Raw genomic sequence first — 57,671 nt, forward strand, 5'->3', positions numbered from 1 at the left:
TTGTTGGATCATCAGCATCTTGGGCTGAGTGAGATCCAGCGGTTGGTGGGGCCCGGGGCGGGCTTTGACACTCTGCTGGCGTTCGAGAATTTCCCGGGTGATCCGGATGTGGGGTCGTCGCTGGACTCGGTGGTGGTCACGGGTGCGGGGATGCGGGAGTCGACCAACTTCGTGCTGGCGCTCGGGGTGGATCCGGCAGGACTGAAACTGCGGCTGGACTACCGGCCTGATCTGTTCGACAAGCGGCAGGCCGAGCAGGTCGTGCGACGACTGGTGCGCGTGCTGGAACAGATCGCAGCCGACCCGCAGATGCGGCTCAGTCAGATCGACGTACTCGACGCCGACGAGCGGACGCGGGTGATCGAGGAGTGGAACGGTCCTGCCCGGCCAATGTCAGTGGCTTCGTGGCTGGAACTGTTCGACGACTGGGCTGGTTCGACGCCGAGTGCCGTAGCGCTGCGGTGCGGTTCCGAGACGGTGTCGTACACGGCGTTGCGTGAGCGGTCGAATCAACTGGCGCGGTATTTGCGTCGCGCGGGTGTGGGTGTGGAGTCGCGGGTTGGACTGAGGTTGCCCCGCGGCGTCGACACGGTCGTGGCGATGCTGGGTGTGTGGCGGGCCGGGGCGGCGTATGTGCCGCTGGATCCGGAGTATCCGGCGGATCGGCTGGCGTTCATGACCGCCGACAGTGGTGCGGAGTTGGTGATCGACGAGGCTTGGTTGTCCGATGCCCGCGAGGGCATCGCTGCCGAGTCGGCGGAGTCGTTGGGTGTGGTGTTGGATCCGGATCGTCTGGCGTATGTGATTTATACGTCGGGGTCGACGGGTCGGCCGAAGGGCGTGGCGGTCGCGCATCGCGGTCTGGCGAACCTGGTGGCTGCGATGGGTCCGATCCTTGGCGCCGGGCCGGGCGAAACGACCCTGCAGTTCGCGTCGTTCAGCTTCGACGCATCCGTGCTTGACGTGACCGCCACGTTGGCCAACGGCGGCACGCTGGCGATCGCGACCAGCGCGGAGCGTACGGACCCGCTGGCGCTCGCGGAGATGATCCGCAGCACTGGGGTGAGTGTGGCGAGTGTGGTGCCGTCGCTGTTGGGTGTGTTGGATCCGGAGTCGGTGCCTGGTGTGCGGAATTGGGTGCTGGGCGCGGAACGCCTCAGCGCCGACCTGGCGGCCCGCTGGCGGGCTCGGGCGGGGGTGTGGAACACCTACGGTCCGACCGAGGCGACGGTGATGACCACAGCGGTCGAGATCGCGCCGGGCATCACACCGGAGGACGCACCCCCGGCGATCGGCCGGCCGCTGCCCAACAGCCGGGTGTTCGTGCTGGATGAGTTCCTACGTCCGGCGCCGGTCGGCGCGGTAGGAGAGGTCTACCTAGCGGGTCCCGGTCTGGCCCGCGGCTACCTCGGTCGCGCGGACCTGACCGCGGAGCGGTTCGTGGCCTGCCCCTTCGACGCGGGCACCCGCATGTACCGGACCGGTGACCTGGCCCGGTGGACGGACGGCGGATTGTTGCACTTCGCGGGCCGTGCCGACGAACAGGTGAAGGTACGCGGTTTCCGGATCGAGCTCGGTGAGGTCGAATCCGTCCTCGCCGCCCACCCGGACGTGGCCCAGGCCACCGTCCTGGTCCGTGAGGACCGGCTCATCGCATACGTGGTGTCTCGCAGTGAACCGTCGGTGATCCGGGAGTTCGCCGCCCAGCGGCTGCCCGAGTACATGGTCCCCTCCACGGTCGTGCTTCTCGACGAGCTGCCCCTCACCCCCAACGGCAAGGTCGACCAGTCTGCCCTGCCCGCTCCCGACACGGAACGAGGTGCGGGCCGGGCACCGTCGACCCCGGTCGAGGAAGTCCTGTGCGGCCTCTTCGCCGACGTACTGAGCGCTGAGGAAGTCGGTGTCGACGACGACTTCTTCACCTCGGGTGGCGACTCGATCATGTCGATGCAGCTGGCGTCGAGGGCGCGGCGTGCGGGGTGGGTGCTCTCTCCTCGGCAGGTGTTCGAGGAGCGGACCCCGGCGCGGTTGGCGCATGTGGTCGAGCCGGTCGGCGTCGGCGCCGGCGTGCAGGATGTGGGGACCGGCGAGGTCGGGTTCACGCCGGTGATGAAGTCGGTGGGTGACACGGCGGCGAGCCCGGAATTCGCCCAGTGGATGGCCGTAGTAGCCCCACCGCAGCTCAGTTCGGAGGTGCTGTCGGCCGGGCTGTCCGCGGTGCTGGACGCACATGACATGTTGCGGGCCCGGCTGGTGCCCGATCGTGAGCGGCTGATCGTGGCCGAGCCCGGGTCGGTCGATGTGACGGCGTTGGTGTCGCACGTGGACGCGGCCGGACAAGACAGCGCTGAGCTGGATCACACCGTCATCGTGGCGGCACAGGCAGCGGTTGGCCGGCTGGATCCGGCGGCCGGTGTGATGCTGCAGGCGGTCTGGGTCGACGCGGGACCTGATGCACCGGGCCGGTTGTTGTTGGTGGTGCATCACTTGGTCGTGGACGGTGTGTCCTGGCGGATCCTTGTCCCGGACCTGGGCGCGGCCTGCGAAGCGGTGATCGCCGGACGGACCCCCGTGCTGGACGCGACGGGTACGTCCTTCCGGCGATGGTCCGGCCTCCTCGCCGAGGAAGCCGTAAGTGAACGGCGTACGGCGGAGCTGGGGGAGTGGAAGCGTCTCGTGACCGGCCGCGAGCCGTTGCTGGGCCGGCGGCAGCTGGACCCGGCCCGGGACACGGTGGCGGTGTTGCGGCGGCGTGAGTGGCGGTTGCCCGCGGAGGTGGCCGAGACGCTCGTGGGGCCTACCGCGGCGGCGTTCCACTGTGGCGTGCACGAAGTACTGCTCGCGACGCTGGCGGGAGCGGTGGCCGCCTGCCGTCCGGAGTACGCCACCGGAATCCTCGTGGACGTGGAGGGCCACGGACGCGAGGCGGTGGCCGAGGGAGTGGATCTGTCGCGGACGGTGGGCTGGTTCACCAGCGTGCACCCGGTGCGGCTGGCCGCGGGCGGGACGCACCTGGACCTGAACCTGGACCAGGCGAGGGCCGGGGGCCCTGCGGCCGGTGCGCTGCTCAAGGCCGTGAAGGAGCAGTTGCAGAACGTGCCTGCGGATGGCCTGGGCTACGGACTGCTGCGTCACCTCAACGCCGAGACCGGCCCCGTGCTGGCGGCGTTGCCCGCCCCACAGATCGGCTTCAACTACCTGGGCCGGTTCTCCGCCGACCCCGCTGGCGACTCCAGCGGCGCCTGGGAGCCGGCAACCGAGTCGGGGCCAGTAGGCGCGGCCGCCCCGCACGCACCCGCCGCACATGTCCTGGATGCCGGAGCGGTGGTACAAGACACCCAGGCCGGGCCCGAGTTGACGCTCTCGTTGGCCTGGCCCAGCACCCTCATTGAGGACGCCGATGCGGAGCAACTCGGGCTGATCTGGCTCGAGATGCTGGCCGGGCTCGCCACCCACACCGCCGCCGACCCCGGTGCCGGTGGCCACACCCCCTCCGACTTCCCCCTCCTCGCGCTCACCCAGGACATCGTCCAGGAACTCGAGGCGGCGGTCCCGGACCTGGTTGACGTATGGCCGCTGTCGCCGCTCCAGCAGGGGCTGCTCTTCCACACCACCCTCGCCGAGCAGGGACCCGACGTGTACGAGGGCCAGCGGGCGCTGCTGCTGACCGGGCCCCTGGACGCGGCGCGGTTGCGCGGAGCGTGGCAGGCCGTCGTGGCTCGACACCCCGTTCTGCGGGCGGGATTCCACCAGGGCGTCGCGGACGAGGCCGTGCAGGTGATCGCCGGGCACGTCACGGTGCCGTGGCGGGAGGCCGACGTGAGCGGGCTGCCGGTGGCGCGGGCGGACGCCGAGGTGGAGCGGCTGTGCGCGGCGGAGATGGCGGAGCGGTTCGACCTGACCGAGCCGCCGCTGCTGCGCGTCCTGCTGATCCGACTCGGCGCGGACCGGTACCGCATGGTGGTGACGACCCACCACGTTGTCGTGGACGGCTGGTCGCTGCCGGTCCTGTTCGACGAGTTGTCGGCCGCCTACGCGGCGGACAGCGATGCGCGTGCCCTGCCGCCCGCGACGTCCTACAGGGAGTATCTGTCCTGGCTGGGCCGTCAGGACAAGGAAGCGGCGCGCGCCATGTGGCGAGCCGAACTGGCCGATGCCGAGGGGCCCTCGCGGGTGGCGGCGGAGTCCACACAGGCACCGGCGCGGCCGGTGCCGCTGGAGTTCGAGTGCTCCGGCGAGCTGACGAACGGACTCGCCGACCTGGCGCGTACCCATGGCCTGACCATGAACACGGTGGTCCAGGGGGCGTGGGCACTGTTGCTCGCGCGGATGAGCGGGCGTACCGACGTGGTGTTCGGCAGTACGGTGGCCGGGCGGCCCGCGGACGTGCCGGGCCTCGACACCGCGGTTGGTCTGTTCATCAACACCCTCCCGGTGCGGGTCCGTCTGGACCCGGCGCAGTCGGCCGTGGACATGCTCACCGACCTGCAACGGCGTCAGGTCGCGACGATGGGCCATCAGCATCTGGGCCTGGCGGAGATCCAGCGGACGGTCGGTTCCGGCGCGGAGTTCGACACGCTGGTGGTCTACGAGAACTACCCCCGTACTACCGAGGACTCCGTCGGGGACCCCGCCGGCGCCCTGTCCATCCGGCCGGACGGCAAGTCACAGGACGCGAGTCACTATGCGCTCGCCCTCATCATGGCTCCGGGAGACCGGCTGGCCGGCGAGATCGTCTATCGCCCCGACCTGTTCACCCATGACTGGGCGGCGCGGCAGCAGGCGCGACTGCTGTGCGTCCTGGAGCAACTGGCGGCGGACGCCTCGGTCCCGGTGGGCCGGGTCAGTCTCCTGTCCGCGGACGAACGCGCACGACTGGAGGAGTGGAATGACACCGCTTGGCCGGTGGTCGCCGCCCCCCTCCCGGAACTGCTGCGACAGCAGGTGCGCCGGACCCCCGACGCTCCGGCGCTGACGTCCGCCCCGGACGGACGGACGCTGTCGTACACCGAGGTGGAAGCCGAGGCGGGCCGGCTGGCACGGCACCTGATCGCCACGGGCGGTGTGGGACCCGAGTGCCGGGTCGCGGTGGTCGCGGAGCGCTCGCTGACGACGGTGATGACGCTGCTCGCGGTGTCCATGGCCGGCGGTGCCTTCGTCCCCGTGGACCCGGGCTACCCGCCGGAACGGGTGGAGTACATGCTGCGGGATTCCGACCCCGCCCTGGTGGTGTGCTCCGCGCGGTCACGTCACGTCGTGCCGGAGGAGTTCGCGGACCGCACGCTCGTCGTGGACGACCAAGCCGTCGTCGACGCCGTCGCAGGACGCCGGGCCGGTGCGATCGAGGACGCGGAACGCCTCGGGGCACTGGAGCCGGACCACGCGGCGTACGTCATCTACACCTCGGGCTCGACGGGCCGCCCCAAGGGCGTGGAGGTCCTGCACGCGGGACTCGCGAACCTCGCGCAGGCGCAGATCGAACGGTTCGCCGTCCACCCCGGCGCCCGGGTCCTGCAGTTCGCCTCGCTGAGCTTCGACGCGGCCGTGTCCGAGCTGTGCATGGCCCTGCTGTCCGGCGGCACCCTGGTCGTGGCCGGCGCGGAACAGTTGCCGCCGAACGTGACTCTGACCGAGGCCCTGAGCAGGACGCGGGCCACCCACGTCACCGTGCCGCCCAGCCTGCTGGCCGTCGCGGACACGCTGCCGGACACGCTGGAGACGGTCGCGGTGGCCGGCGAGGTGTGCCCGCCCGGAGTGGCGGAACGGTGGTCGTCGGGGCGGAGGCTCGTGAACGCCTACGGGCCGACGGAGGCGACCGTGTGCGCCGCGATGAGCCCACCGCTGTCCGTGGGTGGCGAGGACACGGTGCCCATCGGGCGGCCGATGACGAACGTGCGGGTCTTCGTCCTCGACGCCTTCCTGCAACCCGTGCCCGCCGGGGCCAGCGGCGAGCTGTACATCGCCGGCCCGGGCCTGGCCCGCGGCTACGCCGGACGACCGGGCCTGTCGGCGGAACGGTTCGTGGCCTGCCCCTACGTCGAGGGCGCCCGCATGTACCGCTCGGGCGACCGCGCCCAGTGGACCCCGGAGGGACAACTCCTCTTCCAGGGCCGGGTGGACGAACAGGTGAAGATCCGCGGCTTCCGTATCGAGCCGGGGGAAGTGGAGTCGGTGATCGGCGCGCACTCCGGGGTCGCCCACGTCACCGTCGTCGTGCGCGAGGAACAGCCGGGCGAGAAACGGCTCGTCGGCTACCTGGTCCCGGCGTCCGGCGAGACGCTCGACAGCGACGCGGTACGGGAGTTCGCCGCCGCCCGGCTTCCGGAGTACATGGTCCCGTCCGCGCTCGTCGTGCTGGACACACTGCCCCTGACGGTGAACGGCAAGGTCGACCGCGCCGCCCTGCCGGCGCCGGAGCGCGCCCCGGCGGGCGCGGGCCGTGCCCCGGTGAGCCCGGCGGAGGAGGCGTTGTGCGGCCTCTTCGCCGAGGTGCTCGGGGTGGACGAGGTGGGCGTCGACGACGACTTCTTCGTTCTGGGCGGCGACTCGATCATGTCCATGCAACTGGCCTCCCGGGCGCGGCGCGAGGGATGGGTGATCACACCGCGCCAGGTGTTCGAGGAGCGGACCCCGCAGAGGCTGACGCTGGTCGTTCAGAAACGGGCCGAACGGGCGCCAGCCGGGGGAGTGTCCGGCGTGGGCGAGGTGGCGTTCACGCCGGTGATGAAGTCGGTGGGTGACGCGGCGGCGCGTTCGGGTTTCGCGCAGTGGATGGTGGTCGGTGCTCCGGCGCGGTTCGGGCTGGATGTGCTGTCGGCCGGGGTGCGGGTGCTGCTGGACACGCACGACATGCTGCGGGCCCGGTTGGTGCCCGATCGTGAGCGGCTGATCGTGGCCGAGCCCGGGTCGGTCGATGTGACGGCGTTGGTGTCGCGCGTGGACGCGGCCGGATATGACAGCGCTGAGCTGGATCACGCCGTAGCTGTGGCTGCACAGGCGGCGGTTGGCCGGCTGGATCCGGCGGCCGGTGTGATGCTGCAGGCGGTCTGGGTCGATGCGGGAGCCGATGTACCGGGCCGGCTGTTGCTCGTGGCGCATCACTTGATCGTGGACGGTGTGTCCTGGCGGATCCTGCTTCCCGATCTGCGTGCGGCCTGCGAGGCGGTGGCAGCGGGGCGTCGGCCTGCGCTGGACGCGGCGGGTACGTCCTTCCGGCGGTGGTCGCAGATGCTGGCCGAGGAAGCCGTCAGTGAACGGCGCACGGGGGAGCTGGGGGAGTGGAAGCGTCTCTTGGCCGGGCGTGAGCCGTTGCTGGGTCGGCGGCAGCTGGACCCGGCCCGGGACACGGTGGCGGTGTTGCGGCGGCATGAGTGGCGGCTGCCCACGGAGGTGGCCGAGACGCTCGTAGGACGAACTGCGGCGCTGTTCCACTGCGGTGTGCACGAAGTGCTGCTCGCGACGCTGGCGGGAGCGGTGGCCGCCTGGCGGCCCGGCCCCGGCGACGACGTGCTCGTGGAACTGGAGGGCCACGGGCGGGAATCGGTGGCCGACGGGGTTGATCTGTCGCGGACGGTGGGCTGGTTCACCAGCGTGCACCCGGTGCGGCTGGCCGCGGGTGGGACGGACCTGGATCAGGCGGGGGCCGGGGGTCCCGCGGCAGGTGCGCTGCTCAAGGCCGTGAAGGAGCAGTTGCAGATGGTGCCTGCGGATGGCTTGGGCTACGGACTGCTGCGTCACCTCAACGCCGAGACCGGCCCCGTACTGGCGGCGTTGCCCGTCCCGCAGATCGGCTTCAACTACCTGGGCCGGTTCACCGCAGGCTCCGCCGATGACGCCAGCGGAGCCTGGGAGCCGGCATCCGAGGCGGGGCCGGGCGGTGCCGCAGATCCGGAGGCTCCCGTCCTGCACCTGCTGGACGCCGGAGCGGTGGTGCAGGACACCCCGACGGGGCCGGAGCTGACGGTCTCGCTGGCGTGGCCCGGCACCCTCGTCGAGGACGCCGACGGGGAGCAACTCGGCCTGATCTGGCTGGAGATGTTGGCCGGGCTCGCCGCCCACACCGCCGCCGATCCCGGCGCCGGTGGCCACACCCCCTCCGACTTCCCCCTCCTCGCACTGACCCAGGACGAAGTCGAAGAGTTCGAAGCGATAGCTGCGGAACGAAAAGGTGGGCAGTCCCAGTGAAGAAGCCGAGTCCGGTCAAAGCGGCACCTCTCGCGGAGGTCTGGCCGCTGTCGCCGCTTCAGGAGGGGCTGCTCTTCCACACCTCCTTCGACGCCGGGGGCCCCGACGTCTACGCCCTGCAGACCGTCATCTCCGTCGACGGACCGCTGGACCCCGAGCGCTTCCGGGCCTCCTGGCAGGCACTGCTGAACCGGCACGCGGCCCTGCGCGCCAGCTTCCACCAGCGGAAGTCCGGTGCGCCGGTCCAGCTCATCGCCCACGAGGTGGAACTGCCCTGGCAGGAGACCGACCTGTCGGGCCTGGCAGACGCCGAGAGGATGGCCGAAGCGGCGGAGCTGGCCGCACGCGAGCGGACCCACCGGCTGGACTTGTCCGTCGCCCCCATGCTCCGGCTACTGCTGATCCGGCTCACCGAGGAACGCCACCAGCTCGTCATGACGACACATCACATTCTCCTGGACGGCTGGTCGATGCCCGTGCTGCTCGATGAGCTGGCCGAGATCTACGCGGCCGGCGGCGACGCCCGCACGCTCCCGCCCGCCGCCGCGTACCGCGACTACCTGGCCTGGCTGAGCCGCCAGGACAAGGACGCGGCACGCGCCGCCTGGCAACGCGAAATGGCTGGTACGGACGAGCCGACACTGGTGGCCGCCGAGGCCCGAGGGCGCGCCGCAGTGCTGCCGCGGGAGTACACGCTGGAGCTGTCAGAGGCGGCCACCGGCACCCTCACCGACCTGGCCCGGGAACACGGCCTGACCGTCAACACGGTGGTGCAGGGCGCCTGGGCGCTGGTCCTCGCTCGCCTCACCCGGCGCGACGACGTGGTGTTCGGAGCGACGGTGGCAGGCCGTCCACCGGAACTGCCGGGTGTGGAGACCATGGTCGGCCTCCTGATCAACACGCTCCCGGTACGGGTCCGCCTCCAGCCCGAGCAGCCGGTGCTGGACATGCTCCGCGCACTCCAGGAACGCCAGACCGCGCTGCTGGCCCACCAACACCTCGGGCTGGCGGAGGTGCAGCGGGTGGCCGGGCCTGGCGCGGGCTTCGACACACTGATGGTGTACGAAAGCTTTCCCCGGGCTCCCGAGAAGCCGGAACGCCCCGAGACGTACTCCATATCCGGCGGCGCGACCCAGCAGGCGACCAACTACCCGCTGACCGTGGGCGTCACCCCGCACGACCGCCTGCGCATCGAGGTGGCCTACCGGCCCGACCTCTTCGACGAGCGGCAAGCCGCCGGCATCGGCCGTCGGCTGGTGCGGGTGCTGGAGCAGATCGCGGCCGACCCACAGGTACGGCTCAGCGGGATCGACGTACTGGACGCCGATGAGCGGGCGTTGGTGGTCGAGGGGTGGAATGACACGGGACGTCCGGTCGGCTCGGCGACGGTGCCGGAGCTGTTCGCGGCATGCGCGGAGCGGACACCGGGGGCACCGGCGGTGCGGTGCGGTGCTGTGGAGTTGTCGTACGCGGAACTGGACGAGCGGTCGAATCGGCTCGCGCGGTTCTTGCGGAAGCACGGTGTGGTTGCCGAGACCCGGGTTGGACTGAGGCTGCCCCGCGGCGTCGACATGGTCGTGGCGATGCTGGGGGTGTGGCGGGCCGGGGCGGCGTATGTGCCGCTGGATCCGGAGTACCCGGCTGACCGGCTGGCGTTCATGACCGCCGACAGTGGTGCGGTGTTGGTGATCGACGAGATCTGGTTGTCCGACGCGGATGAGTTGATCGCCGCGGAGCCGGTGGAGCCACTGGGTGTGGTGTCGGACGCTGATCGTCTTGCGTATGTGATTTATACGTCGGGGTCGACGGGTCGGCCGAAGGGTGTGACGGTTGCGCATCGCGGTCTGGCGAACCTGGTGGCGGCGATGGGTCCGGTGCTGGGTGCGGGTCCGGGTGAAGTGACGTTGCAGTTCGCGTCGTTCAGCTTCGACGCGTCGGTGCTGGATGTGGCGGTGACGCTGTCTACCGGCGGGACGCTGGCGATCGCGACGAGTGAGGAGCGTACGGATCCGCTGGCGTTGGCGGAGATGATCCGCAGTTCCGGGGTGAGTGTGGCGAGTGTGGTGCCGTCGCTGTTGGGTGTGTTGGATCCGGAGTCGGTGCCTGGTGTGCGGAATTGGGTGCTGGGTGCGGAGCGGCTCAGCGCAGATCTTGCGGCGCGGTGGCGGGCTCGGGCGGGGGTGTGGAACACCTACGGTCCGACCGAGGCGACGGTGATGGCCACGGCGGTGGAGATCGCGCAGGGCATCACACCGGAGAGTGCACCGCCGGCGATCGGCCGGCCCTTGACGAACACACGAGTCTTCGTGCTGGACAGCTTCCTGCGCCCGGTGGCCCCGGACATGGTGGGTGAGGTGTATCTGGCCGGTCCCGGTCTGGCCCGGGGCTACCTGGGTCGTGCGGATCTGACGGCGGAGCGGTTCGTGGCCTGCCCCTTCGACGCGGGCACCCGCATGTACCGGACCGGTGACCTGGCCCGGTGGACGGACGACGGGCTGCTGCACTTCGTCGGCCGTGCCGACGAGCAGGTGAAGGTCCGCGGGTTCCGGATCGAGCTCGGTGAGGTGGAGTCCGTCCTCGCCGCCCACCCCGATATCACTCAAGCCACCGTCGTGGTCCGTGAGGACCGGCTCATCGCCTATGTGATGTCTCGCAGTGAACCGTCGGTGATCCGGGAGTTCGCCGCCGAGCGGCTGCCCGAGTACATGGTCCCGGCCACCGTCGTGCTTCTCGACGAGCTGCCCCTCACCCCCAACGGCAAGGTCGACCAGTCTGCCCTGCCCGCCCCCGACACGGAACGGGGTGCGGGCCGGGCCCCGGCGACCCCGGTGGAGGAGGCGTTGTGCGGCCTCTTCGCCGAGGTGCTCGCGGTGGACGAAGTGGGCGTCGACGACGACTTCTTCGTCATGGGCGGGGATTCGATCATGTCGATGCAGTTGGCGTCGAGGGCGCGGCGCGCTGGGTGGGTGCTCTCTCCCCGGCAGGTGTTCGAGGAGCGGACTCCGGCGCGGTTGGCGCATGTGGTCGAGCCGGTCGAGGCGGTCGGCGTCGGCGTCGGCGTGCAGGATGTGGGAACTGGCGAGGTCGGGTTCACGCCGGTGATGAGGTCGGTGGGTGACGCGGCGGTGAGCCCGGAATTCGCCCAATGGATGGTGGTCGGTGCTCCGGCGCGGTTCGGACTGGATGTGTTGTCGGCCGGAGTACGGGCGCTGCTGGACACGCACGACATGCTGCGGGCCCGTCTGGTGGTCGGCGAAGACCGGTTTGATGTGGGGTTGCCCGAGTCGGTCGATGTGACGGCGTTGGTGTCGCACGTGGACGCGGCCGGACAAGACAGCGCTGAGCTGGATCACACCGTCATCGTGGCGGCACAGGCAGCGGTTGGCCGGCTGGATCCGGCGGCCGGTGTGATGCTGCAGGCGGTCTGGGTCGACGCGGGACCTGATGCACCGGGCCGGTTGTTGTTGGTGGTGCATCACCTGGTCGTGGACGGTGTGTCCTGGCGGATCCTTGTCCCGGACCTGCGTGCGGCCTGCGAAGCGGTGATCGCCGGACGGACCCCCGTGCTGGACGCGACGGGTACGTCCTTCCGGCGGTGGTCCGGCCTCCTCATCGAGGAAGCCGTAAGTGAACGGCGTACGGCGGAGTTTGAGGAGTGGACGCGTCTCCTGACCGGCCGCGAGCCGTTGCTGGGCCAGCGGCCCCTCGACCCCGCCCGGGACACCGAGGCGTCCACCGTGCGCCGGAACTGGCGGGTTCCGACATCCCAGGCCGAGACACTGGTGACACGTACCCCCGCGGCCTTTCACTGCGGTGTGCACGAGGTGCTCCTTGCGGCGCTGGCCGGGGCGATCGGCGTCTGGCGGCCGGAGTGCGCCACCGGGCTGCTCGTGGACGTGGAGGGCCACGGGCGTGAGGCGGCGGTGGCCGAGGGAGTGGACCTGTCGCGGACAGTGGGCTGGTTCGCCAGCACGCATCCGCTGCGGCTGCGGCTCGGAGCCGTGGGACTGGGACGGGTACGCACCGGCGGCCCGGCGGCTGGTGCGCTGCTCAAGGCCGTGAAGGAGCAGGCGCAGGCCATTCCGGGCGAGGGCCTCGGGTACGAGCTGCTGCGTCACCTCAATGCCGAGACCGGCCCTGTGTTGGCGGCATTGCCCGCCCCGCAGATCGGCTTCAACTACCTGGGCCGGTTCCCCGCAGGTCGGGCGGACGGCTCGTCCGGCGCCTGGGAGCCCGTCGGCGGGTCGGGACTGGGCGGCGCGGCCGACCCGGACACGCCGGCACGACACGGGCTGGAGGCCGTGGCCTTGGTCGAGGACACCGCGGCCGGGCCGGAGCTGACGGTCTCGCTGGCCTGGCCCGGCACCCTCGTCGAGGACACCGATGCGGAGCAACTCGGGCTGATCTGGCTGGAGATGCTGGCCGGGCTCGCCACTCATACCGCCGCCGACCCCGGTGCCGGCGGCCACACCCCCTCCGATTTCCCCCTCTTCGCACTGGCCCAGGACGAAGTCGACGACCTCGAATCCGAGTTCGCCGACGACCACGCCTGACCGGACGGCACACGCACGACGAACGCAGAACGACGAACGCGGAACGACGATCACGTGTTGGCGGCACCACCCAGGTAACGGTGAGGAGACACTCCGATGGTCCGAGCTCGTGTCGAGGACGTATGGCCTTTGTCGCCCCTTCAGGAGGGACTGCTCTTTCACGCGTCCTTCGACGGCCGCGGCCCCGACGTGTACCAGGGCCAGCGCTGCCTGGATGTGCTCGGCCCTCTCGACGCGGATGTGCTGCGCGCGTCGTGGGAGGCGCTGCTGGCCCGTCATGCCGCGCTGCGCGCCAGTTTCCGCAGGCGCAGTTCCGGTGAGTCGGTGCAGGTCATTGCCCGCGAGGTGGACCTGCCCTGGCAGGAGGCCGATGTCAGTGGACTGCCGGAGGCCGATGCGGACGCCGAAATCGACCGGCTGTGCGCGGCGGAGATGGGCCGACGTTTCGACCCGGCCGTACCACCGCTGCTGCGGTTGCTGCTCATCCGTGTCACGCCGGACCGTCACCGGCTCGTGCTCACCAGCCACCACCTGCTCATGGACGGCTGGTCCCTGCCCGTCCTGTTCGGCGAACTCACCGTTGTCTACGCGGCAGGCGGTGACGCACGCGTCCTGCCCCGCACCACCTCCTACCGGGAGTACCTGGCCTGGCTGACGCGCCAGGACAAGCCGGCCGCGCGGGCCGCATGGCAGGCCGAGCTGGCCGGGGCCGAGGAACCGACGCTGGTGGCCCCCGCCGACCCGGGGCGGCGGCCCGGTGAGACGGCCCATGTGATCACCGAGCTCCCCGCCGCGCTGAGTCAGGACCTGTCGGGTGTCGCCCGAGGCCAGGGCGTGACGCTCAACACCGTGATCCAGGGCGCCTGGGCGCTGGTCCTGGCGCAGCTGGCCGGCCGGACCGACGTGGTCTTCGGTGCGACCGCCGCCGGACGGCCCTCGGATCTGCCCGGCGTGGAGTCCATGGTCGGCCTGTTCATGAACACGCTCCCCGTGCGGTTGCGGCTGGACGGCGCGCAGCCGGTGGCCCGCCTCCTCACCGACCTCCAGGAGCGGCAGTCCGCACTGATGCCGCACCAGCACCTGGGACTGCCCGAGGTGCAGCGGCTGGCCGGGACCGGCGCAGTCTTCGACACGATCGTGGTGTACGAGAACTACCCCAGCCCTTCGGAGGAGGAGCCCGTCCGGGGTGCCGAGGCCATCGAGATCCGCCGTACCAGGGAGGTGAAGGACGCCTCCCACTACCCCCTCGCCCTGGTCGTCGTGCCCGACGAGCGGATGCACATCAAACTCGACTACCAGCAGGACCTGTTCGACCAGGAAGCCGCCGAGTCGGTGGTGGCGCGGCTGGTACGGGTACTGGAACAGATCGCGGCGGACCCACTGACACGCGTACGGGACATCGACCTGCTCGACGCGGACGAGCGGGCGCGAGTGGTCGAGGAGTGGAACGACACCGGCAGCCCGGCCGGCTCGGCGACGGTGCCCGAACTGTTCGCTGCACGCGTGGCGCGGACACCGGACGCACCGGCGGTGCGGTGCGGGGCCGTGCAACTGTCGTACGCGGAACTGGACAAGCGGGCGAACCGCCTGGCCAGGTACCTGCGGCAGCGGGGTGTCGGCGCGGAGACGCGGGTCGGACTGCGCCTCGCCCGCGGGACCGACATGATCGTGGCGATCCTGGGCGTGTGGAAGACCGGCGCCGCGTACGTGCCGCTGGATCCGGAGCACCCGGCGGACCGGCTGGAGTTCATGACGCGGGACAGCGGCGCGGCACTGACCCTCGACGACGACGCGCTGACCGCGGCTGCCGAGGCCGTCGCCGCCGAGTCGGACGCGCCGCTCCACCCCACCACCGACGCCGACCAACTGGCCTACGTCATCTACACCTCCGGCTCCACGGGACGGCCCAAGGGCGTCGCGGTCGCCCACCGTGGTGTGGCCGCCCTGGCGGCGGCGATGCGCCCCGTCCTGGGAGTCACCGAGGGTGAGGTGAGTCTGCAGTTCGCGTCGTTCAGCTTCGACGCGGCCGTGCTGGACGTGGCCGTGACGCTGGTCGCGGGCGGGACGTTGGCGATCGCCTCCGACGAGGAACGCACCGACCCACGGGCGCTGACACAACTGATCCGCGATGCCGGGGTCACCGTGGCCAGCGTGGTGCCGTCGCTGCTCTCCGTCCTCGACCCCGAGTCCGTCCCGGGCGTACGGAACTGGGTGCTGGGTGCCGAACACCTCACCGCAGACCTGGCAGCGCGGTGGGCAGCCCGGGCGCGGGTGTGGAACACCTACGGCCCGACCGAGGCGACCGTGATCACGACGGCCGTCGAACTCGCCCCCGGCATCCGCCCGCAGGACGCGCCGCCGGCGATCGGGCGCCCCCTCGCGCACGCCGGTACGTACGTCCTGGACGCTTTCCTGCGCCCCGTCGCACCCGGCGCGACGGGTGAGGTGTACATCACGGGACCCGGCCTGGCGCGAGGATACGCGGGACGCGCGGACCTGACGGCGGAGCGGTTCGTGGCCTGCCCGTTCCTGCCCGGGCAGCGGATGTACCGGACCGGTGACCTGGCCCGGTGGGCGGGCGACGGGCTGCTGCACTTCGCCGGCCGCGCCGACGAACAGGTCAAGATCCGCGGCTTCCGGGTGGAACCCGGCGAGGTGGAGTCCGTCGTCGCCGCGCACCCGGACATCGCCCAGGCGACAGTCGTGGTCCGCGACCACCGGCTGCTGGCCTACGTGGTCGCCGGGAACGGGCTGGATCCGGCCGCCGTACGCGAGTACGCCGCCACCCGGCTCCCGGCATACATGGTCCCGGCGGCGGTGACGGTCCTCGACCGACTGCCCCTGACGGTCAACGGCAAGGTGGACAAGGCCACCCTGCCCGCCCCCGAGACCGTCGGCGGCCCGGAGCGGGCGCCCTCGACGCCGGTCGAGGAGATCCTGTGCGGCCTCTTCGCCGACGTACTGAGCCTGGAACGGGTAGGTCCCGACGACAGCTTCTTCGAGGCGGGCGGCGACTCGCTGCTCGGCATGCGACTCACCGCCCGGATCCGCGCGGTGCTCGACGCGGACCTGAGCGTCCGCGACCTGTTCGCCACACCGTCGGCCGCCGGCCTCGCGCGAGTGCTGTCCGTCACGGCGGACGGCGCACGGGCACCCCTACGCCCGGCCGTACGCCCCGACCGCGTGCCGCCGTCGTACGCACAGCGGCGCATGTGGTTCCTGAACCGGATGGCCGGTGCCGGCGCGGACGCGACCGGGGCGTACAACCTGCCGTTGGCGCTGCGCCTGACCGGTGATCTGGATCAGCGGGCGTTGGAGGAGGCGCTCGGGGATCTCGCGGACCGGCACGAGAGCCTGCGCACGGTGTTCCCCGACGCGGACGGCGAGCCGTGGCAGCAGGTGCTGACAGGCGAAGCCGCCCGGCCCCCGCTTACGGCGATCGACACCGATGAGGCCCGGCTGGAAGAAGTACTCGCCCAGCAGTCGCATCACGCCTTCGACCTGAGTACGGAACTGCCTTGGCGGGTGGCTCTGTTGACGGTGGGGCCCGGGGAGTTCGTGTTGTTGCTGGTGGTGCATCACATCGCTTCCGATGGTTGGTCGATGGGGGTGCTGGCGGCTGATTTGCGGGTGGCGTATGCGGCGCGGTGTGCGGGTCGGGTGCCGGAGTGGGAGCCGTTGCCGGTGCAGTATGCGGATTACGCGCTGTGGCAGCGGGAGACGCTTGGTGATCCGGAGGATCCGGAGAGTCTGCTGAGCGCCCAACTGGGCTATTGGCGGGGTGCGTTGGCGGACTCTCCGCCGGAACTGAGTCTGCCGGTGGACCGTCCCCGCACAGCAGAACCCTCCTTCCGGGGCGGAAGCGTCCCAGTGGGAGTGGACGCCGACACCCATGCCCGCCTGATGACCCTGGCGGCCCGCGGTCGGGCGACGATGTTCATGGTGGTGCACGCGGCGGTGTCGGTGTTGTTGTCGCGGATGGGTGGCGGGTCTGACATTCCGGTGGGGACGGGTATCGCCGGCCGTGGTGACGCGCAGTTGGAGAAGTTGTCGGGGTTCTTCGTGAACACGCTCGTACTGCGGGCGGACTTGGCCGGTGATCCGTCGTTCGCGGAGGTGTTGCGGCGGGTGCGGGAGACGGATCTGGCGGCGTACGCGCATCAGGACGTGCCGTTCGAGCGGTTGGTCGAGGAGTTGAACCCGGCGCGGTCGTTGTCGCGGAACCCGCTGTTCCAGGTGATGGTGGCCCTGCAGAACGTGCCCGAGGCGGACTGGGAGCTCCCGGGTCTACGAGTCTCACCGCTGCTCCCCGTGACGGAGTTGCCGGCCCGCTTCGACCTGTCCTTCTCTCTGGCCGAGCGGCGCGAGGCCGATGGCTCCCCGGGTGGTCTGGGGGGCGGGATCCTCTACGCGGCGGATCTGTTCGACGCATCGACCGTACGGTCCCTCGGAAACCGGCTGGTGCGGGTGCTGGAGCAGATCGCGGCCGACCCACAGGTACGGCTCAGCGAGATCGACGTGCTCGACGCCGACGAGCGGACGCGAGTGATCGAGGAGTGGAACGGCGCTACGCGGCCCGCTTCGGTCGGCTCGTGGCTGGAACTGTTCGACGACTGGGTCGGTCTGACGCCGAATGGCATGGCGGTGCGATGCGGGGTTGTGGAGCTGTCGTACGCGGAGCTGGACGAGCGGTCGAATCGGCTGGCGCGGTTCTTGCGGAAGCGCGGTGTGGGTGTGGAGTCGCGGGTGGGGTTGAAGCTCGCGCGGGGTGTCGACATGGTCGTGGCGATGCTGGGGGTGTGGAAGGCCGGGGCGGCCTATGTGCCGCTGGATCCGGAGTATCCGGCGGATCGGCTGGCGTTCATGACCGCCGACAGTGGTGCGGCGTTGGTGATCGACGAGGTCTGGTTGTCCGACGCCCGGGCAACCATTGCGGCGCAGTCGGACGCCCCGCTCGGGATCAAGGTCGGCCCCGATCAGTTGGCGTATGTGATCTATACGTCGGGTTCGACGGGCCGGCCGAAGGGTGTGGCGGTCGAGCATCGCGGTGTGGTGGACCTGGTCGAGGCGATCGAGCCGGTGTTGGGGGTGGCGGAGGGTGTGACGGTGCTGCAGTTCGCGTCGTTCAGCTTCGACGCGTCCGTGCTGGACGTGACCGCCACGCTGGACGGTGGTGGCACGTTGGCGATCGCGACGAGTGAGGAGCGTACGGATCCGCAGGCGTTGGCGGAGATGATCCGCAGCACTGGGGTGAGTGTGGCGAGTGTGGTGCCGTCGCTGTTGGGTGTTCTGGATCCGGAGTCGGTGCCTGGTGTGCGGAATTGGGTGCTGGGCGCGGAACGCCTCAGCGCCGACCTGGCGGCCCGCTGGCAAGCCCGGGCGCGGGTGTGGAACACCTACGGTCCGACCGAGGCGACGGTGATGGCCACGGCGGTGGAGATCGCGGACGGCATCACACCGGAGGACGCACCCCCGGCGATCGGCCGGCCGCTGCCCAACAGCCGGGTGTTCGTGCTGGATGAATTCCTGCGTCCGGCGCCGGTCGGTGCGGTGGGTGAGGTGTATCTGGCCGGCCCCGGTCTGGCCCGCGGCTATCTGGGCCGTGTAGATCTGACGGCGGAGCGGTTCGTGGCCTGCCCCTTCGACGCGGGCACCCGCATGTACCGGACGGGTGACCTGGCCCGGTGGACGGGCGACGGGCTGCTGCACTTCGCGGGCCGCGTCGACGAGCAGGTGAAGGTACGCGGTTTCCGGATCGAGCTCGGCGAGGTGGAGTCCGTCCTCGCCGCCCACCCGGACGTCACTCAGGCCACCGTCCTGGTCCGTGAGGATCGGCTCATCGCATACGTGGTGTCTCGCAGTGAACCGTCGGTGATCCGGGAGTTCGCCGCCCAGCGGCTGCCCGAGTACATGGTCCCGGCCACCGTCGTGCTTCTCGACGAGCTGCCCCTCACCCCCAACGGCAAGGTCGACCAGTCTGCCCTGCCCGCTCCCGACACGGAACGGGGTGCGGGCCGGGCCCCGGCGACCCCGGTCGAGGAGATCCTCTGCGGCCTCTTCGCCGACGTACTGGGAGCGGAACGCGTCGGTGTCGACGACGACTTCTTCGAGTCGGGCGGCGACTCCCTGCTGGGGATGCGGCTCGTCGCTCAGATCCGGGCGGTGCTCGACGCGGACCTGAGCATCCGGGAACTCTTCGGTGCGCCGACCGTCAAGGGCGTCGCACGGCTCCTCGACGATGCCGCTGCCGGGAGTCGGCCGGAGGTGCTCCGACCGCGGACGAGGCCGGAGGAGGTGCCGCTCTCTTTCGGGCAGCAGCGGATGTGGTTCCTGAACCGGATGGACGGGACGAACTCGGACGCAGCGGGGGCGTACAACCTGCCGTTGGCGCTGCGCCTGACCGGCGATTTGGACCGGCGGGCGTTGGAGGAGGCGCTCGGGGGTCTCGCGGACCGGCACGAGAGCCTGCGCACGGTGTTCCCCGCCCGCGAGGGCAAGCCATGGCAGGACGTGCTGACCGGGCCGGCCGCACACCCGGGCCTCGTCCTGAGGGACACCGACCCGGAGCACCTCCACGCCACCATGGACGAACTCTGCGGCCGTGGCTTCGACCTGAGTACGGAACTGCCTTGGCGGGTGGCTCTGTTGACGGTGGGGCCCGGGGAGTTCGTGTTGTTGCTGGTGGTGCATCACATCGCTTCCGATGGTTGGTCGATGGGGGTGCTGGCGGCTGATTTGCGGGTGGCGTATGCGGCGCGGTGTGCGGGTCGGGTGCCGGAGTGGGAGCCGTTGCCGGTGCAGTATGCGGATTACGCGCTGTGGCAGCGGGAGACGCTTGGTGATCCGGAGGATCCGGAGAGTCTGCTGAGCGCCCAACTGGGCTATTGGCGGGGTGCGTTGGCGGACTCTCCGCCGGAACTGAGTCTGCCGGTGGACCGTCCCCGCACTGCAGAACCCTCCTTCCGTAGTGGCACGGTCGACGTCGAGGTCGACGCGCAGACGCACGAACGGCTCGTCGAGGTCGCCGGACGCGGTCGGGCGACGATGTTCATGGTGGTGCACGCGGCGGTGTCGGTGTTGTTGTCGCGGATGGGTGGTGGGTCTGACATTCCGGTGGGGACGGGTATCGCCGGCCGTGGTGACGCGCAGTTGGAGAAGTTGTCGGGGTTCTTCGTGAACACGCTCGTACTGCGGGCGGACTTGGCCGGTGATCCGTCGTTCGCGGAGGTGTTGCGGCGGGTGCGGGAGACGGATCTGGCGGCGTACGCGCATCAGGACGTGCCGTTCGAGCGGTTGGTGGAGGAGTTGAACCCGGCGCGGTCGTTGTCGCGGAACCCGCTGTTCCAGGTGATGGTGGCCCTGCAGAACGTGCCCGAGACGGAGTGGGAACTGCCCGGTCTGCGAGTCGCGCCGCTGCCGCCGATCGCCGAACCCCCCGCCCGCTTCGACCTGTCCTTCTCTCTGGCCGAGCGGCGCGAGGCCGATGGCTCCGCGGGTGGTCTGGGGGGCGGGATCCTCTACGCGGCGGATCTGTTCGACGCATCGACCGTACGGTCCCTCGGAAACCGGCTGGTGCGGGTGCTGGAGCAGATCGCGGCCGACCCACAGGTACGGCTCAGCGAGATCGACGTACTGGACGCCGATGAGCGGGCGTTGGTGGTGGGGGAGTGGAATGACACCGGGCGTCCGATCGGCTCGGAAACCGTGCCGGAGCTGGTTGCGGAGTGGGTGGTGCGGGCGCCGGAGAGTGCGGCGGTCCGGTGCGGGACTGTGGAGCTGTCGTACGCGGGACTGGACGAGCGGTCGAATCGGCTGGCGCGGTTCTTGCGGAAGCGCGGTGTGGGTGTGGAGTCGCGGGTGGGGTTGAAGCTCGCGCGGGGTGTCGACATGGTCGTGGCGATGCTGGGGGTGTGGAAGGCCGGGGCGGCCTATGTGCCGTTGGACCCGGAGTACCCCGCCGACCGGCTCGCCTTCATGGTCACTTCCAGTGAAGCCGCACCGGTCATCGACGAGGACTGGCTGTCCGATGCGGATGAGTTGATCGCCGCGGAATCGGTGGAGCCGCTGGCTGTGGTGTTGGATCCGGATCGTCTGGCGTATGTGATCTATACGTCGGGGTCGACGGGTCGGCCGAAGGGCGTGGCGGTCGCGCATCGCGGTCTGGCGAACCTGGTGGCTGCGATGGGTCCGATTCTTGGTGCCGGGCCGGGCGAAGTGACGTTGCAGTTCGCGTCGTTCAGCTTCGACGCGTCGGTGCTGGATGTGGCGGTGACCCTGGCCGGTGGTGGCACGTTGGCGATCGCGACCAGTGAGGAGCGTACGGATCCGCTGGCGTTGGCGGAGATGATCCGTAGCAGCGGGGTGAGTGTGGCGAGTGTGGTGCCGTCGCTGTTGGGTGTGTTGGATCCGGAGTCGGTGCCTGGTGTGCGGAATTGGGTGCTGGGTGCGGAGCGGCTGAGCGCCGACCTGGCGGCCCGCTGGCGGGCTCGGGCGGGGGTGTGGAACACCTACGGTCCGACCGAGGCGACGGTGATGGCCACGGCGGTGGAAATCGCGCAGAGCATCACACCAGAGAGTGCACCGCCGGCGATCGGCCGGCCGTTGCCCAACTGCCGGGTGTTCGTGCTGGATGAGTTCCTGCGTCCGGCGCCGGTCGGCGCGGTGGGCGAGGTGTATCTGGCCGGCCCCGGACTGGCCCGCGGCTACCTGGGACGTGCGGATCTCACCGGCGAACGGTTTGTGGCCTGCCCGTTCCTGCCGGCGCAGCGCATGTATCGGACGGGTGACCTGGCCCGGTGGACGGACGACGGGCTGCTGCACTTCGCCGGTCGCGCCGACGAACAGGTCAAGATCCGCGGGTTCCGGATCGAGCTGGGTGAGGTCGAGTCCGTCATCGCCGCCCACCCGGACGTGGCCCAGGCCGCGGTCCTCGTCCGCGAGGACCGGCCCGGCGATCCCCGGATCGTCGCCTACACCGTCCCCACCGCCGCGGCCGACGGTCTGGACACCGGTGCGGTGCGTGAGTTCGCCGCCGAACGGCTGCCCGAGTACATGGTCCCGGCCACCATGATGGTCCTGGACGAGCTCCCGCTCACCCCCAATGGGAAGCTGCACAAGTCCGCCCTGCCCGCGCCGAACTACGCCGACCTCGTCTCGGCGAAGGCGGCTCAGGGCGAGCTGCAGGAGACCCTGTGCGCGCTGTTTGCCGAGGTGCTCGGTCTGGAACGGGTCGGTCCCGACGACAACTTCTTCGACCTGGGCGGCAACTCGGCCCTGGCGATGCGGCTGGCGGGACGTATTCGTACCGAGCTGGGCGCTGAGTTGAGCATTCGGCACTTCTTCGGCTCTTCTACGCCGGTCGGTGTGGAACGGCTTCTTGGCGACAAACTGCGTCCGCCGCTGCGGGCGATGGAGCAGCGGCCCGACGAGATCCCGGCCTCGGTGCGCCAGCAGCGGATCTGGCGCTCAGAACGGGAGACCGGCCGGGGCGCGGCGGGCCATCTCCCCGCTGCTCTGCGGCTCGACGGCGAGCTGGACGTGCCCGCGCTGCGGGCGGCGCTGGCGGACCTCGTGGACCGGCACGAGCTGCTGCGCACGCTGTTCGGCGAGACCGAGGACGGGCGACTGGTGCAGCGGGTGTGCGACGCCGGCGACGCGACCGTCGCCCCCGGGCTGACGGTGGTGCCGACCAGCGAGTTGGACCTCCCCGGCGAGCTGGATGTCCGCGTCCGGCGGGGCTTCGATCTGACTCGGGAGACGCCCTGGGCGCCGTATCTGCTGACGCTCTCCGAGACCGAGCATGTGCTGCTCCTGGTGATCCATCCGATCGCCGCGGACGAGTCCTCGCTCAACCTGATCGTCCGTGACCTGGCGGCCGCCTACGGCGCGCGGCGTGAGGGGCGGGTTTCCGAACGGGCGCCCCTGCCCCTGCAGTTCGCCGACTACGCCGTGTGGGAGAAGGAACTGCTCAAGGGTGAGGAGAAGGCGGACAGCCTGGTCGCGGACCAGCTGGAGTACTGGAGGGCCACCTGGGCCGACGCGCCCTCGCACACCCCGCTGCCCGTGGACCGGCAGCGGCCGCCGCAGCCGGCCTGGACCACCGCCTCCCTGCCGCTGCGGATCCCGGCGGAGACACACGCCAAGCTGATGGACGCGACCGAGGCCGCCGACGTGACCTCCTTCACGGCTGTGCATGTCGCACTGGCGCTTCTGCTGTCCCGTCTCTCCGCCGGCACGGATCTCGTGATCGGCACCGTGCTGCCCAGGCCGGATGGGGAGGAGAGCCTGGAGGGAGTCGTGGGACCGCTGTCCGGCCTGCTGTCGCTGCGCCTGGACACCTTCGGCAACCCCACCTTCCTCGGGCTGGTGAAGCGGGCCCGCGAGGTGTACCAGGAGGCCCTGCAGAACCAGGACGTGCCGTTCGAGCGGCTGGTGGAGCTGGTGTCCCCGGACATCTCTCCGGCACACCACCCGGTGTTCCAGGTGCTCCTCGACGTCCGCGACGACATCGCCGAGAAGTGGGAGGACGCGGAACTGCCGGGGCTGGCGACCACCCGGCTGACGCTGCCGCCGACAGCCTCCGCACTCGACCTGCGGCTCACCCTCACCGAGAGCTTCGAGGACTACGGCGACCCGGACGGCATCGTGGGCACGCTCGATTACGCCACCGAGCTGTTCGACGAACCCACCGCCGCCGCGTTCGGCCGCCGGCTGGTGCGCGTACTGGAACAGGTCGCGGACGACCCCGAACTCCGGGTCGGCCAGATCGAGGTGCTGCTGGACGAGGCCGAGCTCCGACAGGCGGTCGGTGCGGGGGAGGCGGCGCAGGACACGCCTCCCGAGCGCACCCTGGTCGAGCTGCTCGCCGAGCAGGCCGCGTTGATGCCGGAGGCCGTCGCCGTGTCCAACGGGCAGAGGTCTGTCACCTTCGGCGGCCTGGACGCGGCGGCCGCCGCGCTGGCACGACGGCTCGCGGCGCGAGGCGTGGGCTACGAGGACACCGTCGCGATCGCGCTGCCGCCCGGTGCGGACCTGGTCACGGCGCTGCTCGGAGTACTCAAGTCGGGCGCGGCCTGCTGCGTCACCGAGGTCGGGCGGACACCGGTCGACGCGCTCGTGGCGCCCGGCGGCGGGCGGTACGCGGCTATCGTCGCTCGTGCGGAGGACATCGAGGGCGTCGAGAGTGCCGACTTGTGGTTGTCGGTCGACGCACCTGCAGCCGAGGCGGAGCCCGTTGGCACCCCGGCGGCCCCGCCGCTGCCCGCCCACGCGGCCCTGATCCTCCCCGTCACGGCAGCGGACGCGGGCGAGGGCGCGGACGCGGGCACGCACGCGATCGAGGGCGTCGTCATCGAACACCATGCGCTGGCCGGCAGGGCATTGGACCGCCGGCGGGACCGTTCGCCGGGCGCGGAGAGCACCGAGACCCTGCTGGACATCCGTATGCCCGTCGCCGACCTGCTCCTCCCGTTGCTCACCGCGCTCGGCGCCGGGGACAGTGTCCGCCTGGGCGTGCCCGGCGGCACCGGCGCGGAGACGGAGCCGGAAACAGCTCAACGCCTGATCACCACGCCGGAGTTGCTGCCGACCGTGCCGCAACTGTCGGCCGCCGAGGTGGTCATGGTCGGCAACGGGGGACCGGAGCCGGCGAACGGCGCGGGGGAGTGGCGGGCCAGGCACCCGCGACCGGCGCTGGTCAGCGCCCGGGGCACGGCGGAGACCGCCGGCGCCTGGTTGCGACACCGCACCGACCCGGGAGAGGGTCTCCCGGCGATGCTCGACATCGGCACCCCGGTCGGCGACTCCCGTGCCTACCTCCTGGACTACTTCCTGCGCCCGGTCCCCCCGGGCACCCCCGGCGAGGTGTACGTGGCCGGGCACGGGCTCGCCCGCGGCTACGCCGACGCTCCCGGCGCGACCGGCGGCCGCTTCGTCGCCAGCCCCTTCGGCGGCAGCGGCGAGCGGATGTTCCGCACCGGCCGGTGGGCGCGGCGGGACGCCGGAGGACAGCTGCACCTGCAGGCCGGCGCCCCCGGGCGGCAGATGCGTGACGGCGTTCTGCGGCGCACCGTCAGGAACTCCGAGGACCTCGGGGTGCTGCTGCCGCTGCGGCCCGAGGGCACTCGCCGCCCGCTGTTCTGCGTGCACCACGGCACCGGGCTGAGCTGGAGCTACGCAACCCTGCTGCCGTATCTCCCGGCGGACCTGCCGGTGTACGGCGTGCAGGCGCGTGGGCTCGGCGGCCCCGAACGGCTGCCCCGGACCATCGACGAGATGGCGGCGGACTACATCGAGCAGATCCGCAGCGTGCAGCCGGAAGGCCCGTACCGGTTGCTTGGCTGGTCGCTCGGCGGTGTGGTCGCCCAGGCCATCGCCTGCCGGCTCCAGGACGAGGGCCAGCAGGTGGACCTGCTGGCGCTGCTCGACGCGTACCCGCTGCGCGACGTCGGCGAGATCGCCGCCGAGGACGAGTCCGTGCTCGGTCCCGCCGACGGCCGGGCGACCTGGGGCGAGAACGAGGCAGGGAAGGACGGCCGGGCCATGGAGGTGCGCGGGCCGCTGCTGGAGAACATGCGGGAGGTCATCAAGAACACGGTCGGTCTCATCCGGGACCACCGGCCGGCCGTCTTCCGGGGCGACCTGCTGGTGTTCGTGGCGACCGAACGAAAGACCGAGACCCTGCTGGCGACCGAGGCGATCGCGAGCTGGCGGCCGTACGTCGCCGGAGACATCGAGACGCACGAGGTCACCGCCGCCCACGAGGACATGCTCGAACCCGCGCACCGGCCCGTCATCGGCCGCGTCCTCGACCAGAAGATCCGCACCGCGACGACGCGCGCACGAGAGGGCCAGTGAATGACCAGCGAAACCAGGGACACCGCAGAGGCCAGGGGCAAGAAGCGCGACAAGAAGGCGGACATCATCCCCAACCACCTCAGGGAGGGGATGGACCCGCCGCCCGGCCTCGGCCGCATGAGCACCGAGACACCGCTGCTGGAGGAGACCGGGCCGGGCCTGATCAGCTGGGTTGCCACCGGCCGCGAGGAGGTGCGGGCGATCCTCGGCGACGCGGAGCGGTTCAGCACCCGGCCGCCCGCCGACACCGAGGAGGAGTCCCGCCAGATCACCCAGATCGGCAACCCGCTGATGTACGACCCGCCGGAGCACACCCGGCTGCGGAAACTTCTGGCACCGGAGTTCACCCTGCGCCGCATGCGCCGGATCGAACCGCAGGTCGAGCGGATCATCGAGGACCGGCTGGACGTCATGGAACGGGCCGGGCAACCGGCCGACTTCATGCGGCACTTCGCCTGGCCCATTCCCGGCCTGGTCGGCTGCACGCTCCTCGGCATCCCCCGCGACGACCAGGCGGAACTGGCCCGGCACCTCGACCTCAGCCGGCGCGACAACCGGGGCTGGCAGGCGCGCCGCACCTCGGCCAAGACCTTCGACAACTACCTCGCCCGGTACGTCGCCGCCCGGCGCCGCGACCCCGGCGACGACCTGGTGAGCATGCTCGTCAAGGAGCACGGAGCGGACGTCTCCGACAAGGAACTGGTCGGGCTGGCCGCCTCCGTCATGGCCGCGGGGATCGAGAACATGGTCGGCATGCTGGGCCTGGGCATCCTCGCGCTGCTCGATCATCCCGACCAGCTCGCCCTGCTGCGCGGCCGGCCCGAACTGATGGGCCAGGCGGTCGAGGAACTCCTGCGGTACGTCACCGTCGTCGCGGTCGCCTCGCCGCGCACCGCCCTGACCGAGGTGACCGTCGGCGACCACGTGATCGAGCCCGGCCAGGTCGTGTCCTGCTCGCTGCTGGCGGTCAACCGCGTCCAGCCGCCCGGCACGCCCCAGGACCACCTCGACATCCTGAGGGAGGGCACTACGCACGTGGCCTTCGGGCACGGCATCCACTACTGCGCAGGTGCGGCCCTGGCCCGCATGGAGCTGCGGATCGCGTTCGCGGGGGTGCTGCGCCGCTTCCCCGCGTTGCGGCTCGCCGTACCGCGCGAGGAACTGCGCTTCCGCCCGCCGTGGATGGCCACCTTCGGCATCGAGAACCTGCCGGTCTCCTGGTAGCCACCGTCACCGCAACGGACAGGACGCACAGGGCGGACAGGACGCACGCAACGCACAGAGAGGTGAGTCATGCCGCAGTCGCCGGACATTCCCCTGCATCTGCGCCGCGACGGGCTGGACCCGTTGCCCGAGCTGAGCCGGATGAGCAACGAGACACCCGTGTGCCCCGATCCCGGAGCGGCGGACTGGCTGGCCACCGGACGCGCCGAGGCGCGGGCGGTCTTGGGGGACGCGGACCGGTTCACCGCCAAGCCGCCCGATCTTGAGCGGGCGATTTCGCGGGGAGCCAGGGAAGAAGGGAATCTGCTGCATTACGATCCCCCCGAGCACACCCGGTTGCGCAAACTCATCGCGCCGGAATTCACGCTGCGCCGCATGCGCAGAATGGAACCGATCGTCGAACAGATCGTGGCCGAACGGCTGGACGTGCTGGTCGCGGCGGGGTCTCCGGCCGACCTCATGCGCCATTTCGGCTGGCCCGTCCCGGGACTCGTCATCTGTGCACTGCTCGGCATTCCTCGCGACGACCTCGCCGACCTGGGGAGAATGCTCGATGTGCGGGCGCCCAGCCGTATGGACGCGCATTCCACCGGACGTACCCGTAAACGCGTGGCGGCGCAGAAGGCGTTCGCCTCGTACATGAGCAGAATCGTCGCCCAGAAACGCAGGAATCCCGGCGAGGACATGCTCGGCATGCTCATACGGGAACACGGGGACGACGTCACCGACGCGGAACTGGCGGGCGTCTGTGCCTCGTTCATGGCGGCCGGCCTGGAGGGCTCGGCGCAGATGCTGGGGCTCGGCCTGCTCGCCCTGCTGGAGCATCCCGACCAGCTCGCCCTGCTGCGCGCAGATGCCGCGTTGCTCCCGCAGGCTGTGGAGGAACTGCTGCGGTACGTGTCGGTGGTCTCCACGGCCTCGCCGCGCACCGCGCTGACGGACGTGACCGTCGGCGGGCAGCAGATCAAGAAGGGGCAGGTGGTCTCCTGCTCCCTGCTCGCGGTCAACCGCACCCGGCCGGCGGGCCATCCGCAGGACCGCCTGGACATCACCCGCGAGGACACCGGCCACGCGGCCTTCGGACACGGCATCCACTACTGCGTCGGAGCCGCTCTGGCCCGCGCCCAGCTGCGGTTGAGCTTCGCGGCGCTGCTGTCCCGCCTCCCCGACCTGCGGCTCGCCGTGCCAGTCGACGACCTGCGGTTCCGTCAGTTCGCCGTGCAGTACGGGGTGGAGGAACTGCCCGTCGCCTGGTGACGGTTCCCCGCAGCACAAAGTCGGCGACGGCCCTCCACGGGCCGCCGCCGACTTTGTGTGGGGAAAGGGCGTCACCGCACGGCTGAGGCACAGTCGTAGAGCGTCTCCTGGCCGTCCTCGCCGTCCTCCGGGCGTGCTCCGTAGGCGGCCGGATCGACCTTGGTGCAGGCGGACTTCACCCACTTGTCGATCTGCGCGAGCGAGCTGTCCGGCGCCGGCTCGCTCGCCTGGCCGCCCCCGGTCCCGCTCATGCTTCCTTCGTGCGTGCCGACCAGGGCGAAACGCAGGCTGCCGTCCCGGATCAGGTCACGGTACTCGGCGAGGGTCACGAGGTTGGCCCCCGCGGTGAACCCGCCGAGCGGGAGGACCGGCAGGGCCTTGGCGTAGATGTACCGGGACGCCATCTCCCAGCTGTTGGTGGAGAAGGTGTAGGTGGCACCACGGTTGTTGCGCCGGGCGTAGTCGACGAGCCTCTCCTGGTCGCGGCTCAGACTGTCGAGCACCTCGGGGCCCTGGGCGGTGGAAGCCGCAGGACGGCCGCCGAGCGTATTGCTCTTGACCGGTCCCTTGCCGCCGCCGGATGCGCCGCCGCCCGACCCGCCGCCGGCGGGCTTGAGCGGCGGCCCCGCGTAGGCGTCGAACGCCGAGCCGCCGTACTGCTGGTCCAGCACGCTCAGCGACCAGGTGACAGGCGCGGCCAGGAAGGCGACGCAGCCGCTCGCCAGACCGATGAGGCCGATACGCCGGACCAGCCGGCGGGAGTGCCCGGACGCCACGGCGGTGTGGACGAGGGCCGCGCAGGCCACCACGGAGGTGACGATGACCAGGGGGACGAGCCAGGGCGCGAACTCCGTGTACTCGGAGGCGATGTGAAGGGTCCACACCTCCTGGACGACGACCGCGGCGGGCAGCAGCCAGGCCCGCGGTCCGCCCCGCGCTGCCCGGTGAGTGCGCCACAGAACCGTCGCTCCGGCGGCGGCCAGCGCGGCCAGCGGCGGCGCGAGCACGGCCGCATAGGCCGTGTGCGGGATGCTCATCGCGCTGAGCACGACGCCCGAGGTGATCAGCCAGCCGCCCCACATCAGATAGCCGGCGCGCCGCTGGTCGGTGCGTGCGGCCTTGCGGTGCCTCACCAGGCCCAGGACCAGGGCGATCAGGGCGAGCGGGTACAGCCAGCCGACCTGGGTGGCGAAGCGGGAACCGAAGAGCTTGGTCCAGCCTCCCGAGCCGGGCAGGACCGCCATGGCGGGGGAGGACTGTGCCTGTCCCTGCGCTTGGGCACCGCTCCCGGAGTCGCTCCCGGCACTGTTCTCCGGCCCGCTGCCGCTCTGCGACGTGCCCGGGCCGCTGTTCCCCTGCCCGCCCCGGCTGGCGCCGCCGGCTCCCTCGGACGAACCCTTGGGCGGATCCTCGGACGCTCCGTCGGACGAGCTTCCGGCTGAGCCGTTCTGAGAGGGGGGTCGTACGGATCCTGCGATCAGCCCCTCATGGAAGCGGTCGAGTCCGTTGTAGCCGAAGACCATGGCGAAGGCGCTGTTGTTGGTCGAGCCGTCGGCGTAGGGGCGGGAGCTCTCGGGTACGAAGGTCATCAGCGCGACCCATGAGAGGGACACGGCGAGCAGGACGCCTCCCGCCGTCAGTAGTCGCCCGAGCCGGCGCCGCAGCCCGTGCGGGGCGGCGACGAGGTAGGCGACGGCGAGTGCCGGGACGACGATCCAGGCCTGCATCATCTTGGCCTGAAAGCCGAGTCCGACCCACAGCCCGCTGAGCAGTAGCGGGTTCAGCCGGCCCGTCATGACCGCCTTCTGGTACTGGTCGGCCGCCAGCACCAGGCACATGGTGAGCGAGCAGTCGAGGAGCGCGTGCCCGAACATGGAGGCGGCCACCGGGGTCACGGTCAGCAGCTCGGCCGCGATCAGCCCGGCCGCGGCCCCCTGCCAGCGCCGTACCACCCGGTACATGACAAGCACGGAGACGATGCCCTCGATGCACTGCGGCAGAGTCAGCGCCCAGTCGTGGAAGCCGAACAGCCGGACTGACAGCGCCTGCGGCCACAGGAAGCCGCCGATCTTGTCGAGGGTGAGGGTGGCGGAAGGGTCGAAGGCGGTGAACAAAAACGCCTTCCAGCTCACCGACATGCTCCGCGCGGCCACCGAATAGTAGGGCGACAGGCCGCTGCTGGTGATGTTCCAGGCGTAAAGCAGTCCGGCGAGCGCGGCGACGGCCAGCAGCGCCGGGCGGGCCCAGCCGGGCTGGTCCGGGGGAGAACGCCAGAACGCCAGTCGGCGTCGCCGCGACGGCGACGGTTCGTCGGGAACGGTCGCCGTCTCGGGAGCGATGGTCAAAGAGCCCGAGGTCATATCGGACTTCCTTTCTCCGTCCGGATAAAAAAGGGGTTTCCGCGAGCTGCTGGGGACACGTGGACTTACCGTGTCAGGGCATCGGGTCACAGGGCGGTCACACGTTCTGCGCGCGCACGGATAAGCGGTCGGCGCCGTACTTATTCGGACGGATGTACCGGACGCCACCCGGCCGGGAATTCCGATCGGGGCAGCGGGCAATTTCTGTGTCCGTCGTGTGACCGCCGTCCGCGTAGGACTTAGGCCATGTCCAACACACGCAAGCGCGCCAAAGCGCACATTCTTCTTGCCGCGTCCACCCTTCTCGTCATGGGCGCCGCCGTGGGCTGCTCCGACTCCAGCGCCGCGGAGGCGGAGGGCGACGCCTCGCCCTCCGCCTCCGCCGGTTCGGGATACCAACAGGCCCTGGACTACGCCCAGTGCATGCGGGAGAACGGGGTCGAGGATTACCAGGACCCCGAACAGGGCGGCGACGGCAGGGTGCTCATCAACCCCGGCAACCCGGACGACCCGGACTCGCAGGCGGCCCAGGAGGCGTGCCGGGACAAGATGCCGCAGGGCGGCGGGCAGGACGCCAGGGGTGGCGATGTCGACGCGGCGAAGGTCCAGGCGTGGGCCAAGTGCATGCGGGAGAACGGCGTGCCCAAGTTCCCGGACCCGGAGGTCGAGGGCGGCCAGATCAAGATCAACATCGACACGCTCGGCATGGACCCCAACGACGCGCGGATGCAGAAGGCCTCGGCCGCCTGCCAGGACAAGTCCCCGGGCGGTTCGCTCATCTTCGAGGTCGGCGAATGACCGCCCCCGACGACACCCACGAGCGAGAATCCGCCAGGCCCGGTGGCGACCCGCCCGGCCCGCTCGAAGTACGCGCGTCCGGCGTCCTGGCCACCGAGCCGGAGACGGACACCGCCGTGCAGACCGCGGGCGGAGGCCACGGCCCCGCCGTGCCCGCCGAGGAGAACCAGGCCGGTGGCCGCAAGCGGCATCCGCTGCGGACCTCCCTGATCGTGCTGGTCGCGATCGTGGTGGCCGCCGCCGCAGGGCTCGCCGCCAGCGGCGTCCTGGGCGGCAGCGGTGACGACGGCGCGTCCGAGGCACCCACCGGCCCGTCGGCCACCGCCAAGGTGAAGCGGACCACGCTCACCGACTCCGAGACGGTGTCCGGCAACATCGGCTACGGCGAGGCCTCCACCGTGCAGGCCGTGTCCGGTGGTGGCTCCGGCCAGGGCGGCGCGGGCGGAAGCGGTGGCTCCGGCATTCTGACCTGGGTCCCCAAGGCCGGCGACACCATTACACGCGGCGGGAACGTCTACAGCGTCAACCAGCAGAAGACGCCGCTGCTCTACGGCAGCATCCCCTTCTACCGCACCATGCGCTCCGGGGACTCGGGCAGCGACGTCAAGATCCTCGAAGCGAACCTGAAGGCCCTCGGCTACGACGGCTTCACCGCGGACTCCACGTACAACGCGGCCACGGCCGCCGCCGTCCAGGAGTGGCAGGACGACCTGAACCGCGAGGAGACCGGCGTCGTCGTGCCGGGCGACGCGGTGGTGGCGAGCGGTGCCAGGAAGGTCTCGGCGGTGCAGGCTTCGACGGGCACCGCGCCGAGCGGTCCTCTCCTGATCTGGACCGCGACCGAGCGGGTGGTCACCGTGGAGCTCGAAGCGCAGTACGAGGACCTCGTCGAGGTCGGTACCAGGGCGAAGGTCACCCTTCCCGACGGCGGCACCGTCGAGGGGACGGTCACCGACGTCGGCGCGCCGTCCAATGTCTCGGACGATCAGTCCGGTGACGCCGCTGACGCCGGCGGGTCGGACAGCGACAAGGAGGCCACGCTGCCGGTGGAACTGAGGGTGAAGGACCAGAAGGGGCTGGGTGACTACCAGGCCGCCTCCGTCGACGTGACCCTGGAGTCGGAGAGCCGTAAGAACGTGCTCGCGGTCCCCGTCAACGCGCTCGTGGCGCGCAACGGTGGCGGCTACGCCCTGGAGGTGGTGAAGCCCTCGGCGCCGCACGGCGTCGAGTACGTGCCGGTCAAGCTCGGCATGTTCGCCGACAGCCTCGTCGAGGTCTCCGGAGCCGGCATCACCGAGGGCACCGTCGTAGGAGTGGCGAAGTGACCGTTTCCTCCCATCCGGTCGTGGACCTGGCCGGGGTGTCCAAGTCCTACGGGGACCTGGTCGCCCTGCAGTCCGCCGATCTGGTGATCCACCGCGGCGAACTGCTCGCCGTCGTCGGACCGTCCGGCTCCGGCAAGTCCACGATGCTCAACATCATGGGCACGCTGGACCGGCCCTCGGCCGGCAAGGTGCGGATCGCCGGCCACGACATCGACGAACTGCGCGACCGTGACCTGTCCGCGTTGCGGGCGGCCATGATCGGCTTCGTCTTCCAGCAGTTCCACCTGGCGCCGGGGATCCCGGTGCTGGACAGCGTCGCCGACGGACTGCTCTACAGCGGCCGTGGCCGCGCCGAGCGGCGCGAACTGGCCGAGCGGGCGCTGAACCGGGTCGGACTCGGCCGCCGCCTCTACCACGAACCGCACCAGCTGTCCGGCGGCGAGAAGCAGCGCGTGGCCATCGCCCGGGCCGTGCTCGGCGATCCGCCGCTGCTCCTGGCGGACGAGCCCACCGGCGCGTTGGACTCCCGCTCCGGAGCCGTGGTGATGGAGCTGCTGCACGAGCTGCAAGAGGCCGGGACGACCGTCGTGGTCATCACCCACGACCGGGACATAGCGGCCTCGATGCCCCGCGAGGTACGGCTCAAGGACGGGCGGATCGAGCACGACTCGGCCCTCGGCCACGCGCCGGCCGGGGAACTCGTGTCCGCCGAGGGAGGCGTGCGATGAGCCTGACGACCACCAGCCGGGAGACCGGGCAGCCCCCCTGGCGGAACCTCCCCCCGCCGCCGCGCCCCAAGGCGGCGCGGATGGGGCCCGCGGACGTGGTCCGGGTCGGCGGTTCGGGACTGCGCGCGCGGCCGATGCGGGTGTTCCTGTCGGCGCTCGGCATCGCCATCGGCATCGCCGCGATGATCGGCGTGGTCGGGATCTCCACGTCGTCCACCAATGACCTCAACGAGCGGCTCGCCGCGCTGGGCACCAACCTTCTGACCGTCTCGCCCGGCGAGTCCTTCGACGGCGGCAAGGCGCACCTGCCCACGACGTCACTCGCGATGATTGGCGACATACCCGAGGTCGAGTCGGTGTCCGCCCTCGGGAAGACGTCCGCCAAGATCTACCGCAACGACCACGTGCCCGTGGCGCAGTCCGGCGGCCTGCGGGTCACCGCGGCCCGGACCGACCTGCTGTCGGCGATCGGCGCCGAACTCACCGACGGCAGCTGGCTCAACGCGGCCACCAGCAAGTACCCGGCCGTCGTCCTCGGCTCCCACGCAGCCGAACAGCTGGGCATCCACTACGCGGGGCCCGAGGTGAAGGTGTGGCTGGGCGGCCACTGGTTCACGGTGGTGGGCCTGCTCGCGCCCAACGAGCTCCTGCCCGACCTCGACAGCAACGCGATGGTCGGTTGGGCGGAGGCGGAGAAGGACCTGGGCTTCGACGGCTACCCGACCTCCGTCTACACCCGCGCGGAGGAGTCCGCGGTCAACGAGGTGCAGGCGAAGCTCGGCGCCACCGCCAACCCGGAGTTCCCCAGCGAGGTCGACGTCTCCCGTCCCTCCGACGTGCTGGCGGCCAAGGAGGCCACCGACGACACCCTCAGCGGTCTGCTCCTGGGACTCGGCGGTGTATCCCTGCTCGTCGGCGGCGTCGGCGTGGCCAACACGATGGTCATCTCCGTGCTCGAACGCCGCTCCGAGATCGGCCTGCGCCGTTCGCTCGGCGCGACCCGCGGTCAGATCCGTACGCAGTTCCTCGCCGAGGCGCTGCTGCTGTCCGTTCTGGGCGGCGTCGGAGGGGTGCTGCTCGGTATCGGGGTCACCATCGCCTATGCCAGCTACCAGGGCATGAGCACGGTCGTGCCGGTCTGGGCCATGGCGGGCGGCGTCGGCGCCACCCTGGTCATCGGCGGCCTGGCCGGCTTCTATCCGGCCCTGCGCGCCGCTCGCCTGCCTCCCACGGAGGCGCTGGCCAGCGTTTAGCACCCGCCTGGCCCTGCCCGGAACCGCGGTGCCCCTGCTGTCCACCCCCGTCCAGTGGGGGCACCGCCTCTTTACCGCGCCCGGCCCGTCCCCGGCCGCGGGAGGACTCTCGCCGGTTTTACGAACGCAAGCGAGCCGAGGGCAAGCGCCACGTCCAGGCAGTCCTGGCCTTCGCCCGCCGCCGCGTCAACGTCCTTTGGGCCCTCCTCCGCGACGGACGGACCTACGAGGCCAAGCCGCCCACTGCTCGCACGGCTTGACAGGCAGCATTAGGAATCAGTGTTCTCGACGCTGACCAACATCCGTCCTGATTGGGCGCATCACGCCTTCGCTTGGCATCGTGCCAGTCCGGCCAGAACGGCTGGGACGCGATCCCGACGGTGTCCAGGTCAAAGGCGCTGACCGGGAGGTCGCCTTACTCGCTGGTCCTCCCCCAGGAGTGGACAGCCTGCCTCCCGCGAGGCCAACCGGGACTGATCGTTCTCAAGTTCACGGTCGGCAGCTCCACCCGGACCAGCCCGGTCTCCCGGCCGGGAGACCACAAGCGATGCTTCGTGTCTACATCAAGCCGCCTCTGAGAACGCGATCGAGTGCTGCCCGGCCTGCGGGTCCCCATGTCGGCTTGCCGCCAGGAAGGCCCCGGTCTCCGTTCTGGCCCATCAGCATGAGAAACAGGCTTTGCTGAGCGGCCAGCCCGCGGGCGCGCCGGATCGTCGCCTTGTCCGCGTGCGCGTAGACGTCGAAGAAGCATGCGGCGGCGCCCCGGGGAAGGAGCACCCATGCGGCCGCGAGGTCCCACGCCGGATCGCCGGCGAAGACGGTACCGAAGTCGATCACGCCCGAGAGCGTCCCGTCCGTGACGACGACGTTCGCGGGATGAAGGTCGCCGTGCACCCAGAGCGGCGGGCCCTCCCACTTGGGCGCCGCGACGGCGTCGTCCCAGACGGCCCGGACGTCGTCGGCGAGGTCGTCAGGGACGACGGCGTGGAAGAAGTGGTCGAAGCCGTCCGTGCACTTCTTGGGGTGTTCGCCGCGGTCCTCGCTGATCGGCGCGTCGGCGGGCGCCTCCACGTGGAGTGCCTTGAGGAAGCCGGCTAGCGTGGCGGCCGCGTGGTCGCCGTGGCTGATCGAAGCGTGATCCAGCGGCTCGCCGGGAACCCACGTCATCACGGTCCAGTGCTTGGGGAAGCGTTCGGACGGTTCGCCGCACCGCACCGGGGTCGGCACCGGGAGCGGAAGGCGCGGAGCCAGTACGGGTAGCCACCGCCGCTCCTTGAGCTGGAGCTCCGGGGTGGGGTCCATGCGCTGCATGCGCACGGCCAACTCGTCCCCGAGCCGCCACATTTGGTTGCCCCAGCCGCCCGCCACCTCGCGGACGGCCAGCCCTGCAAGGTCTGGATGTTGCTCTTGCAGCAGGTCGCGAACCAGGTCTGCGGTGATCTCGATCCCGGTGTCGGTCATGCCAAACCACAGTACTGGGACAGGCGCAGCGGCTCTCGCTTCTCCAGAAGATCTAACCAAACGACCTTCGCTGCGAGAGAGTCGGCGGCCAAAGTGATCGCATAGAACGCGGCGGGAAGACAACGAGCATGGCGGACACGGCGCGTGTCTGGGGTTATCGGAGGATGGCGCCGGGGTCGACTCCGGTCAGGTCGCGGCTTGCGTCCCACAACCGCGTCGCGACGGAGGTGTCGGTGAGGTGGTTCCACACCGGTTCACGGTGGGGCTTGCCGCGCAGGCTGAAGATGCGCGGTCCCCACAGCTGTCCTCCGCGCACGGTCGGGTCGAGCACCGCGCGGACCGCGGGCCATGCGCCGGCGTGCTTGCCCTGGAGGAGGAGGGCGGCTGGTGCCCCGCACAGGCGCGCGCCGGTGGTCTGCGCGTGGAGCGGCGGCCGTGAGGGGGTCAGGGAGTCCAGCGCGCCGCCGGGATGGACCACCACGCTTGCCACTGTGCTGTCGAGGGCGCGCAGGCGGCGGTCGAGTTCGAGGCCGAAGTACATCTGCGCCAGCTTGGAGCATGCGTAGGCGCGCTTGGGCCGGTAGTCCCCGCGGGACTGGAGGTCGTCGAGGTCGAGGCGCTCGGACTTCGCAGCGAAGCTGCCCGTGGTCACGATGCGGGCCGCTGGTGCGGCCGACAGCAGCGGCATCAGCCAGTGGGTCAGCGCGAAGTGCCCGAGGTGGTTGGTGCCGAACATGAGCTCGTGACCGTCCCCGGTCTCCCTGCGCGGCGGGTCGTCGAGCGCGACGCCGGCGTTGTGGACCACCGCGTCGAGGCATTCCACATCCAGTGAATCCGCCATTGTTCTGAGCGAGGCGAGGTCGGCGAGGTCCAGCCGTACGGACCGCACGCGCGCGCCAGGGACACGTGAGCGGATCGAGGCCGTGGCGGCTTCGGCTTTCGAAGGATTCCGGCTGCCCAGCACGACCGTGGCTCCGGTTGCGGACAACTGCTCCGCGACGAAGTACCCGATGCCGGCGTTGGCGCCGGTGACCAGGAAGACGCTGCCATCGGCACGCGGTAGCCGTTGAACATCCCAGGGCGGGATGGAGGATGCGGACGACATTGCGGTGGGGCTCCCTTGCTGTTGGAGGCGGCTGCGGCTGCCCTGTGGGCCAGCTCGACGCCCACGGTTGCAGCGGCCCCCGACACATCGCCTATGGATCACCGACAGCCCCGCCCGGCGGCCGACATCCTGCCGACGCGGTGTCGGCCCGTCGCAGCCCACCGTTGCCACTGAGCATGGCGGTGGCCAACCGGAGCGCTGAATGGCCAACTGCGGCGATCAGCCACAGCAGTGCGACCGTTCGCGGTTGTTGGCGACTGAGTCTGCCAGCGGTCAGGATGCCGCGGTCGGAGTGGGCTTGACCTTGACGCTGGGTCAACCCTCCATCCTTCCGGCAGGAGCTTCCTCGCAGTCGCCTGGAACAGCTCCGCGAAGGAGGCAGATGACCATGACGGGACATTCGATCGCCGGTCCGGCGATTCGCGTGCGGGGTCTGGAGAAGTCGTACGGGAAGCTCGAAGTGCTGCGAGGCGTGGACTTCGACGTGACGCGGGGCAGCATCTTCGCCCTGCTCGGCTCCAACGGGGCGGGCAAGACCACGACCGTGAGGATCCTCGCCACGCTCCTGAAGGCCAGCGCGGGGACGGCGCGGGTCCATGGCTTCGACGTCGCCACGCAACCGGCGGACGTGCGGGAATCCATCAGTCTCACTGGGCAGTTCGCGGCCGTCGACGAGATCCTCAGCGGTCGGGAGAACCTCGTGCTCGTCGCCAGGCTGCGGCACCTCAAGGACCCGGGCGCCATCGCGGATGACCTGCTGAGGCGTTTCTCACTGAGCGAGGCGGCCGCGCGGAAGGTGTCCACGTATTCGGGTGGGATGCGCCGTCGGCTGGACATCGCGATGAGCCTCATCGGGAATTCGCCGGTGATCTTCCTGGACGAGCCGACGGCCGGGCTCGACCCAGAGGCGCGCATTGAGGTGTGGGATGCGGTCAAGGAGCTGGCCGGCCACGGAACGACGGTGCTGCTCACCACGCAGTATCTGGACGAGGCCGAGCAGCTGGCCGACCGGATCGCGATCCTCCACCAGGGTCGGATCATCGTGAACGGTACCCTCGCCGACCTCAAGCAGCTCTTCCCGCCTGCCAAGGTCGAGTACGTCGAGAAGCAGCCGACTCTGGAGGAGATCTTCCTCGCGGTCATCGGCGGCGACAAGAGCAACGCCATTGGCACGACAACCGGGGGACAAGGATGACTGCGTACTTCTTCAGCGACACCGCCGCTCTCACGGGGCGAACCCTGCGCCATGTCACACGCAGTATGGACACCATTATCACGACTGCCATCACGCCGGTCGCCATGATGCTGATGTTCGTCTACGTGTTCGGCGGCGCCATTGATACCGGGTCGGTTTCGTACGTGAACTACATGCTGCCCGGCATCCTGCTCATGACCATCGCATCGGGCATCTCCTACACCGCGTACCGGCTGTTCACCGATGTGAAGAGCGGGATCTTCGAGCGATTCCAGTCCATGCCGATCGCACGGTCGGGTGTGCTGTGGGCCCATGTCATCACCTCGCTGGTCGCCAACCTGATCGCCCTCGTGCTCGTCGTGGGCGTCGCCGTGCTCATGGGCTTCCGCTCAGGGGCAGGAGTGTCGGCATGGCTCGCGGTCGCCGGCATCCTGCTCTTGTTCACCCTGGCGCTGACCTGGCTCGCCGTGATCCCAGGGCTCTCCGCGTCGTCGGTCGAGGGGGCCGGCGCGTTCGCCTACCCGCTCATCTTCCTGCCGTTCGTCAGTTCGGCGTTCGTGCCCACAAGGACCATGCCCGGCCCGGTGCGCTGGTTCGCCGAGCATCAGCCGGTGACGTCGATCGTCAACACGATCCGTGCTCTGTTCACAGGGCAGCCGGTCGGCGACGACATCTGGATCGCGCTCGCGTGGTGTGGGGGCATCCTCGTCGTGGCGTACGTCTTCGCGATGGCTGCCTATCGCCGGAAGATCGCCTGAGGCAGGCTGAGACCCATGCTCACCATCAGCCAGCTGGCGGCGTACGCCGGGGTGACGGTACGGGCGGTACGCCACTACCACCAGATCGGGCTGCTGCCCGAGCCCGAGCGCGACCGGTCCGGGTACCGGACCTACGATGCCGTCGCGGTCGTGCGGCTGATCCGGATCCGCACCCTGGCCGATGCCGGCGTGCCGCTGGCCAGGGTGGAGGAACTCCTCGACGCCGGTCCGGAGGAGTTCGCCGGCGGCGTCCAGGACATCGACAAGGATCTGCGCGCCGAGATCCGGCGGCTGCAGGACACCCGCAGACGGCTCGCCCGGCTCGCCGCAGGAGAGCACCTGGCGCTCCCGCAGGGCGTTGTGGACTACCTCGACCGGCTGCGCGGTCTCGGTGTCGGGGAGCGGTACATCGAGCTGGAGCGGGATGCCTGGATCATGATTGCCGCGCAGGTGCCGCACCTGATCGACTCCGTGATTGCCAAGAAGCACGAGGAGCTGGACGACCCCGACATGGTGAGGCTCTACAGCTTCTTCACCGGGGAGCTCGGCTGGCTGGCCGGCGATCCACGGATCATCGAGATCGCCGACATCCTGGAGCGCCTGATGATGCGCGCCGTGGAGGCCGGGGAGGTGGGTGCCGATGGCTTCGACGATCAGTTCGTCGCCTTGATGGACTCAACCATGCTTGAGTCCGCACCGGGCGCCGAGCTGGTGTTGGGGATTCTGAAGGAGCGTGGCTGGAGGGGCTGGACCCGCATCGAGCGAGTGCCTGCCGACAGGCTCAACACTGAACTGCCGCAGGCTTGAAGTGACAGGTCAGGTGCTTGGTGTGACGTTGCTCGAGGGTGCTCGTGCCGGCCGGGGACGGCAGTTTGCCGTACATATCGTCTGGCACGGCGGTTTCGGGGTTTTCCGCTCATCGCCGTCAGTGCCGCTCGCGAAACGCGAGTTGCACGCGAACGATCTCGACGACGCCCGCGACCTGATCGCGCTGTCCGCGGCGAGCAACCGAGCCAAGGCCGACCAGGACCCCAGCACCTGGCTGCCACCGTTCCAGCGCTACCGGTGTCAGCACGTCACCGACTGGATCGCCGACAAGACCCGGTGGAGCCTGACCATCGACACGGTCGAACGCGACGCGCTCGACCAGCAACTCACCGGGTGCCCTAACCGGCCGATCACCGTCACCCTCGCCCGCTGAACAGACAGCTGGGGTCATGGCTACGGCGGAGAGCGGCGGGCCCAGCGGAAAACAGTAGTCGCAGACCAAGCCCTCGGAGCGCAGCCGTTCAGATCCCAGGCACCCACGGCATCGGCGCGCTCGCGTCACCGCTCTTGCCCACACGCGACCGACCAAGGGCGCGCCGCGAGGTTGATCGCGGAACCCGATAGATCGAGGCCGGACCAGCTACCTCCAGGCGTGGGCGTTGGACACGAGGTGGGTCATGGCGTGGGCGTGGTGGAGAGGCCGACCGCAGTAGGTACGCCGGTGTTGGGGCATGGCCGGTGTTCCTCGGTCAGCAGGAGCCAGCGGTTGTCGGTTTGGCTGAAGGTCGCGGTGCGGACGCGTTCGGTGAGTCCCTCGGTCGGCGGGGTGGTCAACTGGTGGGCGAGCGCGGTGAAGTGGCGCAGGGCTTGCATCTGGGCCGGTTGCCGATCCACCTGCCGCTTGCCGGGTGCCGGTAGATCCAGGTCGGGTTCGGGGAGCGCGAGCGCGTAGGCCGGCGTGTCTTGTCCGTGTGGTGTCAGGCGCGCGGCCCGCCGCACGGGCCGCGCCAACGGCGCGGACAGCTCGGCACGGGTCTCCGGGTCGGCCCATTCGGCCAGTCCTTCGGGCACCAGTCGCTCGACGCTCTGCTGAACACCGTCCGGAGCAGCTGATTGCAGGTTCGTTGCGGAAGGTCCGCTGCCCGAGGGACGGCGGGCGGTCACTGCTTCTTGGGAGCCGCGGTTTCGAGGTCGTCGATGCTGCCGGACATGATCGTTCGGATGTGCTCGGTGATGTGCTGGGTGGGCCAGGTCCACCAGGCCACAGCCAGAAGGCGGGCGATGTCCGCATCACTGTAGCGGCGCCGGATGAGTCTGGCCGGGTTGCCGCCGGCAATGCCGTAGTCGGGAACGTCATCGACGACCACGGAACCGGAAGCGATGACCGCTCCATGACCGATACGGACGCCGGGCATGATCGTGGCCCGGTATCCGAACCAGACGTCGTTGCCGACGAAGGTGTCGCCGCGGCCGGGCAGGCCGGTGATCAGATCGAAGTGCTCGGCCCACGAGGCTCCCATGATCGGGAAGGGAAACGTGGAGGGGCCGTCCATTCGGTGGTTGGCGCCGTTCATGACGAATCGCACGCCCTCGCCCAGTGCGCAGAACTTGCCGATGATCAGCTTCTCCGGTCCGTAGTGATAGAGCACGTTGCGGCTTTCGAATGCGGTCGGATCGTCCGGATCGTCGTAGTAGGAGAACTCCCCGACCTCGATCAGCGGCGAGGTGACCAGCGGCTTCAACAGCACCACACGAGGCTGGTCAGGCATCGGGTGCACCACGGTCGGGTCTGCAGGAATGACTGGCATCACGAATCGACTTCCTTACACGCTGCCGAGGGAAGCCATCATGATCGCGGCCTTTACCTGTCCCAGTCGAGCAGATTTCACCGCAGCTGCTGTTCAGCAGCACTTTCCAGCAGTGGCCTTGCCGAGTCCGCGCAGCGCATGGCGGTCTTCTCGTCGAGTCCGAAGACCTCCGCGAGGTGGAGTGGGCCGGGGCCATAGGCGAGGGGGTGGCGGCCTGGCTGCGAAAGGCGTTGTAGCGGAGTCCGCTGCGCTCGGTTTTCGTCTGGGGTCGCTTCTTGGCCATCGCGGGTGCTGCCCGGTTACGGCTCGTCTCACGCGCCACGATGCTCGGACAAGTATTGGAGCAGGGGAGCGGTGCCCGCTGCCGCGCGCGTTGTTTGCGCACGACTGCCGTGTCTCGTCAGGGGTGCGGTGGCTGGTGCTCGAACGCACGTGTGGGGTGCGGCTGGGTGTGCCTCGTCCGTACGGTCGGGGGCATGAAGCCGGCGTTTTACTCCGGTGAGGGCCGGGAGTCTTGGTGGCTGTCCGGGAAGTCGACGATTCCCGGGGGAGGGCGTTCCCCGTCGACGATGACCTTCACTTGGAGGGCGGCCGTGGGGTGCGCGCGGCGGCGGTGGCCGATGAGGGGGTGTGGCTATGGCCGGCGGAGAACTGTCCGGCTCCGTCGTGGTGGGGCGCGTACGCGCGGCCGGCGTCACCGACTGCGCCCACCGACTGCGCAGCCCGCTGCCGGTTCAGCCTGCCAGCTGTTGGAGCCATTCGCGCAGCAGAGCCGTCTCCGTGTCTCGCAGAGGTACCCCGGCGCCCGCGGCCGGGGGCTCGGTGGTGAGCGCGGTTTGAAGTGCGGCATCGAGGGCGAGTGCGCGCGAGGCCAGGTCCGACCCGGATGAGGCGGGTGAGTCCGTGGTGATCGAGGCGATGACGGTGTCCCGCAGCCGTGCCGAAGTGGCCAGGTCCCGTTGCGGGGGCTCTTCGCCGATCAGCGCCAGCGTGGCACCCGTTGTCGCTGCGTGGATGACGCGGGTCGCCTGCTCCACCGGAACCCGAAGGCGTCCGGCGTCGGCCGCCCGGCCCAGCAGTCTCACCAGCAGGGCGTGCGCCTCGTCCGCGGCCGGGGGCCGCCGCCCGGGCTGCACAGTGCCGTACATGAGCATGTAGAACGCGGGGTGCTGCACTCCGAAGTCGACGTGCAGGTCCCAGCCGCGGTAGAGGTCGGCCACCGGGTCGTCGGGGGTCAGTGCCAGTGCCTCCCGCTTCTCGGCCAGGTACATCTCGAACCCGTAGGCGGCCAGCTCGGCCAGGAGCCCGTCCTTGTCGTCGAACATCCGGTACAGCGCGGGGGCCGTGATGCCCGCGGCTGCGGCGACAGCGCGCGTGGAGAGCGCCTCGCTGCCACCTTCCTCCAAAAGCTTGGCGGCCACCTGCAGCACCTGGCGCCGCGCGGCACGTCGTCCCTCGTTCATGGAACAACGATATCTCAATTTGCGTAGCATCGGAATTCCAGTGTTACGGTTGCAAGCGGAACGACGATCCATACTGGTGATGGTCGGCGCTGACCCGCGACACCTGGGGATGCGCCGTACCCCGGCCGGGGCCGTCGGTCCCCCACGCGTGGAGCAGTGCGGCCGACTACGGCGGCGGACAGCTCATCGTCCGCCGGCACCACCACCGAACACGCCGCCATCGCGACAGGAGAGGAACACCCATGTCCGATATCTCGATCGTCATCGCATCGCATTCCGGCTACGGCCACACCGCGCAGATCGCCACGGCCGTGGCCGACGGCGCACGCTCCATCGCCGGGACGCACGTGCACCGCGTGGACGTCGCCTCCCTCAGCGAGGCCGACTGGGAACTGATGGACGCCGCGGACGCCATCATCTTCGGTACCCCCACCTACATGGGCACCGCGTCGGGGGCGTTCCACGCCTTCGCCGAGGCCAGCAGCAAGCGGTGGATGACCCGCGCCTGGAGCGACAAACTCGCGGCGGGATTCACCAACTCCGGCTCCATGAGCGGCGACAAGCTGCACACCCTGCAGTACCTCTCGCTGCTGGCGGCCCAGCACGGAATGCTCTGGGTGAGCCTGAACCTCCTGCCGGGCTGGAACACCACCACCTCCAGCCCCCAGGACGACAACCGCCTCGGCTTCTACCTCGGCGCCGGCGCACAAAGCCTCAACGACACCCCCGCGGTCCACGACGCAGACCTGAACACCGCTCGCCACCTCGGCCGGCGCGTCGCCGAGCACACCTGCATCCACCGCGCCGGGCTGACCGCCGCAGCGCACTGACACAACGGTCCAGCAGAAATCACCCTTCAGCTTCTTCCTAAAAATCACCTTTCAGGTTCTTTCGGAGGAGTGCACCATGCAGAACCGGACACTGGGAGCCAGGGCCTTGAGGTCTCGGCGATCGGCTACGGCGCGATGGGCCTGACGATGGCCTACGGACCCACCGACGAGGAGGTCGGCGTCGCCGCCCTCCGCCGCGCCCACGACCTGGGCGTCACCTTCTTCGACACCGCCGAGATGTACGGCTGGGGCACCGGATCCAACGAGATCCTGGTCGGCAGGGCGGTCAGGGACTTCCGCGACGACGTGGTCCTGGCCACCAAGTTCGGTGTCGACATGTCGGTGCCTGCGGAGCAGATCGGCGGCGCTCTCAACAGCTGGCCCGACAACATCCGCAAGGTCGCCGACAACAGCCTGCGCTACCTCGGCGTGGAGCACATCGACGTCTTCTACCAGCACCGCGTCGACCCCGAGGTGCCCATCGAGGAGGTCGCGGGCACCGTCAGGGAGCTGATCGACGCGGGCAAGGTGAAGTACTTCGGCCTCAGCGAGGCCGGACCCGAGACGATCCGTACGGCGCACGCCGTGCAGCCGGTCTCCGTCCTGCAGACCGAGTACTCCCTGTTCGAACGCGACGTCGAGCAGATCTTCCCCGTCCTGGATGAACTCGGTATCGGCTTCGTCGCCTACTCTCCCCTCGGCCGTGGGTTCATCACCGGCACCGCCAAGCCCGCCGGCCAGTACGAAGCCACCGACATACGCACCGTCGACCCGCGCTGGCAGCTGGGCAACTTCGAGAAGAACGTCGAGGCCGTGGGCAAGCTCGCCGAGCTCGCGGCGACCAAGGGCGCCACCGTCTCCCAACTCGCCCTGGCCTGGCTCCTGACCCGGGGCGAGCACATCGTGCCCATCCCCGGAACCCGCAGCTCGAAGCGCATCGAGGAAAACGCCGGCGCCGCCGACCTCACCCTCACCGACGCCGACCTCAAGGCCATCGACGAGATCCTGCCCCACGGCGGCTTCGGCGCCCGCTACACCGAGGGACACGTGCCCACCTGGACCTGAGATCCATCCGGGACAGAGGCCACTCAGGCCTGCTCCGGTGAGATCAGCGCACGGCGGCCAGGGCGAGGCGGCCGGGGCGAGGCGGACGGTGCCGTGTGGGCGCATTCGGATGCGTATGGGCTTGGGCTTGTCGGCCGTCTTGACCGGCTCGACAGGGTGCGGCGCGGCTCGCGGCGGCCGGGCGAGGCGGCGGACCAGGAACCCTGCGCGATCGTCACCGGATCACCGAGGTCGTCGCTTCCATCTTCCTCGCCGGGCCCGTCCCACCAGTCCTCCTCGCCATCACCTCCCTCGATGTCAGCCTGATCGAACTGGGACTGATTGACCAGCTCACGGGCCTGCGGGCCCCGCATCGCCCTGAACGCCATCTCCGGGCGGTACAGCAACTCACACGCCGCCTGGGCCGCGCCCGTCTCATCGACCGTCAGATCATGGATGGCCTCGACCTTGTCCGCCACCGTCACCGGCGTCGCGGTCGCCCACCGCGCCACCCGTTTCGCCGCTCGCCCGTTCCACTCGCTTCGGCCCTTCCGCTCGTTCACCGGCGGATCAGTTCGTACGCATCGGGCGCCGACGCCAGAATCCTGTGTACCTCGAAGGAGACGCCCTCCTGCCGCTGGCCCTTCGGCCACCCACCGATACGTGCGCACCGTGTGGAAGGGCAGCCCTGTCGCGGAGACACACCACTCGACAGGGTTCCGCCGGAAGAAGACACGACCTGCGCGGGAGACAGTGTCTGCGGAAACAACCGGTCGCGTCGGGCATGCCCGAGCAGTACATCGCCGCCCGCACGGCGCCACCCCCACTTACCCGCACCCCGACCTCGAGCCGGTCCTCGCCGATACGGAGGGTCCGGGCTGTGTGATGCCCAGCTGCTCGGCGGCACGGCCGGAATGCAGGTTCTCCGCCACGGCGACGAAGTAGATGATCTCCCGGGTTCCGATTCGGTCCGCGCCACCGGACGTTGCCGGCGCGGACACGGGGACGTCGGTGGGGCCGGTGCCTGGCGCCGAACCGTCGACACTGCCCGTTGTCAGCCCCGCGCGGGTGGGGGTGTGAGCGGCGTGGGGAACTCCGCCCGCCGGGGGTGATCTGGCGCCGTGAAGTGATGGGGGAGGCGTCATGCTCGAGCGTGCGCGCTGTGGATCGTCGAGGAAGCATGGGAAAGCGGGGAGGGCATGCTGTGGCTGATCGTCTTCGTGGGAGTGGCCGCCTGTGCCGTACTCGCCCTTGGTGGCGGCGCTTGCCTCGCGGGTCTGCTGTGGCGGTGCTGAGTCGCGGTCCAGATCCTTTGGGAATTCCTTCGGAGTTCGGTGGTCTGGGGATGTCGAGAACGTGCCGCCGGCTGCGTCCCAGGGGCATCAGCGGCCACCACGGGCCGCACGAGGCAGAAGGAGAAGCCAGCATGGCGATTCAGCGGATGGACAATGTCGGCATTGTCGTGGAGGACTTGGATGCCGCCGGCGCGTTCTTCGTGGAACTGGGTATGGAGCTGGAGGGCAGGGCGCAGGTCGAGGGCCTGGTCGCCGATCAGTGCACCGGGCTCGACGGTGTGCGCTGTGACATTGCGATGGTGCGGACGCCTGACGGCCACAGTCGGCTGGAGCTGGCGAGGTACCGCACTCCCGCGGCGGTCAGCGACGGGCCGCGCAACAAGCCGCACAACATTCTGGGCACCCACCGCGTCATGTTCGCCGTCGACGACATCAAGGACACGGTTGCCCGCCTGCGCCCTCATGGCGCGGAACTCCTCGGCGAGATCGCCCGGTTCGAGGACAGTTATCTGCTGTGCTACGTCCGCGGCCCGGAGGGCGTCATCGTCGGACTGGCCGAGCAGCTGCGCTGAGAGGGAGGTACCGAACCGCGCGGCCGAAGGAGATCATCAAGGTGGTGGACCGCCCGGTCGGCCAGGAGTTGCCGACCGGTGACGTGACCCGCCCGGCCTGCATCGCCAGGAATGCAACCGTGCGCAAGGTACCGGTCGCCTTCACTTGGAGCGGGTCGCCCATCGTCATGTGTACGACGAAGTACGCGCCCGGACTCCCGTGAGCACTGGCCGCCCTGTACATCACCCCGAGGGTCGGCGTGTCTGGTCACTGTCCTGCGCACCGTAGGCGTCGTTGCTTGGAGCGGGGTGTGAGGGTTCGGTGGATTCGAGGGAACCCTGCTCACGGTGTCTCGCAGAGCGGGGCGGGGGAGTGGTGGGTGGCGGGAGTCCGTCCGGCTGATCTTCTGGTCGGGGTGCTGGTCGAGGTTTTGGTCGGGCTGCGGGGTGGGTGTTGATGTGACCTCGCGCTGCCGCTTGGCCGCGAAGGTCGTTCCGGGCGTCGTGTCGGGTGTACTCGTCCAACTCATCCTCGCCTTGCTCGGCCTCAACTGAGGAAGGGCCAGGGGGCGCACTCGGGGAGTACACCGAGCCCCCGCCAGCTCTTGGGGGTCCCGGGAAGGCGGCGTGCGGCCCTGGAGCCGGCCGGGCGCGCGGTGGGCGAACCACTCGGTGACCTCTGCGTGGTCCCACAGACGGGCGCGGCCGCGCCCGTCAGCGGTCTCGGGGAGCGGAAGTCCGGCCGGGTTGGCGAGGCGTATCAGGCTTTCCCCGCGGGTTGGTGAGGGGTGCTGCCGGTCAGTGCGGCTGCGGTCTGGGTGAGGTGGCGGGCCAGTACCTCGGCCGCGGTGTCGGCGTCGCGGGCCAGCGCAGCCTCCTCCAGCCGGCGGTGCTCGCAGGCGGCGTCCCGGTCGGGGACGCGGTGCGCCGACCAGCGGCGAGCCAGCTCGCTCGCGGTCCACATCCGGTCGCAGGTCTCCAGCAGGACGGGGTTGCCACACCCCTCCAGCAGGGTGCGGTGGAAGGCCCGGTGGGCTTCGGACCATGCGCCGCTGTAGTACTCGCCCTCCTCCGGTACGTACGCCGGGGTGCGGGCCAGACGGTGGTGGGCGGCTCGAACGCGGGCCTCCCAGTCGACGTCGCCGCGCTCGACGGACATGCGCAGCACGACCGGTTCGACGGTCAGGCGGGCCTCCGCGATCTCTTGCCAACGGCGGTCGGAGAAGGCCGGGACGGCGAAGCCGCGGTTGGGCAGCCGGTCGGCGAGGCCCTCGCCGACCACCCGTACGAGCGCCTCGCGCACGACGGCCAGGCTCACGCCCTGTTCCTTGGCGAGGTCCTGCGGTTTGAGGGCGTCACCGGGGGCGTAGCTCCCCCGCATGATCGCGTCCCGCAGATGTGAATAGACCTTCTCGGAGAGCATCTGCTTTCCCGACGAGGCCGGGGTGTGGGCTGTCCGCGTCATGGGCGCCAGCATAGACGATCCAGCGAATAATCGATTATTAGTGTTATCGTCGATCCAGTGGTCGGTGAACACGACGGCGGTGCCTCTACGCGACACTGTCGGCCCTTTGCCGACCGCATCACCACCACCCCCAGCACGGCACGAAAGGAACGACGCGATGAGCGCCAACAATCCCTTCGCCCGCCTCCCCGAGGCGGCCTCCTTCAACGTCACCAGCACCACCATCACCGACGGCGCCGCCTGGTCGCCCGAGCAGTTCTCCGGCATCTTCGGCGTCCCCGGCGGGAAGGACGTCTCCCCGCAGCTGTCCTGGAACGGCGCCCCGGAAGGCACCAAGAGCTACGCCGTCACCGTCTACGACCCCGACGCCCCCACCGGGTCCGGCTTCTGGCACTGGGCGGTCGCCGACATCCCCGCCACCGTCACCGAGCTCCCCGAAGGCGCCGGCGACGACACCGGCTCGGGCCTGCCCGAGGGCGCCTTCCAGCTGCCGGGCGACGCCCGCGCCGCCCGCTTCATCGGCGCCGCCCCGCCGGCCGGGCACGGCGCCCACCGTTACTTCATCGTGGTGCACGCCCTCGACGTCGAGTCCATCGGCGTCGCGGCCGACGCCACCCCGGCCGCCCTCGGCTTCACCATGGCCGGCCACATCCTTGGCCGCGCGGTCCTCATCGCCACCGCCGAAACCCCCGCCTGACGAAGAGCATGTCCCCGCTCATCGCCACAACGGAGATGTGTCTCCGCACCATCCTGGAGCTCAGGAGCAGGGCGTGCTCCCCATGCGCGCCCGCTTCGCCGAGCGCCTGGACCAGAGCGGCCCCGCCGTCAGCCAGACCGTCGCCCGCATCCAGCGCGGCGGTCTGCTGCACGTCGCCGCCGACCGCCACCTGGAGCTGACGGAGGAGTTGTTCGGCCCCGCGGCTGGTGACAGCCGTCTCTTGAACGCAGTTGGCGGCGACGACCAACGCCGCAGCCGGCAACACCGAGATGTCCCAGCCGATCTCACACCCGCCGCGTCGGCCGTGGCCTGGACCCGCTGGAGCAGACGTTCCCAGGTACCGTCGCCCGACCACAGCCTGTGGCGCTCATAAACGGTCTTCCATGGGCCGAACCGTTCGGGCAAGTCACGCCACTGCACCCCGGTCCGTACCCGATGAAGTCCACGCCGACGATCACATGGGGGGGTGGTGATGTCGTCTGTCCCTCCCCTTGACTGATGCTGTCTAGGCGGCGGCCGAGGCGCCGTCGGCCCCGTCCGTGAGGGCGGCGCGGCCCGCCTCCAGGCGGGCGGCCGGTACGCGGAACGGCGAGCAGGAGACATAGTCGAGGCCGGTGTCGTGGAAAAAGTGGATGGAGTCGGGGTCGCCGCCGTGTTCTCCGCAGACGCCGATCTTCAGGCCGGGCTTCGTGGCGCGGCCCTCCTCGACGGCGATGCGGACCAGTCGGCCGACGCCGTCGCGGTCGAGGGTCTCGAAGGGCGAGGCGGCGAAGATGCCCTGGGCCAGGTAGGCGGGGAAGAAGGACGCTTCGGCGTCGTCGCGGGACAGGCCCCAGGCGGTCTGGGTCAGGTCGTTGGTGCCGAAGGAAAAGAAGTCGGCGGCTTCGGCGATCCGGCCGGCGGTCAGCGCGGCACGCGGCAGTTCGATCATCGTGCCGATGGGGCAGTGGACCGTGAACCCGGAGGCGTCCGACACCTCGGCCAGCACGCGCTCCGCCGTCTCCCGCACGATCCGCAGCTCCTCGACCGTGCCGACCAGCGGCACCATGATCTCGGCCCGTGGGTCTCCGCCCACCCGCAGCCGCTCCACGACGGCCTCGGCGATCGCCCGTACCTGCATCTCGACCAGACCGGGGACGACGAGTCCCAGGCGCACGCCGCGCAGCCCCAGCATGGGGTTGCTCTCGTGCATCCGCTCGACGGCGGTCAGCAGGCGGCGGTCGCGGACGGTCGGATGGGTGGCGACGCGCACGGCGAGTTCGGTGCGGTCGGGCAGGAACTCGTTCAGCGGCGGGTCGATGAGACGGATCGTCACCGGCAGTCCGTCCATGGCGGCCAGGATTCCGGTGAAGTCGGCCCGTTGGAGTGGCAGGAGGGCGTCCAGGGCGGCGTGCCGACCGATCTCGTCCTCAGCCAGGATCATCGCTTCGACGAGGCCCCGCCGTTCACCGAGGAACATGTGCTCGGTGCGGCACAGGCCGATGCCCTCGGCTCCGTAGCGGCGGGCGCGGGCCGCGTCCTCGGGGGTGTCGGCGTTGGCGTGCACTCCCAATCGCCTTACGGAGTCGGCGTGTTGGAGGGTACGGGCCACAGCGTCGGTCAGTACGCCATCCCGCTCCCCGGTGTCCAGGAAGCGGCCGACCGGCGAGTCGGCCAGCGGCAGCGCCCCGAGGTGGACCGTGCCCGCCGTGCCGTCCACGGAGATCACCGTGCCTTCGGCGAGCACGGTCCGGTCGGGTGCGGTGAGCGTCCGTGCCCGGACGTCCACCGTCAGTTCCTCGGCCCCGCACACACAGACCTTGCCCATGCCGCGCGCCACGACGGCCGCGTGGCTGGTCTTGCCGCCGCGGCTGGTCAGCACGGCCTCGGCGGCGACCATCCCGGGCAGATCGTCGGGAGTGGTCTCACGGCGTACGAGGATCACCTCGTCCCCCGTCGCGGCACGGCGTACGGCCTCCGCCGAGTCGAAGACGATCGCGCCGACGGCCGCGCCGGGAGAGGCGGGGACGCCGTGCGCCAGTGGCTTGGTGTCCGCATGTGCCTCGAAACGGGGGAACATCAGCCGGGCGAGCTGAGCCCCGCCGACCCGGGTCAGCGCCTCGTCCTCGTCGATCACCTTTTCGTCGACGAGCGCCTCGGCGATGCGGAACGCGGCCTCGGCGGTGCGCTTGCCGACCCGGGTCTGCAGCATCCAGAGCGTGCCGTGCTCGACGGTGAACTCGATGTCGCACAGGTCGCGGTACTGGTGCTCAAGGGTTGCCATGTGAGCGACGAGCTGCCGGTAGGAGGTCGGGTCGAGGCGGTCCAGTTCGGCGAGTGGTACGGCGTTGCGGATGCCGGCGACGACGTCCTCGCCCTGGGCGTCGGGCAGGTAGTCGCCGTACACGCCGCGGGCGCCGGTCGCCGGGTCGCGGGTGAAGGCGACTCCGGTGCCGGAGTCGGGGCCGAGGTTGCCGAAGACCATGACCTGGATGTTGACGGCGGTGCCCAGGTCGTCGGGGATGTGCTCGCGGCTGCGGTAGAGGCGGGCGCGCTCGCTGTTCCAGGAGCGGAAGACCGCCCGGATCGCGCGGTACAGCTGCTCGGCCGGCTCCTGCGGGAACTCCTCACCGGTCGCGTCCCGGATCACCTTCTTGTAGTCCTCGACGAGCTGGGCGGGGTCGTCGGTGGGTCCGTGCCGGTCGAACAGTTCCGGAGCGATGCCCAGGACGGTACGGCCGTACATCTGGAGGAGCCGGCGGTAGGAGTCCCACGCGGAGCGCTCGCGGCCGGTGGCCTTGGCGAGAGCGAGAACGGACTCGTCGCCCAGGCCGATGTCGAGGATCGTCTCCATCATCCCGGGCATCGAGAACTTGCTGCCCGAGCGCACGGACAGCAGCAGCGGGTTGTCCCGTCCGCCCAGCCCGCGGCCGACCCGGCGCTCCAACTCGGCCAGGGCATCGGCAACTTGGGCGCCCAGCTCCTCGGGTTCCGCGCCGGTGGCCAGGTACTCCCGGCAGGCGCCGGTGGTGACGGTGAAGCCGGGCGGGACGGGCAGTCCCAGGCGGGTCATCTCCGCGAGGTTCGCCCCCTTGCCGCCGAGCAGGTCCGCCATCTCACGGCCGCCCTCGGCGAATGCGTACACGTACCTGGTCATCTCTCTCACCCTCCGGGCTTGTTCAGGCGTGCGGGACGACGGCGACGGGGCAGGGCGCGTGATGCAGCGCCGCGTGTGCGACGGGGCCGATGTGGGTGCCGAGACGGGTTTCGCGCGTCCGGCGTCCCACCACGACGAGGGCGGCTCCGGCGGAGGCGCTGATCAGCTCGTCGGCCGCACGTCCTTCGGTGACGCTCTCGACGACGGCGACCTCGGGGAACTTCTCGCGCCATGGGCGCAGCGCGGCGATCACGGCGTGCTCGTGCTCGGCGAGCAGCTCCGGGCCCCTGATCGGGACGAGCGCGTCCGCCGCCGCGAAGTCCGGCGGCCGGCTGAAGGTGTGGATCACGCGCAGCGAGGAGTCCCGGCGCCAGGCGGCGTCGAAGGCGAACTCGATCAGTTCTTCGCAGGGCCGGCCGGTGTCGAGACCGAGCACGACATCGCGGTACGGGATTCCGGGTATCTCGTCCGGAGAAATGCCGTCCGGTGCCGAGAAGTGCTCATCGGCGGCGCTCCCGCCCACCCTCACCAACACCACGGGACGGGATGCCCTGGCGACAACCCGCTGCGACACCGACCCCATCAGGAACCCCGCGACACCGCCGAATCCACGGGAACCGAGGACCAGCAGCTCGGCCTGCTCGGCCGTCTTGAGAAGGACGGCTACCGGGGAGTCCGCCACCGCCTGCCCGCTGACCTGCAGACCTGGGTGCGCCGCGCGGATGCTGTCCGCCGCCCGTTCCGGCAGGTCTTCGGCCAAGGCCCGTTGGGACATGTCCGCGGGCACGGACGGGGCAGGACGTGGATGCCACTCCCAGGCATGCACCAGATGCAGCGCCGCGCCCCGGCGCGCGGCTTCCCGTGCCGCCCAGTGCGCGGCGGCCAGGCTCTGGGGAGACCCGTCGATCCCCGCGGTGACGTGTCGAAGCATGATCCGTACCTCCGGCGTTGCTGCCCGTGGGTTCTTCTTCCTCCACCGAGTCTGGTATCGGGGTGAGCACCGGAGCAGAGGCCGGACAGGCCCTTGCGATGGGCCCTTCGGCCCTGATGCCGTCCCGCCGCGCACGGCCCGGCGGCCTCCCGCACCTCGCGGCGCGGGACGGGCCGTGCCGATCGCGCCGGCCGATGCCATGCGGCCCGGTCCCGGGGCCGGATGGCCCATGGCGGAGGACGGGAGACGAGAAGAGATTGGAGTCGGCGGGGTCGCGCCCCAGGAATCGGCAGGACCATGAGCGCTTCCGCTACGTCCACCATGCTGCGGGCGCTGCCCGCCGAGCGGCCGGCACAGAAAGACGTACGAGTTCGACGCCGAGGACCCTCTTGCCGGATGTGGACGCGCCCTACGGCAGCGACAGCTCTCGTTGACCCGACCACGACGGAATCGTCGGAACCGACCAAGGAGTCACTGTGCACGGCACCCCGCACATCGTGAGCGACGTGATGACCCACACCGTCGTCTCCATCGGCCGCAGCGCCGACTTCAAGGAGATCGTGCAGCTGATGGAACGGTGGAAGGTCAGCGCCCTTCCCGTTCTGGAGGGCAACGCTGAGGGCGAGGGCCGGGTGGTCGGCGTCGTCTCCGAGGCCGATCTGCTGTACAAGGAGGAGTTCCGCGACGCCGACCCCGACGGCTACACACAGCTGCGGCGCTTCTCCGATCTGGCCAAGGCCGGCGCCGTGACCGCCGAGGAGCTGATGACGTCCCCGGCCCTGACCGTCCACGCGAACGCGACCCTCGCGCAGGCTGCCCGCACCATGGCGCACGCCAGGGTCAAGCGCCTTCCCGTCGTCGATGACACAGGCAGGCTGGAAGGCGTTGTCAGCCGCGGTGACCTCCTGAAGGTGTTCCTGCGGGACGACGAGGAAGTCGCCGAGGAGGTCCGCAGGGAAGTCGTGTCGTATCTGTTCCCCGCGGCGTACTCGCGCGTCCGTGTGCAGGTGAAGGACGGGGTCGTCACACTCGCCGGGCGTGTCAGGGACACCTCTCTGGTGCCCGTGGCCGCACGCCTGGTGCGGGCCGTCGAGGGTGTGGTGGACGTGGAGTGCGAACTCGCAGGCCCGGCTCGCCGCCCGGAGCAGTGACCGGCAGCCGACCCGACGGCCATCGTCGGGTCGGGCCGGTCAGCCCTGGCGCGCCCGGTTCCGGTGAAGAACCACATCCCCCGGCCGGCGGCCGGACTCGGCGTCCAGCGCCGCGTCCGGACGGGCGGTCCTGGCCGGCCATCTCGACCGGCCTGACTCCACTCCACCGGCCACCCGGCGTACCGAGTCCGCCCTGCCCCGCCTCGTCGTCCGGGCCTGCCGCCGGGCCGCGCCCTTCTGCGGTCAGCCTCCGGCCGCGGCGCCGTCCGCATTCACGGGAACCCGCCACACCAGCCGCGTGCCGCCGCCCTCCGGCCGTTCGCCGAGCGTCAGCGTTCCGCCGAGGGTGACGGCCCGCTCCTGGATGTTCTTCAGCCCGCTGCGCCCGGCGTCACCCGGCATTCCGCAGCCGTCGTCCGTCACCGTGAGCGTCAACTCGCTCCTGGCGCACTGAAGGCGGACGTCCACCGCCTGTGCTCCGGAGTGCCGGGCCGCGTTGCTGAGCGCCTCGCTCAACACCGCGATCGCATGGTCGGCGATGTCGCCGGGGACATCGGTCTCGACGAGCCCCTCGATGCGCAGGGCGGGCGGGAATCCGAGTGACGTTGCCGAGGCCCTCACCGCCTCGGCCACCCGGCCGCGCAGTCCGTCGCTCTCCCGCCCGCCCCCGCCATGGGCGCGGAGACCGAAGATCGTGGACCGAATGATCTTGATGGTTTCGTCGAGGTCGTCGACGGTACGTGTCAGCCGCTCCAGGCCCTCGGGGTGCTCCATGAAGCGCTGGGTGCTCTGCAGGGTCATGCCGGCCGCGAACAGCCTCTGGATGGCGAGGTCATGGAGGTCGCGGGCGATGCGGTCCTGGTCCTGGAGCAGGGTGATCTTGTCCGCGTCCCGCCGCCGCTCGGCCAGTTCCAGCGCCAGCGCCGCCTGGTCGGCGAACCCGAGCAGCGGCCCGGTGTCCACGTCGCCGAACGGCGTACCGCCCGGCACACGCCCCAGCAGCAACACGCCCCGCGGTTTCCCGCCGGCGCCGAGCGGCACCGCGACCACGGGTCCGAGCCCGGCCCACTGGGCTTCGCCCTCGCCGGTGCGGGAGTCGTGCTCGATGTCGGCGCTGACCACCGGCTCCGCAGCGCCGAGTGCCGCTCCGACGAAACCGTCCCGCGCGGACAACACCAGACCGCTGCGTTCCTCTCGGCCCAGGCCGACGGCCAGGGCCGGCCGCAGTGTCTCCTCGCCCGGTACGCGCTCCGCGATCAGCCCCATGTCGGCGGAGACGATCTTCCGGGCCTCGTCGACGATCAGTTCCATCACGTCCGCGCTCGGCGCACCGGTCAGGAGCATGCTGGTGACCTTGCCGCCGGCCCGCTGCCAGCGCTCGCGCATTCTGGTCTCCTCGTACAGCCGCGCGTTCTCGATGGCCACTCCGGCGGCCACCGCCAGGGTCGACAGGACGGACTTGTCCTCCGCGTCGAACTCCCTGGCGCTGTGCTTCTCGGTGAGGTAGAGGTTCCCGAACACCTCCTCGCGCACCCGGATCGGTACGCCGAGGAAGGAATGCATCGGCGGGTGGTGCGGCGGGAATCCGTACGACGCCGGGTGCTCCGACAGCTCCGGCAGCCGCAGTGGCACCGGGTGCCGGATCAGCTCTCCCAGGAGCCCGTGCCCGCTGGGCAGCGCGCCGATCTCCGACCGCCCCTCTTCGTCGATGCCGACGGTCAGGAACTCGGACAGCTTCTGGTCGGCACCGATCACGCCCAGCGCTCCGTACTCGGCGTCCACCAGCACCACCGCGGCCTCGACGATGCTGCGCAGCACCTGCGGCAGGTCGAGTTCCCGTCCGACCGACAGGACGGCCTCCAGCAGGCCGTGCAGGCGGTCCCGGGTGCCGCGGACCGCGTCGATGCGCACCTGCAGCTCGCCCATCAGTTCATCGAGCCGCAGCTTGGGCACATGCTCCTCGGAACCGCCGCGTCCATCCCCGCTCATGGCTTCCTCCGACCGATATTGCAGACAAGGCGGGCTCGAACCAGTTCCCCTGTTTTCACCGTACTGTCCGGGGGTCTCGAAAGCGCCGTCGGACGGGTCGAGGACAGGTGGGGATCTCGATGGTGCGGACCGTGTTGAGCGGCATCGGGGAAGTGCGGGTGCGCTCCCGATGCCCCTCAACACGGCGCACAGGGGCGGGAGGAGGCCCGCATGGTTCAGCTCCTCTGCGGCTCGGCCGCGAATTGAGTGCCGATCCGCGCGGCCCACGCCTTTATCTGCTCGAAGTCGCGGAAGTCTCCGCCCTTGCCGGAGGAGACGATCTTCCGGGCGATGAATCCTGTCGCTCCCTCGTCGAGACAGCCCCCGAAGGTGACGTGTTCCTTGGCATCGAGCCGCAGCATGGCCCGCCGCACACCGGGCACGGGCGGGATGTCCCGCTCCGAGGCCGTGGCGTCGAGCGGCCCGCTGCTGAAGAACCACAGCGGGATTGCGGCCAGCGCGCGGCCGTGACGGCGCACGAAGCGGCGGGCATCCTTGTGCCAGCGTCCCGCGTACAGCCCGCCACCCACCACCACCGCGTCGTACGACTCCACGTTCGTCACGGACCGGGCGGACACCGCCGCGGCCGACACTCCCGCCTCGCGCAGGACTTCGGCGACGGTCTCGGCGATCCGCGCGGTCGAACCGTTCGTCGTTCCGTAGGCAACCAGCACTTTGCTCAGCATGATCGTGCTCCTCCTTCAGGGCCTTCGCAGTCATTCCCCGGTCACACCGTGCACGGCCGGCTCGTCCGGCCGCAGGTGCGAGTCGTCCAGCCGGTACATGAGCTTGTCGACCACCGCGACGACACCGTCGACCCGGTTGGTCATGGCGAGGGCGATCTCCGCCTCGCTCCTGCGCTCCACATGGCCCGTGAGCGTCACCACTCCCTCGTCCACACCGACCTCCACGCTCGACGGCGCCAGCCACAGCGAGCGGACCAGCACCTCGTCGATCACCTCGCGGCGGATCTTCGCATCGGGCCGCAGGAAGACCTGGAGCAGGTCGCGGCGGGTGACGATGCCGACGAGTCGGTCCTCCTCGTCCACCACCGGCAGCCGCTCGACACGGTTGCGTGTCATGGTCCGGGCGGCCTCGGCAATGGTGTCGTCGGCGTACACCGTGACCGGCGGCACGGACATCAGCTGTCCGGCGGTACGGGCATGCGCCTTCGCGGGCGGCCTGCGCGCGCCGCGGGTCAGCCCGGCGAGCCGGAAGCGGCGCTTGTGCCCGCCCAGGTCTGATGTCTCCGCCTGCCGGACCATGAGGTCGGTCTCGGAGATCACCCCGATGACCTTCTCGTCCTCATCGATCACCGGCAGTCCACTGATGCGGTGCTCGGCGAGGAGCCCTGCCACCTCCTTGAACGGGGTGCCGTACAGCGCCCGGACGACCTCCGTCGCCATCACGGATCCGACCTTGTCGTG

Annotated in this window: 31 protein-coding genes and 4 pseudogenes (1 of these 35 running past the window's edge); 21 read left to right on the forward strand and 14 right to left on the reverse strand. The window is 70.4% G+C overall.

The window, feature by feature from the left end:
- Nucleotides 1-3: 3 nt before the first annotated feature.
- The 5 genes and pseudogenes from M2283_RS41440 (at nt 4) to M2283_RS41460 (ending at nt 28,073) form a co-directional block, all read left to right on the forward strand.
- Nucleotides 4-8,184: a non-ribosomal peptide synthetase gene (locus M2283_RS41440; RefSeq protein WP_280881889.1), complete on the forward strand. Its 8,181-nt coding sequence runs from the start codon at nt 4-6 to the stop codon at nt 8,182-8,184.
- Nucleotides 8,181-12,737 (forward strand): non-ribosomal peptide synthetase, encoded by a 4,557-nt coding sequence (locus tag M2283_RS41445; RefSeq protein ID WP_280881739.1) that lies wholly within the window; start codon nt 8,181-8,183, stop codon nt 12,735-12,737. Before M2283_RS41440 ends, M2283_RS41445 begins: the two co-directional genes overlap by 4 nt.
- Nucleotides 12,738-12,857: 120 nt before the next feature.
- Nucleotides 12,858-25,592 (forward strand): annotated as a pseudogene (locus M2283_RS41450) (amino acid adenylation domain-containing protein); the annotation flags it as partial.
- Nucleotides 25,593-26,816 (forward strand): cytochrome P450, encoded by a 1,224-nt coding sequence (locus tag M2283_RS41455; protein WP_280881741.1) that lies wholly within the window; start codon nt 25,593-25,595, stop codon nt 26,814-26,816.
- Nucleotides 26,817-26,885: 69 nt separating this feature from the next.
- The gene (locus M2283_RS41460; protein WP_280881743.1) at nt 26,886-28,073 is read left to right on the forward strand and encodes a cytochrome P450; all 1,188 of its coding nucleotides are present in this window, start codon (nt 26,886-26,888) and stop codon (nt 28,071-28,073) included.
- 71 nt (nt 28,074-28,144) lie between these two features.
- Here M2283_RS41460 and M2283_RS41465 read toward each other — a convergent pair whose 3' ends face one another.
- Nucleotides 28,145-30,433, reverse strand: coding sequence for an ArnT family glycosyltransferase (locus tag M2283_RS41465; RefSeq protein ID WP_280881744.1), 2,289 nt, complete (start codon nt 30,431-30,433; stop codon nt 28,145-28,147).
- A gap of 246 nt (nt 30,434-30,679) precedes the next feature.
- Between M2283_RS41465 and M2283_RS41470 the strand changes: the two genes are divergently transcribed.
- From M2283_RS41470 to M2283_RS41490, 5 genes and pseudogenes are all read left to right on the forward strand, one after another.
- The gene (locus M2283_RS41470; protein ID WP_280881745.1) at nt 30,680-31,231 is read left to right on the forward strand and encodes a hypothetical protein; all 552 of its coding nucleotides are present in this window, start codon (nt 30,680-30,682) and stop codon (nt 31,229-31,231) included.
- Nucleotides 31,228-32,556: a peptidoglycan-binding protein gene (locus M2283_RS41475; protein ID WP_280881746.1), complete on the forward strand. Its 1,329-nt coding sequence runs from the start codon at nt 31,228-31,230 to the stop codon at nt 32,554-32,556. The genes M2283_RS41470 and M2283_RS41475 overlap by 4 nt, the downstream gene beginning before the upstream one ends.
- On the forward strand, nt 32,553-33,284 hold the full coding sequence (locus M2283_RS41480; protein ID WP_280881747.1) for an ABC transporter ATP-binding protein: 732 nt from the start codon (nt 32,553-32,555) through the stop codon (nt 33,282-33,284). Before M2283_RS41475 ends, M2283_RS41480 begins: the two co-directional genes overlap by 4 nt.
- Nucleotides 33,285-33,364: 80 nt before the next feature.
- Nucleotides 33,365-34,537 (forward strand): ABC transporter permease, encoded by a 1,173-nt coding sequence (locus M2283_RS41485; RefSeq protein WP_280881890.1) that lies wholly within the window; start codon nt 33,365-33,367, stop codon nt 34,535-34,537.
- A gap of 107 nt (nt 34,538-34,644) precedes the next feature.
- A pseudogene (locus M2283_RS41490) lies at nt 34,645-34,797 on the forward strand (IS110 family transposase); the annotation flags it as partial.
- A 298-nt stretch (nt 34,798-35,095) separates the two neighbouring features.
- Here M2283_RS41490 and M2283_RS41495 read toward each other — a convergent pair.
- Both M2283_RS41495 and M2283_RS41500 read right to left on the reverse strand, forming a co-directional pair.
- A complete protein-coding gene (locus M2283_RS41495; RefSeq protein ID WP_280881748.1) occupies nt 35,096-35,998 on the reverse strand; it encodes an aminoglycoside phosphotransferase family protein in 903 nt (300 codons plus the stop codon).
- 154 nt (nt 35,999-36,152) lie between these two features.
- Nucleotides 36,153-37,103: an SDR family NAD(P)-dependent oxidoreductase gene (locus tag M2283_RS41500; RefSeq protein ID WP_280881749.1), complete on the reverse strand. Its 951-nt coding sequence runs from the start codon at nt 37,101-37,103 to the stop codon at nt 36,153-36,155.
- A 388-nt stretch (nt 37,104-37,491) separates the two neighbouring features.
- Between M2283_RS41500 and M2283_RS41505 the strand changes: the two genes are divergently transcribed.
- Genes M2283_RS41505 through M2283_RS41520 form a run of 4 tightly spaced genes read left to right on the forward strand, consistent with a single transcriptional unit; the run spans nt 37,492 to nt 40,257 of the window.
- Nucleotides 37,492-38,298 carry an ABC transporter ATP-binding protein gene (locus M2283_RS41505; protein WP_280881751.1) on the forward strand — a complete coding sequence of 269 codons (807 nt, stop codon included), beginning with the start codon at nt 37,492-37,494 and terminating at the stop codon, nt 38,296-38,298.
- Complete coding sequence (locus tag M2283_RS41510; RefSeq protein ID WP_280881753.1) at nt 38,295-39,056, forward strand: ABC transporter permease; 762 nt, start codon at nt 38,295-38,297, stop codon at nt 39,054-39,056. Before M2283_RS41505 ends, M2283_RS41510 begins: the two co-directional genes overlap by 4 nt.
- A gap of 15 nt (nt 39,057-39,071) precedes the next feature.
- Nucleotides 39,072-39,863 carry a MerR family transcriptional regulator gene (locus M2283_RS41515; RefSeq protein ID WP_280881754.1) on the forward strand — a complete coding sequence of 264 codons (792 nt, stop codon included), beginning with the start codon at nt 39,072-39,074 and terminating at the stop codon, nt 39,861-39,863.
- A gap of 22 nt (nt 39,864-39,885) precedes the next feature.
- On the forward strand, nt 39,886-40,257 hold the full coding sequence (locus tag M2283_RS41520) for a hypothetical protein (protein ID WP_280881755.1): 372 nt from the start codon (nt 39,886-39,888) through the stop codon (nt 40,255-40,257).
- A gap of 242 nt (nt 40,258-40,499) precedes the next feature.
- Here the strand turns inward: M2283_RS41520 and M2283_RS41525 are convergent, their stop codons facing one another.
- From M2283_RS41525 to M2283_RS41535, 3 genes are all read right to left on the reverse strand, one after another.
- Nucleotides 40,500-40,895 carry a DUF6417 family protein gene (locus M2283_RS41525; RefSeq protein WP_280881756.1) on the reverse strand — a complete coding sequence of 132 codons (396 nt, stop codon included), beginning with the start codon at nt 40,893-40,895 and terminating at the stop codon, nt 40,500-40,502.
- A gap of 89 nt (nt 40,896-40,984) precedes the next feature.
- Complete coding sequence (locus M2283_RS41530; RefSeq protein ID WP_280881758.1) at nt 40,985-41,632, reverse strand: CatB-related O-acetyltransferase; 648 nt, start codon at nt 41,630-41,632, stop codon at nt 40,985-40,987.
- A gap of 734 nt (nt 41,633-42,366) precedes the next feature.
- On the reverse strand, nt 42,367-43,095 hold the full coding sequence (locus tag M2283_RS41535) for a TetR/AcrR family transcriptional regulator (RefSeq protein WP_280881759.1): 729 nt from the start codon (nt 43,093-43,095) through the stop codon (nt 42,367-42,369).
- 242 nt (nt 43,096-43,337) lie between these two features.
- Between M2283_RS41535 and M2283_RS41540 the strand changes: the two genes are divergently transcribed.
- The gene (locus M2283_RS41540; RefSeq protein WP_280881760.1) at nt 43,338-43,925 is read left to right on the forward strand and encodes a flavodoxin family protein; all 588 of its coding nucleotides are present in this window, start codon (nt 43,338-43,340) and stop codon (nt 43,923-43,925) included.
- A gap of 69 nt (nt 43,926-43,994) precedes the next feature.
- Nucleotides 43,995-44,990 (forward strand): aldo/keto reductase, encoded by a 996-nt coding sequence (locus M2283_RS41545; protein WP_280881761.1) that lies wholly within the window; start codon nt 43,995-43,997, stop codon nt 44,988-44,990.
- Between the two features lie 23 nt (nt 44,991-45,013).
- Here M2283_RS41545 and M2283_RS52040 read toward each other — a convergent pair whose 3' ends face one another.
- Nucleotides 45,014-45,796, reverse strand: coding sequence for a DUF6192 family protein (locus M2283_RS52040; RefSeq protein ID WP_432423201.1), 783 nt, complete (start codon nt 45,794-45,796; stop codon nt 45,014-45,016).
- Between the two features lie 599 nt (nt 45,797-46,395).
- Here M2283_RS52040 and M2283_RS41560 point away from each other — a divergent pair.
- Complete coding sequence (locus M2283_RS41560; protein ID WP_280881763.1) at nt 46,396-46,836, forward strand: VOC family protein; 441 nt, start codon at nt 46,396-46,398, stop codon at nt 46,834-46,836.
- A 41-nt stretch (nt 46,837-46,877) separates the two neighbouring features.
- Nucleotides 46,878-47,039 carry a hypothetical protein gene (locus M2283_RS41565; protein ID WP_280881764.1) on the forward strand — a complete coding sequence of 54 codons (162 nt, stop codon included), beginning with the start codon at nt 46,878-46,880 and terminating at the stop codon, nt 47,037-47,039.
- A gap of 536 nt (nt 47,040-47,575) precedes the next feature.
- Here M2283_RS41565 and M2283_RS41570 read toward each other — a convergent pair.
- Nucleotides 47,576-48,280 carry a GntR family transcriptional regulator gene (locus M2283_RS41570; protein ID WP_280881765.1) on the reverse strand — a complete coding sequence of 235 codons (705 nt, stop codon included), beginning with the start codon at nt 48,278-48,280 and terminating at the stop codon, nt 47,576-47,578.
- A 157-nt stretch (nt 48,281-48,437) separates the two neighbouring features.
- Between M2283_RS41570 and M2283_RS41575 the strand changes: the two genes are divergently transcribed.
- Nucleotides 48,438-48,977: a YbhB/YbcL family Raf kinase inhibitor-like protein gene (locus M2283_RS41575; RefSeq protein ID WP_280881767.1), complete on the forward strand. Its 540-nt coding sequence runs from the start codon at nt 48,438-48,440 to the stop codon at nt 48,975-48,977.
- Nucleotides 48,978-48,985: 8 nt separating this feature from the next.
- Nucleotides 48,986-49,185: pseudogene (locus M2283_RS41580) on the forward strand (dihydrofolate reductase); the annotation flags it as partial.
- A 101-nt stretch (nt 49,186-49,286) separates the two neighbouring features.
- On the opposite strand, the pseudogene M2283_RS41585 reads toward M2283_RS41580, so the two are convergent.
- The 3 genes and pseudogenes from M2283_RS41585 to M2283_RS41595 form a co-directional block, all read right to left on the reverse strand.
- A pseudogene (locus tag M2283_RS41585) lies at nt 49,287-49,439 on the reverse strand (transposase); the annotation flags it as partial.
- A gap of 64 nt (nt 49,440-49,503) precedes the next feature.
- The gene (ppdK, locus tag M2283_RS41590) at nt 49,504-52,134 is read right to left on the reverse strand and encodes a pyruvate, phosphate dikinase (protein ID WP_280881768.1); all 2,631 of its coding nucleotides are present in this window, start codon (nt 52,132-52,134) and stop codon (nt 49,504-49,506) included.
- A 22-nt stretch (nt 52,135-52,156) separates the two neighbouring features.
- On the reverse strand, nt 52,157-53,065 hold the full coding sequence (locus tag M2283_RS41595; RefSeq protein WP_280881769.1) for a universal stress protein: 909 nt from the start codon (nt 53,063-53,065) through the stop codon (nt 52,157-52,159).
- Between the two features lie 476 nt (nt 53,066-53,541).
- Between M2283_RS41595 and M2283_RS41600 the strand changes: the two genes are divergently transcribed.
- The gene (locus M2283_RS41600; protein ID WP_280881770.1) at nt 53,542-54,216 is read left to right on the forward strand and encodes a CBS domain-containing protein; all 675 of its coding nucleotides are present in this window, start codon (nt 53,542-53,544) and stop codon (nt 54,214-54,216) included.
- 243 nt (nt 54,217-54,459) lie between these two features.
- Here the strand turns inward: M2283_RS41600 and M2283_RS41605 are convergent, their stop codons facing one another.
- The 3 genes from M2283_RS41605 to M2283_RS41615 all read right to left on the reverse strand — a co-directional run.
- The gene (locus M2283_RS41605) at nt 54,460-56,205 is read right to left on the reverse strand and encodes a sensor histidine kinase (RefSeq protein WP_280881771.1); all 1,746 of its coding nucleotides are present in this window, start codon (nt 56,203-56,205) and stop codon (nt 54,460-54,462) included.
- Nucleotides 56,206-56,420: 215 nt separating this feature from the next.
- Nucleotides 56,421-56,930, reverse strand: a complete 510-nt coding sequence (locus M2283_RS41610) for a flavodoxin domain-containing protein (RefSeq protein ID WP_280881772.1) — start codon at nt 56,928-56,930, stop codon at nt 56,421-56,423.
- Between the two features lie 30 nt (nt 56,931-56,960).
- Nucleotides 56,961-57,671: the 3' portion of a CBS domain-containing protein gene (locus M2283_RS41615; protein WP_280881773.1), read on the reverse strand. It continues 6 nt past the right edge of the window; only the last 711 of its 717 coding nucleotides appear in the window; its start codon lies off the right edge, out of view; its stop codon occupies nt 56,961-56,963.

This window comes from Streptomyces pseudovenezuelae (assembly GCF_029892565.1).
Taxonomy (GTDB): Bacteria; Actinomycetota; Actinomycetes; order Streptomycetales; family Streptomycetaceae; genus Streptomyces; species Streptomyces pseudovenezuelae_A.

Coding starts and splice junctions, on each gene's coding strand:
- M2283_RS41455 (WP_280881741.1), top strand. CDS start 25,593: ATGACCAGCGAAACCAGGGACACCGCAGAGGCCAGGGGCAAGAAGCGC.
- M2283_RS41460 (WP_280881743.1), top strand. CDS start 26,886: ATGCCGCAGTCGCCGGACATTCCCCTGCATCTGCGCCGCGACGGGCTG.
- M2283_RS41465 (WP_280881744.1), bottom strand. CDS start 30,433: ATGACCTCGGGCTCTTTGACCATCGCTCCCGAGACGGCGACCGTTCCC.
- M2283_RS41470 (WP_280881745.1), top strand. CDS start 30,680: ATGTCCAACACACGCAAGCGCGCCAAAGCGCACATTCTTCTTGCCGCG.
- M2283_RS41475 (WP_280881746.1), top strand. CDS start 31,228: ATGACCGCCCCCGACGACACCCACGAGCGAGAATCCGCCAGGCCCGGT.
- M2283_RS41485 (WP_280881890.1), top strand. CDS start 33,365: ATGGGGCCCGCGGACGTGGTCCGGGTCGGCGGTTCGGGACTGCGCGCG.
- M2283_RS41495 (WP_280881748.1), bottom strand. CDS start 35,998: ATGACCGACACCGGGATCGAGATCACCGCAGACCTGGTTCGCGACCTG.
- M2283_RS41500 (WP_280881749.1), bottom strand. CDS start 37,103: ATGTCGTCCGCATCCTCCATCCCGCCCTGGGATGTTCAACGGCTACCG.
- M2283_RS41505 (WP_280881751.1), top strand. CDS start 37,492: ATGACGGGACATTCGATCGCCGGTCCGGCGATTCGCGTGCGGGGTCTG.
- M2283_RS41510 (WP_280881753.1), top strand. CDS start 38,295: ATGACTGCGTACTTCTTCAGCGACACCGCCGCTCTCACGGGGCGAACC.
- M2283_RS41515 (WP_280881754.1), top strand. CDS start 39,072: ATGCTCACCATCAGCCAGCTGGCGGCGTACGCCGGGGTGACGGTACGG.
- M2283_RS41530 (WP_280881758.1), bottom strand. CDS start 41,632: ATGCCAGTCATTCCTGCAGACCCGACCGTGGTGCACCCGATGCCTGAC.
- M2283_RS41535 (WP_280881759.1), bottom strand. CDS start 43,095: ATGAACGAGGGACGACGTGCCGCGCGGCGCCAGGTGCTGCAGGTGGCC.
- M2283_RS41540 (WP_280881760.1), top strand. CDS start 43,338: ATGTCCGATATCTCGATCGTCATCGCATCGCATTCCGGCTACGGCCAC.
- M2283_RS41560 (WP_280881763.1), top strand. CDS start 46,396: ATGGCGATTCAGCGGATGGACAATGTCGGCATTGTCGTGGAGGACTTG.
- M2283_RS41570 (WP_280881765.1), bottom strand. CDS start 48,280: ATGACGCGGACAGCCCACACCCCGGCCTCGTCGGGAAAGCAGATGCTC.
- M2283_RS41575 (WP_280881767.1), top strand. CDS start 48,438: ATGAGCGCCAACAATCCCTTCGCCCGCCTCCCCGAGGCGGCCTCCTTC.
- ppdK (WP_280881768.1), bottom strand. CDS start 52,134: ATGACCAGGTACGTGTACGCATTCGCCGAGGGCGGCCGTGAGATGGCG.
- M2283_RS41595 (WP_280881769.1), bottom strand. CDS start 53,065: ATGCTTCGACACGTCACCGCGGGGATCGACGGGTCTCCCCAGAGCCTG.
- M2283_RS41605 (WP_280881771.1), bottom strand. CDS start 56,205: ATGAGCGGGGATGGACGCGGCGGTTCCGAGGAGCATGTGCCCAAGCTG.
- M2283_RS41610 (WP_280881772.1), bottom strand. CDS start 56,930: ATGCTGAGCAAAGTGCTGGTTGCCTACGGAACGACGAACGGTTCGACC.